Genomic DNA, 55,308 nt, shown 5'->3' with positions numbered 1-55,308 from the left:
TGGTCGGACTCCAGGCTGATCTCCCGAGGCAGGTTCTGCACGCCGATGGTGATCTCCACCGTCATCTCCTTCACGTCCTTACTCCACGCTGTGGTTCTCGGGTCGTACCCGTGACTGCGTTCAGCCCGGTGGGCCGTGGCACGTCGTCCGATCCTAGGCGTCCTCGTAGACGAAGTCGGGCCGGATCAGCGCGGACACCCCGCCCCAGGCCAGCTGGGACACCAGCTCGACCGTGCGCTCGGGTCCGACGTCCGACGGCTGGCGCAGCCGGTGCGTCGCCGCGCCCTGCGCCATGGAGATGAGGGAGACCGCGAGCATGCCTGCGTCGTCGAGGGACAGGGCCGTGACCTGCGAGAGGACGACCGTGATCCGGCGGGTCGCCTCGGAGGACGCGTGCTCGACCCGGGCCCGCACGTCGGCGTCGTGCGTGACGTCCGACTCGAAGAGCAGCGCGGACGACTCTCCTGCGCCCTCGACGAACATGATGTAGGCCTTGACGATCGCGGCGATGACGTCGCGACCGTCGCCCCGGCGCACCGGCCCCTGCTCGATGCCGGACACCGCGGTGTCGACGGCCACGAGGAGGTCCGCGCCGTTCTGGTCGACGACGGCGAGGTAGAGGTCGAGCTTGGAGGGGAAGTGGCGGTACAGGACCGGCTTGCTGACCTCGGCGCGGTCCGCGATGTCGTCCATCGAGACGTGGTGGAAGCCCTCGGAGGAGAACAGCTCCTGGGCGATGCGCAGGACCTGGGCGCGACGCTCGTCGCGAGCCATCCGAGGGCTGCGGGCCCTCGGGGTCGAGTCGTCTGTCCCGTCCGTCATCCCGTGATGGTAGCCACGGGATGTGTCAGGGATGCGACGATGACCGGGTGACGGCTCCGGGTGAACTCCGGACGGGCCAGGGACCGACGCGTGCGCCGGGCCCCCGTCGTCGTCCGCCCCGGTCGCACCGGCACCGATCCCGCGCGGGGCGCAGCCTGCTCCCGGCCCTCGTCGCCGTCGGCCTCGGGCTGGCGCTCGGCGCCGGTGGAGGCTGGTGGGTGGTGGGGTCGCCGCAGGCCGCCGCCATGGTCGAGGGCGTGATCGGGCCGTCGTCGAGCGCCGCCGCCCTGCCCGTCGACGACAACGCGCTGCTCGACCGCGACGGCTCCCAGAGCCGGATGTCGGACGGGCGCCTGCCGGGCATCCTGGACCCGGTCGAGGCGCCGCCCGGGATGCTCCCCTCGGAGCCGGCGCCCAGCGTCTTCGCGCTCCCGCCCGGGCTGACGTCCCAGGACATGGCCGCGGGTCTGCTGTCGGTCGACGTGCCCGAGTCGGGCGCGGGCACCTTCACGGTCGTCGCCGGCTCCGACCCGGGTCCGGGGACCGGCACGGTCCGCACCGTGCGGGTCGAGGTCGAGGACGGCCTGGCGATCGACGGGGTCGCGTTCGCGGCGACCGTGATGGCCACGCTCAACGACCCGCGCGGCTGGGGCGGCGACGGCTCGCTGTCCTTCGCGCGGACCGACGGCGACGCCGAGATCCGCGTGCTCCTGGCCTCGCCCACGACGGTCGACAGCCTCTGCGCGCCGCTGCGTACCGACGGCGAGGTGTCGTGCGGCCGGGCCGGGCACGCGGCGCTGAACCTGCGCCGCTGGGTCGAGGCGACCGACGAGTACGCCTTCGACAAGTCCCTGTACCGGCAGTACCTGGTGAACCACGAGGTCGGGCACCTGCTCGGCCACCCGCACGCGAAGTGCCCCGGCGCAGGTCAGCCGGCCCCCGTGATGCAGCAGCAGTCGTACCGCGTGGCGCCCTGCACCCCGAACGCCTGGCCGTTCCCCTGACGGGCTGAGCGACACCTGCGGGTCGGACGCCGAGGGTGTCGGTGGCTCGTGATGGGATCGTCCGCGTGACCACCTCTGCGCACGCGCTGCGCCTCGTGCGCCCCGCGTTCGCGGACGTCCCGGCGGACGGCCCCGGTGCACCGGTGGAGCTCGACGCCGACCAGGCGGCCGCCGTCGCGGCCACGGACCGCGCGCTGCTGGTGCTCGGTGCCCCCGGGACCGGCAAGACGACCGTGGCGCTCGAGGTCGTGGTCGCGGCCGTCGAGGGCGGCCTGTCCGCGGAGGAGGTGCTGGTCCTGTCGTCGGGCCGGCGCGCGGCGGCCGACCTGCGGGACCGGCTCTCGGCCCGGCTGCGCCGGACGTCCGGCCGCCCGCTGGTGCAGACGGCTCCTGCGGCGGCGTTCTCGATCCTGCGGTCGCGTGCCTCCCTGCTGGGCGAGCCCGCCCCGACGCTCGTGTCCGGCGCCGAGCAGGACCTGCTGATCGGCGACCTGCTGGCGGGCCACGCGGCCGGCGAGGGCGTGCCGCTGGCCTGGCCGCCCGAGGTGCGCCCCGACGTGCTGGGCCTGCGCCCGTTCCGCGACGAGCTGCGCGACCTGCTCATGCGTGCCGCCGAGCGCGGCCTGACGCCCGTGGACCTGGCCGCCCTGGCGGAGTCGCAGGGCCGACCCGCCTGGGCCGCCGCCGCGCGGCTGTACGAGGAGTACCTCGACGTCGTCCAGCTGCGCACCGGGACGCCCGACCTGGGCGCCCGGCTCGACCCGGCCGTCGTCGTGGACGAGGCGGCGCAGGCCCTCCTGGCGTGGGAGGACGAGGTGCCGGGCGCGCTGCGGCCGCGCTGGAGCCTGGTCGTGGTCGACGACCACCAGGAGAGCACGTCGGCCACCGCGCGGCTGCTGCGGGCCCTCGCCGACGACGGTGCCCGCACGGTCCTGCTCGCCGACGCCGACGCGGCCGTCCAGACGTTCCGCGGCGCGACGCCCTCGCTCGTCGGCCGGGCGGGTGTCGACGGGACCGGGCCGGGAGAGCTCGGGGCCCGCACCGTCGTGCTGCGGACCGCGTGGCGGCACGACCCGGGTCTGCGGGCCGTCGTGGGGCGGATCGCCGAACGGGTCGGCGCGGTCGGCGGCGTGCAGCACCGCCGTGCGACCGCGGCCCGGGCCGGCGGGGGCGACGTGCGCGTCGCGATCCTGCCCAGCACGGCGCAGGAGGCGGCGTTCGTCGCGCACACGCTTCGCAGCGCTCACGTCGAACAGGGTGTGCCGTGGGGCGAGATGGCCGTCGTGGCCCGGTCGGGCGCGCAGGTCACCGCCCTGCGGCGCGCCCTGGCGGGGGCGTCCGTGCCGGTGAGCGTGCTCGGCAGCGACGTCCCCCTGCGCGAGGAGCCCGCGGTCCGGCCGCTGCTCGACGCGATGCGGATCTGCGTAGGCGCGGTGCCGCTCGACGCCACCACGGCGGCCCGCCTGGCGTGCTCGCCGCTCGGCGGCCTCGACACGGTGGGTCTGCGGCGCGTCCGTCGAGCCCTGCGCGCGCAGGAGCTGGGCGCGGGCGGCGGGCGGACCAGCGACGCGCTGCTGGTCGAGGCGCTGTCGGCCGACGACGAGGACGTGGCGCCGGTCGCCCGCCCGATCGCCCGGCTCGCCCGGGTGCTGGCCGCGGGCCGCCGGGCGACGGCGGTGGTCGGCGCCGACGCGCAGACGGTTCTGTGGGCCCTGTGGCACGCGGCCGAGCAGGCCGAGCCGTGGCGCCGGTCGGCGCTCGCGGGCGGGGCGGCGGGCGAGCGCGCGGACCGCGACCTGGATGCGGTCCTGGCCCTGTTCCGCGCGGCCGAGACGTTCGTGGACCGGATGCCGCGCTCGACGCCGGGGGCGTTCGTGGACTGGCTGCAGGCGCAGGACCTGCCCTCGGACTCGCTCGCGGCGCGCGCCCGCCGGGCCTCCGTCCAGGTGCTGACGCCCGCGGGTGCGGCAGGGCGCGAGTGGGACGTCGTCGTCGTGGCCGGGGTGCAGGAGGGCACGTGGCCCGACCTGCGCCTGCGGGACTCGCTGCTGGGCGCGCAGGCGCTGGTCGACGTGGTCGCCGGCCGCGCCGGATCGGGAGCGTCCGACGGTGCCGCGGCCCGCGAGGCCGTGCTGGCCGACGAGCTGCGGTCGTTCGTGGTCGCGTGCTCCCGTGCCCGCCGCGCGCTGCTGGTGACCGCGGTGGACGACGCGGACCACCAGCCGTCGCCGTTCCTCGAGCTGGTCGACCCGGCGGACGACGAGGTCGACCCCCGCCGGACCAGCGTCCCGGCGCCGCTCGACCTGCGGGGACTCGTCGCGCAGCTGCGGGCGCACCTCGAGCAGGCGCTGCTCGACGACGTCGACCCCGACCCCGCCGCCGCGGCGACGCTGGCCCGGCTCGCCGCGGCCGGGGTGCCCGGCGCGGACCCCGCGCAGTGGCACGGCCTGGCCGCCCCTTCGAGCGACGCCCCGCTCTGGGCGGCGGACGAGCGTGTGCCCGTCAGCCCGTCCAAGGTCGAGACCGCCCAGCGGTGCGCGCTGCGCTGGGCGCTGGAGGCCGCCGGCGGCACCGCCTCGGCCAGCGGCGGCCAGAGCCTGGGAACGCTGCTGCACGCGATCGCGCAGGAGCACCCGCGCGGGACCGAGGCCGAGCTGTCGGAGGCTCTCGACCGCCGGTGGGGCGAGCTGGGCCTGGGCGACGGCTGGCCCGCGCTCGCCACCCGCCGCAAGGCCGACGCGATGGTGCACCGGCTCGCGGTGTACCTGCGGACCGCGGGGGAGCCGCTGCTGGTCGAGGGGGAGTTCTCCGTCGACACCGACCGCGCGACCCTGCGGGGATCGGCGGACCGGATCGAGCTCGTGCAGGACGACGCCGCGGGACCGGTCGTCCGCGTGGTCGACCTCAAGACCGGCGCCAGCCCGCCCAGCGTCAGCAAGTCCGCCGAGAACCCGCAGCTCGGCGCCTACCAGCTCGCCGTCGACGCCGGTGCGTTCGACGGGCTGCCCGACGGCGCGACCAGCGGCGGCGCGCAGCTGGTCTTCCTCGGCACCGGCGCCTCCGCGGTCCTGCGGACCCAGGAGCCGCTCGGTCCCGAGGTGGACGGCCCCAGCTGGGCGCGGACGATGGTCGACCAGGTGGCCGAGCGGATGGCCGCGTCGACGTTCGAGGCGACCGCGAACGACCTCTGCGACCGTTGCCCGGTCCGGCGCTCGTGCCCGGTCCGCGGCGAGGGCGGGCAGGTGGTCGCATGACCGTCCTGCTCACCGCCGCGCAGATCGCCGCGCTGGTCGGCCAGCCGCCGCCGACGCCCGAGCAGCGGCTCGTCATCGAGGCGCCCCTCGGGCCGTCGCTGGTCGTGGCCGGCGCCGGGTCGGGCAAGACCGAGACCATGGCCGCGCGCGTCGTGTGGCTGCTCGCCAACGGCATCGTCGAGCCGGACCAGGCGCTGGGCCTGACGTTCACGCGCAAGGCCGCCGGCGAGCTGTCCGAACGCGTGCGCCGTCGCCTGCGCACCCTCGCCCGCGCCGCCACCGCGGAGGGCATCGCCCTGGCCGGGGGCCTCGACCCGGCCCGCGGGGACGCGCTCGCGGGGCTGTCCCGGCCGACCATCTCGACCTACAACTCCTACGCCGCCTCCCTCGTGGCCGACCACGCGCTGCGGCTCGGGCTGGACCCGTCGGCCCGGCTGCTGGGCGAGGCGGCCCAGTGGCAGCTCGCGGCCGAGGTGGTCGAGGCGTGGAGCGACGACCTCGACACCGACGCCGCGACCTCCACCGTGATCGAGGCGGTGCTGGCGCTGTCCGGCGCGCTCGACGAGCACCTCCTCGATGCGGCGGGTGCGCGCGCCGGGATCGAGGGCATCCTCGAGGCGATCGCCGCGACGCCCCCGGGGACGCCGCCGCGCGAGCCGTACGCCGACGTCAAGAAGCTGCTGCGGTCGCTGGGGGAGCGGGTCCGGGTGCTCGACCTGGTGGCCGAGTACCGGACGCGCAAGAGGGCCGGCGACGCGATCGACTTCGGCGACCAGGTCGCCCTCGCCGCCCGGCTGGCGTGCGACGTGCCGGAGGTGGGCGCGGGCGAGCGGCAGAGGTTCCGCGTCGTGCTGCTCGACGAGTACCAGGACACGTCGTACGCGCAGCTCACGCTGCTGGGCGCGCTGTTCGGCGGCGGGCACCCGGTGACCGCCGTGGGGGACCCGAACCAGTCGATCTACGGCTGGCGCGGGGCGAGCGCGGGCGGGCTCGAGGGGTTCCCGACCTCGTTCCCGCAGGTCCGCGAGGACGGCACGCGCGCGCCCGCCGACGTGCACCAGCTCTCGACCTCGTGGCGCAACGACCGGCTCATCCTGGCGGCGGCCAACCAGGTGGCCGGCCCCCTGCGCGCGTCGGCCACCCGGGTCGCCGTGCCGGTGCTCGAGGCCCGACCCGGCGCGGGCGAGGGCCGCGTGCACGCCCACGTCGCCGAGACGCTCGAGGACGAGGCGCGGGCGGTCGCCCGGTTCGTGCGCGAGCGGTGGCAGCCGGCCGGTCCGGGACGCGACCGGGTCACGGCCGCCGTGCTCTGCCGCAAGCGGTCCCAGTTCGAGCCCCTGCGCCGGGCCTTGCGCGACGCCGGCCTGCCGGTGGAGGTCGTGGGGCTCGGGGGGCTGCTCTCCGCGCCCGAGGTGGTCGACCTGGTCGCGCTGCTGCAGACCGCGCACGACCCGTCGCGCGGCGACGCGCTGATGCGGCTGCTCACCGGCGCGCGCACCCGACTGGGCGCGTCCGACCTGCACGCGCTCGCCGCGTGGTCCGGCGAGCTCGCGGCCCGACACGGCGGCACGTCGCGCACGCGGGCCCGGGTCGATGCCGGCGCGGCCGGCGGGGTCGGGCCGGCCGACGTCGTCGTGGAGGCGGACGCGGTGGACGAGCGGAGCATCGTGGACGCGCTCGACGCGATCTCCGAGCTGCCGGCCGCGGGGTGGACCAGTCGCGGAGGTCGGACGCTCAGCGCGGTGGGCCGTGCGCGGCTGGGCGAGCTGGCCGCGACGCTGCGGGTGCTCCGGGCGCACACGTACCTGTCGGTGCCCGAGCTCGTCGGCGAGGCCGAGCGCCTGCTCGGGCTCGACATCGAGGTCGCGGCGCGCGCTCGGACGTCGCCGGGGCGGGCACGCGCGCAGCTCGACGCGTTCCGCGACGTGGCCGTCGAGTTCGCCCGCTCGGCCGACCACCCCTCGCTCGGCGGCTTCCTCGCCTGGCTGGAGGCGGCCGACTCCCGCGAGAACGGCCTCGACATGCCGGTCTCGGAGCCGGACCCCGACGCGGTCCAGCTGATCACGGTGCACGCCGCCAAGGGGCTCGAGTGGGACGTCGTCGCCGTGGCCGGCCTGGTGGACGGCGGCCTGCCGGCGACGCCGACGCAGGGCAAGGAGGGACCCAAGGACTCGGCGTGGCTGACGGGGCTCGGCTCCCTGCCGTACCCGCTGCGTGGCGACCGCCACGACCTGCCCGTCTTCGCCTACGCGGGCGCGGCGGACCCGAAGGACCTGGAGGATCGCCGCAAGCGGTTCGTCCTCGACGCCGGTGACCACGAGGTCGCCGAGGAGCGCCGGCTCGCCTACGTGGCCCTGACCCGTGCCCGGTCCGACCTTCTGCTCACGGCCGCGTGGTGGGGGGACGGCTCGCGCGTCCGCAAGGTCTCGACGTTCCTGACCGAGCTCGCCGAGGCCGGTCTGGTCGAGACGGAGGGCTGGGACGACGCGCCCGGCGAGGACGGGACGAACCCGCGCGCCTCGCTGACGCTGACGGCGACGTGGCCGGCCGACCCGTTCGCGGCCGACCCCGCCGGCACGGAGACGGGACCGACGCGACGGGCGCTCGTCGAGGCGGCGGCCCAGCACGTCCGCGCCGCCATGGCGCGGCAGGGTGTCGCCGACGACCGGACCTTCGTCGAGGCGCGCCAGGGCGACGCCCCCGGCGACGCACCGGTCGACCCGACCGGTGCGACGCCCGAGTCTTCGCCGCAGCACCCGTGGGACGTGCTCGCCGAGCGGCTGCTGGAGGAGCGTGAGCGCGCCCGCACACCGTCGGGCGAGGTGGAGCTCCCGGCGCACCTGTCGGCGTCCGCGCTGGTCAGGCTCGAGGGCGACCCCGCGGAGTTCGCCCAGCACCTGCGCCGACCCGTGCCCGCCGAGCCGTCGCCGCAGGCCCGTCGCGGCACCCGGTTCCACGCGTGGGTCGAGGGCTGGTACGGCAGCGCGTCGCTGGTCGACGTCGACGCGCTCCCGGGTGCGGACGACGACTCGGCCACGCTGGACCTGGACGAGCAGGCGCTGCGGGACGCCTTCCTCGCCACCGAGTGGGCCGACCGCTCGCCCGTGGCGGTCGAGGTGGACATCGAGACCTCCGTCGACGGCTACGTCCTGCGCTCGCGGATCGACGCGGTGTTCCCGGACGTCGAGCGGACGAACGCTGACGCGGCCGGCGGCGACGGCGAGACGTCGATCGACTCCGACGGCCGGACTGCGGCCGACGCCGTGGTCGTCGTCGACTGGAAGACGGGCGCACCCCCGAAGGACGACGCCGCCCGTGCCTCCCGCGAGCTCCAGCTGGCCGTCTACCGGCTCGCGTGGTCGCGCTGGACCGGCACGCCGGTCGACCGGGTGCGCGCGGCTTTCTGCTACGTCGGCGCGGGCGTCACGATCTACCCGGAGAGGCTGCTGGACGAGTCCGAGATCACCGCGCTGCTGCAGGCGGCCACCCAGGACCCGCAGGCCGCCGGTGCCGTCGTCGGACCCCGCCCCAACCGTCGGGCCCCCAAGGTGAACGGTCCGGGCCGGCGCCGACCGGGCTGGGAGGGCTCGAACGCGTCGCCCGGCCGCCGCCCGGCACCGACCACGTCCCCGACGCTCTTCGACACGGACTGACGGAGCCCGACCGACGGCGACGGGCCGGCGCGGTGGGGCAGACGGGCGCGCCGAGTCGAAGGAGCCCGGGCCGGTTCGCCGATGCGTCGACGGCGCTCGCGCGGTTCGCCGACGTGCCGACGGGTGCCGGCCTTCAGTCGAGCAACCGCGCGCGCACCCGTGCCAGCTCGTCGGCGGTCACACCATGGACGTCGAGGTACTCGGCCACGTCGAGCCCCGCGAGCAGGTCGCGCAGGTGCCCGGTGACCTCGTCCAGCCACAGGCGGAGCTCGGGCCCGCTCAGGGCGACCTCGTCGCTGCGTCCCGCGGCGGCGTGCTCGTTCATGGCGACCACGCTGCGCGCGTAGTCGTCGACGATCTCGTCCTCCGGGACACCGACCAGCGAGAGCAGCAGAGCGGTGACCAGGCCGGTCCGGTCGCGGCCGGCGGAGCAGTGGACGACGACCGCGCCCGGCGGTGCGTCGGCGATGGTCCGGACCACGGCGACCATCAGCTCGGGCCAAGCCTCGAGGTTCGCGCGGTAGTACACGGGCGAGTTGAGGTGGTCGCCCCAGCGCGCCATGAAGCCACGGTCCTCCCACACCTCGACCGGGCGGTGGTACCGGGTGACGCCGCTCGGCAGCTCCAGGGGCGCGATCTCGTGCGGGTTGCGCAGGTCGACGATCGTCCGCACGCCGGCGGCGACGAGCTCCTCCCAGCCCTGCTCGTCGAGCCCGTCGAGCCGCGGCGCCCGGAGCACGCGGCCGAACCTGGTCGTCCCGGAACCCGCGGGCAGCCCACCGAGGTCGCGCGCGTTGTGCAGCCCGCCCCAGGTGACCGATCGATCGGTCACGCCATGAGGGGTTCGGCCTCGGCGTCCCGCCGGGTGTGGGCGTCGAGGTCCTCGAGCATCCCCACGGCGTCGTCGATGATGTCCTGGTCCTGCGAGCGCACGCCGTAGAGCAGCCAGCGGGCGAGTGCGAGCTCACCGGCGAGCAGGGCGCGGTCGGCGAGGTGCGGGTCGGTGAGCTCGGTCCGGCGCAGCTGGTACGCCTCCATGATCGAGTCGGTCACCTCGGGGACGGCGGCGACGAGCAGCCACGCGAGGTCGTCGGCGGGGTCGGCGACGCACACGTCGCCCCAGTGCAGCACGCCGGTCACGGCGTCCCCGGCGACGAGCACGCGGTCGCTGGTGAGGTCGCCGTGCGTCACCGTGGGCCGGAAGCGCCAGAGCGCGACGTCCTCGAGCCGCTCCTCCCAGCGCCGCAGCAGGGCGGGCGGGACCTTGCCGGTCCTGGCGGCCTCGTCGACCTCGGCCTGGCGTCGCTCCCGGTACTGCCCGGCGTCGTACACGGGCAGCCCGGCGTCCTCGACGAGGCTGGTCGGAAGCTCGTGCACGGCGGCGATGGCGCGTCCGAGCGAGGCGGCGAGGCCCGGTCCGGGTGCGAGGTGCTCGAGCCGCAGGGTCCCGCCGGGGATCTCGGGGTGCACGGCCGCGCGGCCGCCCTCGGGCAGGTGGGCGAAGCCGACGGGGGCCGGCACAGCGAACGGGAGCGTGCCGCGCTCGACCTCGGCGGCGAGCCTGCTGAGCACCGCGACCTCGGCCTCGAGCGCGGCGCCCGCTGCTGCGTGCTGCGGGGCGCGGACCACCCAGCGGTTGCGGTGGGCGTCGATGACGACGGCCGTGTCGAAGTCGGACCCGGGCTGGGCGGGCCGTCGGACGTCGAAGGCGTCGAGTCCCGGGACGGCGACGGTCGCCAGCGCGGCCAGGGCGAGAGGGGATCGAACCACGCGCCCAGGATAGGCGGGCCGCCGGGCTGAGCCGTCCGCGTGGCCCGGCGTGTCTCCGTCCGATTCGTCCCTCTCCGGGGGCCGCGTACCGTAACCGCGTGATCGTTCCGGATGACCTCCCGCTGTCCCGCGCCGGCATCGACCGTGCCGCGCTGCTGCGCGTCGACGACGCGTTCGTGCCCGCCGCGCTCGCCGACGAGACGACGCGCGTGCTCCTGGTCTGCGACGGCGCGGTCGTCGCGACCCCGGAACCGCGGGTCGCGCTGCTGACGCCGGCGGACGTCGCGGAGCTGCTGCCCGAGCCGGGCGAGTGGCTCCTGCTGGGCCGCGGCGACGCCGACGAGGTGTACCTGGCGCGCCGCGTCCCCGAGCGCCGGCCGGCGCCGCGGGTGGGGGAGGCATCGGACGTCCTGGTGCACGGCGTGCAGGACGGCGGTGCCACGAGCGCGGAGCCGGTGCTCCGCGACGGGCTCGCGTGGGCGTCGCTGCGCGACATCGGCGCCGTGCTGTCCCCGCAGGAGGCGGGCCTGGCGACGACGGCGGTCGCCCTCGACTCATGGCATGCCCGGCACCCCCGGTGCCCCCGGTGCGGCGCACCCACGCGCCTGGGCCAGTCGGGGTGGATCCGGGTCTGCCTCGTCGACGCCTCGGAGCACTACCCGCGCACCGACCCTGCGGTGATCATGGCGGTCGTCGACGCCGACGACCGCCTGCTGCTGGGGCACGCGGCGCACTGGCCGGCCGGCCGGTGGTCGACGCTGGCCGGGTTCGTCGAGGCGGGGGAGTCGCTCGAGCACGCCGTGCGGCGCGAGGTGGCGGAGGAGACGGGCGTCGTCGTCGGCGACGTGTCCTACCGCGGCAGCCAGCCGTGGCCGTTCCCGGCGTCGCTGATGCTCGGTTTCCGCGCGACGGCGACCTCGACGGAGGTCACCGTGGACGGGGTCGAGCTGACCGACGCCCGGTGGTTCTCCCGCGACGAGCTCGCTGCGGCGGTGGGGGCCGGCGAGGTCATCCCGCCGGGGCGCGCGTCGATCGCCCGGGCGCTGGTGGAGGAGTGGTTCGGCGGACCCCTCTGAGCCTCAGGAGAGGCGTTCGCGGACCTGGGCGAGCGACGGGTTCGTGGCCGCCGACCCATCCGGGAACACGACCGTCGGCACCGTCTGGTTGCCACCGTTGAGCGACTCGACCAGGGCCGCGGCGTCCGGGTGGTCCTCGATGTCGACCACGGTGTAGCCGATGCCCGCGGAGTCCAGCTGCGTCTTGAGCCGGCGGCAGTAGCCGCACCACGTCGTGGAGTACATCGTGACGGTGCCGGCGTCGGGCAGGGTCTGCGTGGTCATCGGTCCTCGGGTGGTCGCAGGGTCGTGGGCGAGGTCGTCGCCCCAGGCATCAACACCGGCGCGGCCCGGTCTCTTCCCGGGTCGGGAAGCCCCGGCGAACGGGGGGCCGGGACGGGGCGCGCGGTCGGGTGACCGTACCCGACGTGCACAGGGCGCGCCGACCTGTCGGCGGGTGCTGCGAGACTGTGCCCGATGTCCGCCGAAGCCCTCCTCGATGCGCTCGACCCCGAGCAGCGCGCTGTCGCGACCACCCTGCGCGGCCCGGTCCGCGTGCTGGCCGGCGCGGGCACGGGCAAGACCCGGGCCATCACCCACCGCATCGCCTACGGCATCCAGGTGGGCGCGTACCGGCCGGCCAACGTGCTGGCCGTCACGTTCACCGCGCGGGCGGCGGGGGAGATGCGGACGCGGCTGCGCCTGCTCGGCGCGTCGGGCGTCCAGGCGCGCACGTTCCACTCGGCGGCGCTGCGGCAGCTCGGGTTCTTCTGGCCCAAGGTCGTCGGGGGGCCGCCGCCGCGCATCCTCGAGCAGAAGGTCAAGCTGGTGGCGCACGCGGCGCAGCTGGTCGGCCTCGAGACCGACCGGGAGAGCGTGCGCGACCTCGCCTCGGAGATCGAGTGGGCGAAGGTCTCGCTGGTCACGGCCGACGACTACGCCAAGGCGGCCGCCGCGACCGACCGGCCCGGCCCGGGCGGCACCGACCCGCAGTCGGTCGCGCGGCTGATGGCGGCCTACGAGTCGGCCAAGGACCAGCAGGGGGTCATCGACTTCGAGGACGTGCTGCTGCTCCTCGCGGCGATGCTCGCGGAGCGCAGGGACGTCGCCGACTCGGTCCGCGAGCAGTACCAGCACTTCGTCGTCGACGAGTACCAGGACGTCAGCCCGCTGCAGCAGTACCTGCTCGACCAGTGGCTGGGCGGCCGGCAGGAGCTGTGCGTCGTCGGCGACCCGAGCCAGACCATCTACTCCTTCGCGGGCGCGACGGCCCACCACCTGACCTCGTTCACGGCGACCTACCCGCGCGCGACCACCGTGGAGCTGGTCCGGGACTACCGCTCGACGCCGCAGGTGGTCGGCCTGGCCAACCACGTGATGGACGCCGCGCGCAAGGCGGGCGGCCCGCCGCCGCTGGCGTTGCGCGCGCAGCGACCGGACGGGCCCGACGTCTCCTACGTCGCCTACCCGGACGACGACGCCGAGGCCGCCGGGGTGGTCCAGGGCATCGCGGACCTGGTGCGCACGGGGGTCTCCGCCGCCGACATCGCCGTGCTGTTCCGGACCAACGTGCAGTCGGAGGCGTTCGAGGCGGCCCTGGCCGACCGCGGGATCGCCTACCAGGTCCGCGGCAACGCCCGCTTCTTCGCCCGGGCGGACGTCCGCAAGGCGCTGGTCCTCCTGCGCGGCGGGGCTCGCTCGGCGGACCCGGACGTCCCGATGCCGGAGTCGGTGCGGGACATCCTGCGCAGCGCGGGCTGGACCGACTCGCCTCCCGAGGGCCGCGGGGCCGCCCGCGAGCGCTGGGACGCCCTGCAGGCGCTCGTCTCGCTCGCCGACGCCCTCGCCGCCGCGCCGCCCACGCCGGGTGTCGAGCCCACGGTGGCCGACCTGGTGGCGGAGCTCGACGAGCGCGCGGCCGCCCAGCACGCCCCCACCGTCGAGGGGGTGACGCTCGCGTCGCTGCACGCCGCCAAGGGCCTCGAGTGGGACGCGGTCTTCCTGGTCGGGCTCTCGGACGGGCTGCTCCCGACCGTCCAGGCGCAGACCGAAGCCGCCGTGGCCGAGGAGCGCCGCCTGCTGTACGTCGGCATCACGCGGGCGCGCGAGCACCTGCAGCTGTCCTACTCCCGGGCCCGGCATCCCCGCGCGCGTGCGACCCGAGGCGTGTCGCGGTTCCTCACGGACCTGTGGCCCGACGAGCGCCGCCGCTCCACGGGACCGCGCCGCGAGCTCGACGACCGCCAGCAGGAGGTCGTCGACGCGCTCACCGCCTGGCGGGACGCCCACGCGGCCGAGGTCCGGCGGCAGCCCGCGTCGGTGCTGACCAGCGCGACCATCCGCGCGATCGCGGAGCGCAGCCCGAGCACGCTCGAGGAGCTCGGGGCGGTCCGCGGCGTCGGTCCGACGACGCTCGCAGGCATCGGCGAGGACGTGCTCGCGACCGTCCGCGCGGTGGTCCACGCGCCCGTCCGCTGAGCCGATCGGGCGCTCCGAGAAATTTCTCGAGGAATCTTCGTTAAATCGGTTGTCCGCGTTTCTGGGCCTGTCCTAGGGTGGGCGACGTCCTTGTTGAGGGACCGCGCTGAAGAAGCGAGGGTCCGAGCCGGAGAGGGGGTGGGTGCACTGATGGAGAACATCACGATGATCGCGACGCCGGACGCTTACGCGTTCCTCCCGCGACTCGTCGCACCCGTCACGTTCCGGTCCCAGGGGATCGCTCTGCCTATCGGCGGCGGCGCCCTGGAGCTCACGGGCGGGCCTGCGAAGCGTCGTACGGCGACCGATCCCGCTCAGCACCTCATCCGGACTCCCATGATCTGACCCTCACAGAGGGCCTCAGGCCGCGGAGTCCGAACTCGGACCCGCGGCCTTTCTGTTTCTCCCGATGACTCGGGTGGACGGGTTGGCGATCGGTCCGGCACCGACGCAACACGCTCACCAGCAAGGACATCAGGAGGACATCGTGCGGCTCACGACGCTGCTCGACACGGTGAACCAGGGCGGATCCGGCCCGTGGCCCCTCACCGACAGCACGACGGCGACTGACGACCGAGAGACCTTCGACCAGCTCGTCGCCGACTTCATCCCGTGCCGCTCGGGCGACCCCGAGCTCTGGTTCGCCGAGCGGACGGCCGAGGTCGAGCAGGCCAAGGCCCTGTGCCGCGAGTGCCCGCTGATGGAGGGCTGCCTGGCGGGCGCCATCGAGCGCGCAGAGCCGTGGGGCGTCTGGGGTGGCGAGGTGTTCGTCGGCGGTGTGGTGGTCGCGACCAAGCGCGGTCGTGGTCGCCCCCGGAAGAACGCCGTTCCCGCGGCCTGAGGCCGTCGTTCATCGGGATCCCTGCGCGCCGGCCGGCGACGCGGGGAGGGCGGTGCACCCACACTCGGGGTGCACCGCCCACGTGCGTCTGCGGGGGACCGCGTCCGGCAGCGCCACCTCGAACGTGACCCCCGGCGCCAGACCCGGGGTGCGGTCGAGGTGCGCGAGGACCGCCGCCGCGCCCAGCCCGGCGCAGACCGCGGCGACGGCCCCGGGTTCGCCCGGTGCCACCCGGTCGGCGCGCAGCTGCGTGCCGAGGTCCGGCCAGGCGCCGTCGGCGTCGGTGCGGTGCAGGTCGAGGCAGCGCAGGCACGGTCCGACGCCCGGCACGACGAACGGTCCGACGACGACGTCGGCCTCGCGCACGACCACGCCGAGGTGGGCGCTCGAGCCGGCGACGAGGGCCGGCCCCCGCAGCGGGTCCGCGGCGTGGTCCTCGACGAGCACGACGGCGTCGAGCCGGCGGTCGGAGGTGGTCGACACGTTCGGCGCGACGTCGCGCAGGAGCCGGGGCGCCACGTGCTCCCGGGCCGACCCGACGTCGGCCCACCGGTAGCCGCACACCCCGACGTCGGTCGAGCGCACGGGGCGTCGGTCGTCGACGAGGACGGTGCCGACGCCGGCCGCCGCGAGGGCGACGGCGATGCCCAGCCCGGTCGGCCCGAGCCCGAGCACCCCGACGACGCGGTCCGCCCGCCGGCGCACCAGCCCGGCGCCGTCGGCGTCCACACGCAGCAAGGACCACACGTCGGCGTCGACGGCGGCCGCCCCGCGGAGCACCGGCTCGGGCGGCCGGTCCTCGGTCAGCCCGGCGTGGGTCAGCGTGGCGACGATCTCGCGCAGCCGGTCCGCGGTGACGCCCCGGCCGGCCGCGAGGGCGCCGAGGTCGGCGAGGTCGGTGCGGGGATCGACGCGGACCAGCAGGTCGGTCTCGGCGGGGGTCAGGTCGGGCAGGCGCACGGCCCACCGGGGGTCGGTCCCCACCTGGACCTCGGTGGCCGTGCGCCGCAGCACGCGCAGTCCGGCTCGCAGTCGCATGGGGCCCACCCTGGCAGCGGGCCGCGCGCGCCGGACCGCGTCGTCCACAGTCCCCGGACATGCCGAAGGGCACCGTCCGTGGGGACGATGCCCTGAGGCGAAGGGGTGAAGCTCAGGCCTTGCCGAGGATGCGGTTGAGCTTCGTGCCGCACACCGGACAGGTGGCCTTGGCCATCCTGCGGCCGGATTCCGAGATGACGACGTCGCCCTCGGCCTCGCGCTTCTCCTTGCACTTCACGCAGTAGAACTCGCCTGCATACGTCTCGGCCATGGTGCCCTCCCTCGGTGTCGTGCACCGGACCGGGGAACCGCCGGCCGGCGGCCGGGCGTCGTGGTGCAGCAACGCCCGCGCGACGTCCACAGTAGTAGTCGAGGCACCCGCAGCCCCGAGAATCCTGCAGGACGCGCCGGGAGCCGACGGGTGAACCCGGTCGTTCGCGTGCCCCGCGCTACCGTGCACCTGTGCAGCCCACGCAGGACCTGTCACAGGTCGAGATCCGTCGTTCACGCAAACGCGTGCGCACGGTGACGGCCTGGCGGGAGGGCGACCGGACCATCGTCGCCATCCCGGCGCGGTTCACGCGGGCGCAGGAGAACGAGTGGGTCCGCCGCATGCTGGCCCGGCTCGCGGCCCAGGAGCGCCGTCGCCGACCGTCCGACGACGAGCTGGCGTCGCGCGCCGCGGACCTGTCCACGCGGTACCTCGGCGGTCGTGCCCGGCCCACCAGCGTGCGCTGGTCGAGCAACCAGGGCAGACGGTGGGGTTCCTGCACGCCGTCCGAGGGCACCATCCGGATCTCCGACCGCGTGCGCGGCATGCCGCGGTGGGTGCTCGACTACGTCCTGCTGCACGAGCTCGCGCACCTGCTCCACGCGGGCCACGGACCCGACTTCTGGGCGGAGCTCGACGGCTACCCCCGCACGCTGCGCGCCCGCGGCTTCCTCGAGGGCTACTCCTACGCCGCCGAGCGTGGCGCGCAGACGCCCGCGGACGGCGAGGGGGTCGACGACGAGGACCCTGCCGACGAGGTGGACGACGCGGAGCTCGAGGAGCCGGAGGACGTGGTCACGGACGAGGTGGACGAGCTCGCGGCGGACAGCGTCGACGACGCGCTCGGCCAGCTCGAGCTGGAGCTGGGCGACGCGACGGCCGAGCGGAACCCCTCAGGGCGTCACCGCTCGAGCTAGGCGCTGGTGTCGCTGTCCGGGTCCTCGCCCAGGATCTCGGCGAGCGCGCGGTCGATCTCCGCGGCGTCGTCCACGGCGGCGCGGCGACGGGCCGCGTAGCCCGACGGGTCGTCGAGGTCCTCCGTGCTGGGCAGCAGGTCCGGGTGGTCCCACACGGCGTCGCGGGCGGCCGGTCCGTTGTCGCGACCGATCTGCGCCCACAGCGCGGCGGCGTCCCGCAGCCGGCGGGGGCGCAGCTCGAGGCCGACCAGGTTGGCGAACGTCTGCTCGGCCGGGCCGCCGGCGGCGCGGCGGCGGCGGATCATCTCGCGCAGCGCCATGGTGTGCGGCAGGTGGGGGAGCGCCGCGGTGGCCGCGACCTCGTCGACCCAGCCCTCGACCAGGGCCAGCGCCGTCTCGAGCCGCTCGAGCGCGGCGGCCTGCGCCGGCGTGGTGTGCGGGGCGAACACGCCGCCGGACAGGGCCTGCTGGAGCGCCGCGGTGTCGGTCACGTCGATCGAGCGGACGGCCTCCTCCAGCTGGTCGGCGTCGATCGCGATGCCGCGCGCGTAGGTCTCGACGGTCGCCAGCAGGTGAGCGCGCAGCCAGGGCACGTGCGTGAACAGCCGGGTGGCCGCGGCCTCGCGCAGGGCGAGGAAGAGGCGGACCTCCTCGGCGGGGGCGTCGAGACCCTCCGCGAACGCGTCCACGTTGGCGGCGACGAGCGCGGGCGCCGGCTTGTCCAGGAGCGGCAGGCCGATGTCGGTGGTGCCGAACACCTCGTGCGCGAGGGTGCCCGCGGCCTGGCCCACCTGCATGCCGAACACGGCCGAGCCGAGCTGGCGCAGGAGCTGGGCGGGCTCGATCCCACCGGGCAGACCGAACCCCTCCTCAGCCCCCTCGGGCAGGGCGCCGCCGAGCGCGCCGACGAGGGCGACGGACAGGGACGACGCCACCGGCTCCGTCAGCGTCCGCCACGTGGGCAGCGTCGCCTCGACCCACTCGGCGCGGCTCCAGGCGCGGGCCGTGCCGGTCGACGGGGGCAGGTCGGTCGCGGCGTCGAGCCACAGCTCGGCGACGGCGAGCGCGTCGAGGACCTGCTTCGTCTGTGCGTTCGTCAGGGACGGGTCGCCCCCCGCGGCGGCCTGCTGGCGGGCCAGGTCGTGGGCCATCTGCCAGTTCACCGGGTCGTCGCCCGAGGCGGCGAGCAGGGCCTGGACCTGCGCGAACACCTGCTGCAGGGCCGCCGGGTCGTCGGGCAGGCCGGACGCGGCGGCCATCGCGGCGGGGTCGAAGCCGCGCTCCTGCAGCTCGCGGATGGCCTCGTCGGCACTGTCACCCAGCATCGCGCGCATCACCTGTTCCCAGGCGGGCACGCCACCATCGGCTCCGGGGACAGCGGAGTTGTCGGGACTCACGGGGACCTCCTGCGACGATAGGGCCGGCTGCGAACCACCGTAACCGCGCAGCACAGGAACGAGGGATGGTGGGCGAGCAGATTCGCTCAGGGCGCAGCACCGCGGACGACGACGTCGTCGTGGTCGGCCGCGGGCCGATCGCGGCCGCGGTGGCGGCCGCCTGGGGCGGCAATGTCCGGAGCATCGACGAGGTGCCGGACCAGAGCCCGGCGGACGCGCTCGCCGGCGCGAGCGTCGTCGTGCTCGTCGCCCACCCGGGCGATCTCGTGGCCTCCGCGCTCAAGGGCCGACGCGAGCGCGAGGCGGCGATCGTCGCGCACACGCAGCGCGGGATGGCCGCCGCACGAGCCGTCGGAGCGCGGCACGTCGTCGCCATCACGTCCGCGATCGTCTACGGCGCGTGGCCGGACCGTCCGGTGATCCGGGACGGCGACCCGCTGCCCGGCGCGGAGGAGGCGGCGCGCGACGGGCTGGTCGGGGACCTCCTCGCTGCCGAGGCGGTGCTGGCGCGCGGCGGTCGTCGCAAGGTCCCGTCGGTGACGATCCTGCGACCCGCGGCGGTGGTCGGCGCGGGCGTCGACACGTTCGTCACTCGGCACTTCGAGGCGCCGCGCCTGCTCACGGTGCGCGGCGCCACCCGGCAGTGGCAGTTCGTGCACGTCGACGACGTGGCCGGTGCGGCGCGGTTCGCCGTCGAGCACGGGCTCGTGGGGGTGCTGACGGTGGGGGCCGACGACGTGCTCGGGCCCGCGCAGGTCGAGGCCGCCGCGGGGATGCGGGGGATCGAGCTGGCGGCCGCGACCGCCTTCGGCACCGCCGAGCGGCTGCACCGTGTGGGCGTGCTGCGGGCCCCGGCCTCGGAGCTCGCCTTCGTCGTGTACCCCTGGACCGTCGCGGCCGACCGCTTGCGGGCTGCGGGCTGGGAGCCGCGCTGGTCCAGCGCGGCCTGCCTCGACGTGCTGCTCGAGGGCGTGCAGGGCCGGCTCGCGGTGGCCGGTCGACGCGTGGGCACCCGCGACGCTGCCGCGCTCGGGGCCGCCGGCGCCGCCGTGGCGCTCATCGGCACCGCCGCGGTGTGGCGTCAGGCGCGGGCGCGTCGGCGACCGTGAGCGCGACGGGGGATGATGTGCCGGTGCTGGACGAGTCCTCCCCCTCCCCGTTCGACGACGCCCTCGGCGAGCCCGAGCCGGCGTTCGAGCGCGAGCGCGTCAGCCCGCGGTCGATCATGCTGTCGGTCGGCATGCTGGTCACGGCCCTGCTGCTCGCCGCGCTGGTGATCATGCCGGTGCCGTACGCCGTCAACAGCCCCGGCCCGACGCGCGACGTGCTGGGCGAGCACGACGGCACGCCGCTCATCCAGATCTCCGGCGCCGAGACGTTCGACTCGACCGGCGAGCTGCGCCTGACCACCGTGTCGGGCACAGGCGGTCCGGGCTTCCCGTCCAGCGTCGTCGGCGTGCTGCAGGGCTGGCTCTCGAAGTACGTGGTCGTCAAGCCGGTCGAGCTGCTCTACCCGCCGGACCAGACGCAGGACCAGATCAACGAGTCGAACACGGCCGAGATGGTGTCCTCGCAGGAGAACGCCACCGTCGCGGCCCTGTCCGAGCTCGGGTACGAGGTGCCGGCCACGCTCGTCGTCGCCGGCACGGTCGAGGGCTCCGACGCCGAGGGCAAGGTCGAGGAGGGCGACGTCATCGTCGCGCTCGACGGGGTGGCCGTCCCCGACTACCAGGGCCTGATCGAGCAGCTGGGGACCGTCGAGCCGGGGTCCACCGTGACGCTCACCGTGCGCCGGCACGGGCAGACCGTCGACGTGCCCATCGTCACCGGCACCAAGGACGACGGCCGCGCGCAGATCGGCGTGTACATCGACCCGACGTTCGACCTGCCGGTGGACGTGACCATCAGCATCGACGACATCGGCGGCCCGAGCGCCGGGACCATGTTCGCGCTGGGCATCATCGACAAGATGACGCCCGAGGACGAGGCGGCCGGCAAGGACATCGCGGGGACCGGCACCATCGACGTGACCGGCGAGGTCGGCGCCATCGGCGGGATCCGGCAGAAGCTCGCGGGGGCCAAGCGCGACGGCGCGACGTGGTTCCTGGCGCCCGACTCGAACTGCGACGAGGTCGTCGGCCACGTACCCGACGGGCTGCGCGTGGTGAAGATCTCGACCCTGCACGAGGCTCGCGAGGCCATCACGGCGATCGGGGCGGGGACCGCCGGCGACCTGCCGACCTGCACCACGTAGTCAGTCGAGGGTCGACCGCACGGCGGCGACCAGCCCGGGCACCAGGTCCGGACCCTGGGCGACCTGCTCGTCGTCGTCGTTCGCGCGCGACCGCACGGCGCACCAGGCCGGACCGCCGCGCAGCGCGCCGACGGCGAGGCGGACGTCCTGCCGCTCCGGGTGGTTCAGCAGGTAGTCCAGCGCCGCGTCGGTGTCGTGGGGCATGGTCTCCTCCGCGGCGGGCGGCAGGACGACGCGCTCGACGGTGACGGCCATCCCGTCGACCGTGGACGGCCACGACAGTCCGGCCAGCAGCGTCTCGAGGTCCGGCGCCTGCGGGAGCTCCTCCTGCTCGACCGACGTGAGGTGCCACGGCTCGGTGCGGGCGGCCGTGAGCACCGCGGGATCCAGCTGGTCGGCGAGGCCCGGCTCGGTGAGCAGCATCGCCTGCGTGCGCACGAGGGCGAACACGCGCACAGGTGCGTCCCAGCCTGCGGCGGCGACGTGGTGCTCGATCTCGCGCACGGAATCGGCGAGGACGGCGAGGGAGGGTTCGGTCACCGGCTCATGGTCGCATCCGTGTGGGAACCTGTGCCTCGACCGGCACGTTCAGCGTGCGAGTGGTGTGCGTCCTGTGCGCGTCGCTCGGCGCGGCCCGCGGCCGCGTCGCCTGTGTGTGACCCCTGTTGCCGACGACGAGGACTGCCACGCCGTGACCTTCGCCAGCCCGCCCCGACCCCGCCCGGCACGACCGCGGCGGCGCGGTGCGCTCGCCCCGACGCTGGTCGTCCTCGGGGTCCTCGTCGTCCTCGTGCTGATCCTCGCGCAGGTGTGGACCGAGGTGCTCTGGTACCGCCAGCTCGGCTTCACCAACGTGATCGCGACGGAGTGGGGCACCCGCGCCATCCTGTTCGTGCTCGGGTTCGCGGTGATGGCCGGGGCGGTGTTCTGGGCCCTCAACTTCGGGTACCGCTCGAGGCCCGTGTACGCGCCGTCGACGCAGGAGCAGGCCAACCTCGACCAGTACCGCGAGGCCATCGAGCCCCTGCGACGCCTGGTCATGATCGTCGGCCCCGCGGTGCTCGGTCTGTTCGCCGGCGCCGCCGCGTCGCAGCAGTGGCAGACGATCCAGCTGTGGATGCACGGCTCGTCCGTCGGCAAGACGGACCCGCAGTACGGCATCGACCTGGGCTTCTACCTGTTCACGCTGCCCGGCCTGCGGTTCGTCGTGTCGTTCCTCATGGCCGTCACGGTGCTCGCGGGCATCGGAGCGCTGGCCACGCAGTACCTCTACGGCGGCCTGCGGGTCGGCGGGCAGCGCGGGGGAACGCCGCGCACCACGCGGGCGGCGCGCATCCAGCTGTCGATCATCGCCGCCGTGCTCATGCTGCTCATCGCGGCGAGCTACTGGCTGGACCGGTACTCGATCCTGATGAACACCAAGCGGGACCAGAAGTTCGCCGGCGCCTCGTTCACCGACGTGCACGCGGTCATCCCGTCCAAGGCGATCCTGGCCGGCATCGCGATCTTCGTCGCGCTGATGTTCATCCTCACCGCGATCCGCGGCAACTGGCGCCTGCCGGCCATCGGCGTCGGGCTCATGATCGTGGCCGCGATCGCCGTCGGCGGCATCTACCCCGCCGTCGTGCAGCGCTTCCAGGTGCAGCCGAACCAGCAGGACGCCGAGGCCGACTACATCCAGCGCAACATCGGCGCGACGCTCGACGCGTACGGCCTCGACGACGTCGAGAAGTCCGACTACGACGCGAAGGTCACGGCCGAGGCCGGCGCGCTGCGCGCCGACGCCGACACGACGGCGTCGATCCGGCTGCTCGACCCGCAGATCGTCAGCCCCTCGTTCAAGCAGCTCGAGCAGATCCGCGCGTTCTACGACTTCCCCGACTCCCTGTCGGTCGACCGGTACACGATCGACGGGCAGAGTCGCGACACCGTGATCGCCGTGCGCGAGCTCTCCCTGGAGGGCCTCGACGCCCAGCAGCGCAACTGGACCAACGACTCCACCGTCTACACCCACGGCTTCGGTGTCGTCGCCGCCTTCGGCAACACCACCGCCGTCCGTGGCGGACCGGCGTTCTGGGAGAGCGGCATCCCGTCGACGGGCGCGATGGGCGAGTACGAGCCGCGCATCTACTTCAGCCCGAAGGCCCCCACGTACTCGATCGTCGGCGCGCCCGAGGGCACGAAGTCGTGGGAGCTGGACTACCCGGACGATGCCTCCGGCGGCGCGGTGAACAGCACGTTCCCGACGCAGACGGTGTCCGCCGGCCCGTCCATCTCCAACCCGCTGACCAAGCTGCTCTACGCGCTGAAGTTCGGCTCGGAGCAGATCGTGTTCTCCGACCGCGTGACCAGCGACTCGCAGATCCTCTACGACCGTGACCCGCGCGAGCGCGTCCAGAAGGTCGCCCCGTACCTCACGCTCGACGGCCGGGTGTACCCGGCGGTCGTCGACGGCCGGGTCAAGTGGATCGTGGACGGCTACACCACGTCCGACCAGTACCCGTACTCGGCGTCGCGCCCGCTGGACGAGGCGACGACCGACTCGCTGACCGAGTCGTCCGAGACGGTCCAGGCGCTGCAGCCCAAGACCGTGAACTACATCCGCAACTCGGTGAAGGCCACGGTCGACGCCTACGACGGCTCGGTGACCCTCTACGCGTGGGACGCCCAGGACCCGATCCTCAAGGCGTGGAACCGCACGTTCCCGTCGACGCTCAAGCCCCTGTCGTCCATCGACGGCGACCTCATGAGCCACCTGCGCTACCCCGAGGACCTGTTCAAGGTGCAGCGCTTCCTCCTGGCCCGGTACCACGTGACCGACGCCGGCCAGTTCTTCTCCGGCAACGACTTCTGGGCCAACCCGAACGACCCGACCAGCAGCGTCGCCGTGCCGCAGCCGCCCTACTACCTGACGCTCAAGATGCCGGACCAGGACCAGGCCAGCTTCTCGCTGATGTCGACGTTCATCCCGACCGGCACCAACGCGCGCAACGTGCTGACCGGCTATCTGGCGGTCGACGCGGACGCGGGCAGCGAGGCCGGGAAACCGTCGGCGGACTACGGCAAGATGCGCCTGCTCGAGCTGCCACGCGACTCGACCGTGCCCGGACCCGGCCAGGTGAACAACAACTTCGTCGCCGACCCGACCGTGTCCAACGAGCTCAACATCCTCGGCCGCGGTGACTCGCAGGTGGTCCGCGGCAACCTGCTGACCCTGCCGATGGGCGGCGGTCTGCTCTACGTGCAACCCGTCTACGTCCAGGCACGCAGCGGCACCACGTTCCCGCTGCTGCAGCGCGTGCTCGTCGCGTTCGGCGACGATATCGGGTTCGCCGACACCCTCGACGGCGCCCTCGACCAGGTGTTCGGCGGGGACTCCGGTGCCGACGCGGGAGACGCCGGCGCGCCACCCGACACCGGCACGCCCCCGGCGGACAACGGCACGGGCACCACGACACCGCCCGCGACGGGCGACGCGACTGCCCGCGCCGAGCTCGACCGCGCGTTGCAGCAGGCCAAGCAGGCCATCAGCGACAGCCAGGCCGCTCTCGCGATCGGCGACTTCGGTGCCTACGGCGAGGCGCAGAAGCGGCTCGACACCGCCGTGCAGAACGCCGTCGACGCCGAGGCGCGACTGGGCCAGTGACGCGACCCGGACCGGCGGAGGGTGATGCACGACACCGCCGGTCCGGGGGCTCGCGATTTGGTGGCCCCTGGGGCGTGGGGTAAGTTGTACTCACCGACGCGGGGTGGAGCAGCTCGGTAGCTCGCTGGGCTCATAACCCAGAGGTCGCAGGTTCAAATCCTGCCCCCGCTACACAGAAGACGAGGGCCCGGACCTGATGGTCCGGGCCTTCGTCGTTGGCGCAATCAGACGCGGATCCGAACCGCTCCTGTGCCACGCACGGCACGTCGGGTGAAGGGCGCATGACGCGAGCAGCGGGGTCCGAGGACGCGGCGAGGTCAAGGTCGGGGCTGCTCGTGCCGATAAGAGTGACTATCCCGATGACCTTTGGAGCTGCCCGGTGGTTGAAGGACGCGACCCCGGGATCGCGCGTGCCGGCACGGGCGTGGTCGTCGCGGACGTCGTGACGAACCCCGCGACACTCGGACGGGGCCGGTTCCGAACGAAGGTTGCGCTCGCGCTCTGCCTCGTCGTCGCGCTCGTCGTCGTCGCCGCGCGGGGTTTCCTGTCTGAGGATCCGCTCTCGCAGGTCCGCTCGGATGCGGCCTCGGCCGTCCGGGCGCTCGACGACCGCGACCTGGTCGGCCTGGAGAGCTCTCTGGCCGCGCATCGGGGAGACCCCGACTTCGCCTACTTCTTCACGTCCGAGACGACGCCCCGCGCCCTCGGTGACGCACTGGCGACCGTCGCGGGGCCCGACGTCGACACCCCACTCACGACGGGTGTCGACCCCGACGACTACGACCTCACGCTCACTGACCTCGCAGGCACGCTCGCCCTCGCCACTGTGGGCACCGGCGACCGGGCTCTACCCACGTCGTGGACGTTCGACTTCGTCGATGCGATGTCCACTCCGGCGACGCTGACCGGCGCGCTCGACACCCGCCCTCCGGGTGCGCCGACGGTGCGCGAGCATCAGGACGAAGCGAACAAGCAGAACCTTCTGCTGTTGTTGTCCCGAGGCTCGTGGTCGACGGAGTTCCTCCAGGCAGTCACGACCGGGTTCTGGGAGCTCGACCACGACAAGGGCGAGGGAGCGTGGCCGGGCCCTGTCATCGAGGACGCTGCGTATGCACCCGCGCCGAGCGGCCGGTACCTGACCGACGGGATCCTCGCCCTCGCGGCAGCGCTCACGGCGAATCCCGAGGCCAGCGCGTGGGCGTTCACGGATTTCCAGCCCGGGACAGTCGCGATCGACGGGTCGGAGCTCTTCGTCGGCAGGTTCACGCACTTCCTGTTGTTCGAGCACCACTACCCGGAGGTGCAGGGGGACGGCAACGGAGCAAGCGCTGTGCTGACGGCACTCTCCTCAGCGATCGAGGAAACACACCCGCGCGCCAGCGGCGCCACATCCGTGGCCGTGAGCGTGCGCGACGAGCCTGGGCCGATGCACGACGTCGCGGTCCTCCGAGTGTTGGCCTCAGACCTGAACGACTCGGGCGGGTGCTCGTGGAACCTCGGCGACTGGCTGACGTGCGCCAAGATCGTCGTCGAGTCCGTCTGGCACTTCATCCAGCGGTGGGGACATGTGGTACTCGATGTGCTCTCGCTCGCGACCTTCGCGCCCCCGCCCTTCGGCGTGATCGGCGTTGCGGCGGCCACGACCAACGCGACGTGGTACGTCCTCGACGGCGACTTCACGACGGCCGGCCTTTCGCTCGCCGCCGTGGTGCCCGGGCTCGCGTTCGTGAAGATCGCGGAAGCAGGCGGAGTGGCCGCCGCCTGGGCCAAGGCGGCGGCACGGGCGGACGAGGTCGCCGCCGCTGCGCGTGAGTACAAGGCGGTCGGCACGGTCGAACACGCCATGCGATCGCTGCGGCCTGGCTATGCGCTTGAGTCGCAGGCCCAAGGTGACCTGGCGCTCCAGTTGCCAGGCTCGGTGACGGAGAAGGCTCTCGACCCCCGCTGCGCCACCACGTGCACTGGAACGCGTCGCGTCGACATCTACGAGCCCAAGACGCGTCTCTGCGTCGAGGTGAAGTGGGGCATCGGCTCGACCAACGCGGGTCACGAGCTGAAAGAGATCGCAAAGGACCGCCTGCTCCGCGAGAACGGTCTGTGCAGATCGATCGTGTGGGCGTTCGCGCCCGACATGGAGGGCAGAGTCGGACCGCACGAGAGCCTGCGTGAGGCGCTCTTGTCGAACGGGATCCGCTACGTGCAGGTGGCGTCGGCCGCCTCTTGACGGGCTCCGAGCGACGGACTACGGGTAGGCGATCGGCGTGCCCTCGCCGAGCCCACACGGTACTGACACTCGACGCGGTGTTCGCGTCACACTCGCGCGTCACTCCCTCGCAGGCATCGCTCGATGCGAACCCGTGCGAGGGGAGTGAAGTCCGCTGCGGAGCCCGAAGTCGACTTCATCTCTACGCCGACTCCGGCTCGACAGCATCGAGGCCGCTCCGGCGAACTGGTACCCGGACCCTCATGGCCGCTACGAGCACCGGGTCTGGACGCCACGTGACGTGAGGGCTATGCCGCCCGCGCGTCGTCGGCGAGCGCGCGCTCGGCCCGGCGCACGTGGTCACGGGCGTGCTCGACGGCGGCGGACAGGTCGTCGAACAGGTGGGCGTGATGCCGCAGCGCGTCGAGCACGCCGACGGTGCGGAACAGCTCGACGTGCCCGTCGCGCACCCCTTTGATCAGCACGGTCACGTCGCGAGCCTCGAGCCGCTGGACGATCTCGCTGAGCACGTGCGCCCCGGTGGCGTCGACCAGCTCGAGCTGCGACATGCGCAGCACGACGACGGTCACGCCGTCGAGCCCCGTGACCTGGTCGAGCACCCGGTCGGCGGCGGCGAAGAAGAGCGGGCCGTCGATGCGGACGACGGCGATCTGATCGTCGCCGGGCTGGGGCTCGCCGGGCAGGGGCTCGCGGGCGACGCCCGCCGAGCGTGCGAGGCCGCGCAGTGCGAACGCGCCGGCGACGACGACGCCGATGCCGACCGCGACGATGAGGTCGACCGAGACCGTGACCACGGCCGTGACGACGAACGCGGCGGCGTCGGCGCGGGTGGAGCGCAGGATGGACCGGGCCGTCGCGACGTGCACCATCCGCACGGCCGTCACCATCAGCACGCCGGACAGGGCGGCCAGGGGGATGTGGGCGACCGGACCGGCGGCGACGAGGACCACGGCGAGCAGCACCAGGGCGTGCGCTGCCGCCGCCGCGCGGGTTCGGGCGCCGGAGCGGACGTTGACCGCGGTGCGGGCGATCGCCCCGGTGGCCGGCATGCCGCCGAAGAGACCCGAGGCGAGCGACGCGAGGCCCTGGCCCACCAGCTCGCGGTCGGGGTCGTACGCCCCGGTGGTGGCGAGGGAGGCGGCGACGCGGGCGGACAGGAGCGACTCGATCGCCGCGAGCGCCGCGACCGTGAAGGCAGCGGGCAGGAGCGCCTGCATCGTCGCCGGGTCGAGGTGGGGGATGACCGGGGAGGGCAGCGTGCGCGGCAGGGCGCCGAGGGTCGTCAGCGGGGCGTGCAGGATCTGAGCCGCGAGCGTGGCCACGACGATGCCGACGAGCGACCCGGGGATCCCCTGACGCAGCCGGGGCAGCAGCAGCATGCAGGCTGCCACGATCGCCACCGCGCCGAGCGACCACGCGAGCGTGGCGGGATCGGCGTGCGCCAACGACGAGATCGCCGAGGCGATGGCGTTGGTGTGGGCTCCTGCGTGCGCCCCGGCGCCGGTCAGTGCGGGGACCTGCTGCAGGAAGATGATGACGGCGATCCCGAGCGTGAACCCCTCGATCACCGGCCACGGGATGAACGACACCGCTCGGCCCAGCCGGGCGATGCCCGCGATGACGACCAGGACCCCGGCCATGAGCGTCACGACCGCGAGAGCGCCGGCGCCGTGCGTCGCGACGATCGGCGCGAGCACCACGACCATGGCGCCGGTGGGTCCGGACACCTGGACGTGCGAGCCGCCGAACACCGCCGCGACCAGCCCGGCGACGATCGCGGTGACGAGCCCGGCCTCGGCGCCCGCACCGGACGCGATGCCGAATCCGAGCGCCAACGGGAGCGCGACGATGCCGACGGTCAGCCCCGCGAGCAGGTCGCCGCGCCACGATCGCGGCAGCTCGGCGTAGTCGGACCGGCTCGGGAGCAGACGCTGCACGGACGCGGGCAGGCCCGTCATCGAGTGAGGGCGGGAAGTCCCGCGACGTCGTCGAGCCGGCCGCCGTCGGCTGTCACGATGTCGACGAGCAGCCGGCGGGCGACCGCGAGCAGCTCGGCGACGTCGGGGTGCGCAAGTCGGTAGTGGACGTGGCTCGCGCGCCGGTCGGACTCGACGAGGCGGTGGCGACGCAGGACGGCGAGGTGCTGCGACAGGTGTGACGGCTCGAGGCCGGTCTGCTGCTGGAGCTCGGCGACGGTGTGCTCCTCGCCGTCGGCCATCAGCTCGAGGAGTCGGATGCGCAGCGGGTGCGACAGACCCTTGAACAGGCCGGCCTTGACCTCGTAGAGGGGGCGCTGACTGCGGGAGTACGGCTGACTGAGCGGCATGATGAAACCATCATATGGCGCGCGAGGTGGTGCCTGTGACGGTCGGACGCGGAGCTACATCTCCTCCGCGGTCCCCGTGACCCGCACGCGCCCCTCGCGCGGGACCTCCACGACGATGAGCGACGGCCGCCCGACCTCAGCACCCTGGTCGACCGTGAAGACTGCGGGCACGTCGAGGTGCCCGCCGGCCCGCAGGTACGCCCCGAGCCCGGCCGCCGCCGACCCCGTCGCCGGGTCCTCCCGGATCCCACCGCGCGGGAACGGGTTCCGCGAGGCGAACCGCGTCGCCGAGAGCCGCTGGACCACCGGAACGGTGCCGTCCCACCCCTGCGAGTCCTGCAGCGTCAGCACCGCTTCGCCGTCGTGATCGAGTCGCTCGAGGACGCCGGCGCGCACCGGGACGAGGGGATGCAGGTTGCCGCCGTGCACCAGCGCCGGTCGCAGGACGGGGTCGAGGTCGCCGCGGTCGAGCCGCAGCGCGCCCAGCAGCGCGTCGAGGAGGCCGTCGCCGAGTTCCTCGACCTCCGTGTCGACCGCCACCAGGGTCGCTCGCTCCGGGGTGGCCTCCACCGGAACGACCCCGGCATTCGTCGTCAGCCGCACGACGGGTGCCGCGTCACGGCGCCGCGCCAGCGCCACGCCCGATGCGACCGTCGCGTGCCCGCAGAACGCGATCTCCGCGCGCGGCGTGAAGTACCGCACCCGGGCCGCGTCCCGCTCGATCGCGGTGAGGAACGCCGTCTCGCTGAACCCGAGCCCCGCCGCGATCCCGAGCATCTCCACGTCGGTGAGCCCGTCGGCGTCGACCACCACGCCGGCGGGGTTGCCCGACTCACTGTTCGGCTCGGCGGTGGTGAACGCTCGGTACCTCAGGATCTCCATTCGCCCATCGTCCCGGCTGAGCACGCCCGATCGCGATGGCCAATGGGGAGGCGGTGGCCTCGTCGGTTCGGTCAGCCGAGGAGGTTCCAGGCGCTCCACGGCGTGACCGGCGTCGTCCCGACGGTCCACCACTGGGCCCGGTAGGTGTGGCCGAGGTAGGTCACGGTCTCGCCGCCGAGGTAGACGGTGCTCGCGCCCCAGGCGGGGAAGGAACCGGCCGGGACGGGTGCCGCGATCGCGCTCCACGGGCCGCCGACCGTGCCGGGGACCTGGTTGCGCGTCCACCACATCGCCGTGTACTTCGTGCCGTCGTAGACGACGACGTCGCCGGTGGTGAAGACCCGCGAGGGCGTCCAGAGCGCGGTGCCGTCGGCCGCCGTCGCCAGCTCCTCCCAGGAGCCGTACGCCGTGGAGCCCGGCACCTCGCCGGAGGTCCACCACTGTGCCCGGAACACCTTGCCCGCGTACGAGACCGTGTCGCCGCTGGTGTACACCGTGCTCGCGACCCAGGGGGCCGGTCCGGGGACGCCCTGGGCGCCGAGGCCGAGGTCGCACGCGATCCGACCGCTGTAGAGCGCGTGGCCCTCGCCCGGGGTGCCGGGGCCGGTGCCGAAGACGCCGTCGTCGGACCAGACGACCTCCTTGGTGCCGTCGACGCACGTGGAGGTCGGCGCCACGGCGAAGCCCTCGAGGTTGTCCACGGGCAGGCTCGCGGGCTTGGCGTAGGAGACGTCGGGGACGATCGTGCCGGTCGAGCTCACCTTGAGCAGGGTCGACGTGACGCCGCAGGTGTTGTCGCAGAGCGCCCAGATCCGCTTGGCGTCGGCGTCGTACTGGACGTCCATGACGTGGCCCATGCCGGTGTCGGCGACCGCGACGCGGTGAAAGGTGTGGTCGCTGTTCAGCGCGTAGGCGTAGAGCTTGCCGTCGTTCTCCAGCGCCGCGAAGTACAGCCCGGTGCCGTGCAGCGGGTAGGTGCTGGGCGAGTACGTGGCCCCGGTCGAGGCGTCGACGAACCCGTTGGCCTCCAGGTAGGTGTCCGGCACGAAGGTCACGCCCTCGAACCCGAGGTTGGCCTCGGCCTTGTTGCCGGCGTGCAGCTCGGGGAACTCGGCGGTCAGGTCCCACTGGTCGGTCGCGACGAGCTGGCTGCCCGCCTGGTTCGGGTCGAACCGCAGGACCGAGTTCAGCGGGTTCGTGTTCGTGGCGTTGTTGCGCTCCGTCGTGACGTAGAGCGCGCCGTCCGGGCCGATCGTCAGGCCCTCGGAGTCGGGCTGGTTCGTGGCCGGGTCGGTGCTGCCGGGGAAGAAGATCTCCTTGCCGGCGCCCCAGCCGTTGCTGGTATCGGACACCCAGAGCCCGTTCTGCTTCACCAGGCGGAAGACCCAGCTCTTGTTCTTCACCGAGTACAGGACGTTCGCGTCGGTCGGGTCGACGACGAGGCCGCTGACGTCGCGCCCCTCCGGTCCGGTCGTGGTCGTCCAGGCGCACTGGGCGTCCGCGACCGTGACGGTCGCGGAGCCGGGCCAGGTGGTCGGGGTGAGCGCCGTGGCCGGCAGCGTGCCGGTCCCGGACGGGCCCTCGGGCTGGCAGGCGAGCGTCGTGCCGCCGCCCGTGCCGCCGCCGGTGCCACCGCCCGGGGTGGTGACCGGCGTCAGGCAGGCCGTGGCGTTCGAGGCGCCGAAGCTCGTGGTCGTGAGGGAGACGAGGTCGCCGGTGCCGTCGGGGCACCGCGCGTAGGAGGCGGCGCCGAGGGGGGTCGTCTCGTCGGTGCCCGCCTGTCCCGCGGTGTAGGTCACCGAGTCGACGAGGGTGCCGGCCGTCCCGCTCGGACCGTCGGGAAGGTAGAGCTTGACGCCGTCCCCGCCGCTGCCCAGCCCCTTGGTGGACCCGAGGTACACGAAGCCGTGCGCCGGGACGACGGTCGTCGCGGTGCCGTCGGCGAGCTTGGCGGAGAACGCGGTGGCCGCGCCGGCGGCGCCGCTGTCGATCTGCAGCCGGCCGGCGATGCTCACGTCGGTGGCGCCGGTGTTGACCAGCTCGATCGCGTCGCCGACCGGCGTGGCCGTGTTGTTCGACGAGACCTCGTTGATGCGCACGTGCGTCCAGTCGGGTGCGAAGCGGCTGGTGCCGGGCGAGCCCAGGTCGCCGACGGTCGACGCCCGCGATCCCTCGGCGTCGCCGGCGGCGGAGAGCTGCCACTGTGACGCGTCGTTGGCGCCGAGCGCCGCGGCGGTCGGCGGGACGCCGCCGATGCCCTGGGTGCGCGGGCCCTTGACGGCGCCGGTGCCCTGGTCGTTGTACGTGAGGCGGTCGACCAGGTCGGCGACGGCGTCCGGCCCGTCGAAGATGTTGATCTCGTCGGCGCGGCCGAGGTTCGTGGTGTTGGCCGGCAGGATCTTCGCGCCGGCGCCGAGGCCCCACTGGCTGCGGAACGTCGCGGCCGCCGACTCGGTGAGGACGGCGGACTCCCCGGCGCCGAGCGTGCCCAGGCCGTCCAGCGGCACCGTCCCCGGAGTCCTGCTGTCGTCGTCGAACGACCAGCCGACGAGGCTGACGGGGGACGCACCGAGGTTCGTGATCTCGATGTACTCGCCCGAGGAGGCGACCGGGTTGTACATCCACTCGGTGATCCGGACGTCCGGCGTCTCTGCGGCCTGCGCGGCGGAGGGGAGTGCGACCGCCAAGGCGCTCACGGCGGACAGGACGGCGAGGGACGCGACGGCGCGCGGGAGGCCCAGATTCACGAGGCAGAGTCTGGCGAGGCCGCGCGTACGTGGGTGGACGTCCCGGCCAACAGCAGGCGAACGGTCGGCATCGGCGGTCGAAGCCCGCGGCAATGACAGGATCCTCCGGTGAACCACGTCACCGACGAGCTGCAGCAGGCGATCGACCTCGGGTACGCCCGTCGCGATCGAGACGACATGGCGCCGACCATCGCGTACTTCGAGCGGCTGCTGGGCGAGGATCCCGATCACCCCGTTCTCGTCTTCGAGGTGGCCGGCGCGTACGACACCGCCGGGCGCGAGGACGACGCCGTGGCGATGTACGAGAGGGCCTTAGGACTCGGTCTCGACGGAGACGTCCTGCGCCGGTGCTTGTGCCAGTACGGCAGCACCCTGCGTTGGCTGGGGCGCCTCGACGAGTCGATCGCGGTGCTGGAGGGCGCTCGCGCGCAGTTCCCGATGTCGGAGTCGGTCCGGGTCTTCCTGGCGCTCTCGCTGGCCGACAGCGGGCGGACGGACTCGGCCGTCTCCCAGCTGCTGACGGTGATCACGGATCACGCCGACGTCACGGATCTCGGCCGGTATGCCGTGGGGCTGGGCGGGTTGACGACCTGGTTGGCCGACGGGCGCCCGGGCGAGTAGTCCGCCAGATCGTGCACCTCTAGGGTCGGTTCCGGACGGATGGCGTCCGGAACGGGGGGACCGATGAGCGACCAGAACCCGACCGCCCGCGCGCTGCTCACGCTCGAGCTCATCCAGTCCAGCCCGGGCATCACGGCCGACCGGCTGGCCCACCGGCTGGGCGTCTCCGAGCGGGCGGCCCGGCGCTACGTCGCGAACCTGCGCGACGCCGAGATCCCGATCGTGGCCGTCCGCGGCCCGTACGGCGGGTACCGGGTGGGGCGCGGGGTGCGGCCGACGCCCCTGATGCTCACCGCCGCCGAGGCGTTGGCGCTGGTCATGGCGGTGCTGGACGGGCACCACGACGCCGACGACCAGACCCAGCCCGTCGGCAGCGCGCTGCGCAAGGTCGTGCGGTCGCTGCCCGAGGCGCTCGCGGCACCGGTGCAGGCCGTGCGCGAGCACGCCGCACCCGCACCCGACCGGTCCGCGGCCCGGCCCGACCCGACGACCGCGACGGAGCTCGTGCAGGCGTGCTCCGCGCACCGACGCGTCCGGCTGGCCTACCGGTCCGAGAGCGGGAACGCGTGGACGACCGTCGTCGAGCCGTGGGCCGTCGTCGTGCGGCACGGCCGCTGGTACCTGCTGTGCCACTCGCTCTCGTCGGACGCGCGCCGTGCCTACCGGGTGGACCGCGTCGAGGGCGTCGAGGTGCTCGACGAGACGTTCACGCCGCCCGAGGACCTCGACGCGGTCGCGGAGCTCGAGGCGCACCTGGCGGTCGGGTGGGAGTACGCCGTCGAGGTGCTCGTCGAGGCGCCGGTGCACCGCGCCCAGCGGTGGCTCCCGCGAGAGCTCGGCCGGCTCGAGCCCGTGGACGGTTCGACGTGCCGGCTCGTCGGCACCACCAGCAACCCGCCCTGGTACGCCGAGCGGCTGGCGGTGGTGCCGGTGCCGTTCCGGGTGCTCGGCGGGCCCGAGCTGGTCGCGTGCGTGCAGGCCCTGGGCCGCCGCATGCTCGCGGCGGCCCCGCCCGACGTCAGTCCCGGATCCAGCTGAGCGGTGCCCCGGACACGGGCCGCCAGTCGAGGGGCGGGTCCTCGCCCACCCGGCCGTCGACCACCTCGCGGAGCAGGTCGGCATGGCCGGTGTGCCGCCCGTACTCCTCGACGAGGTCGAACAGGAGCCGCCGCAGGTTGGCGTGGTTCCCGTCGTCGTCGCCGTCGGCGACCGGCCGGTCGAGCCCGCCGTCGGCGAGCGCAGTCTCGAGCCGCTCGCGCGACCGGCCGACCGCGCCGTCCCACGCCGCGTAGAGCTGCTCCGGGGTGTCGTCGACGGCGGACAGGATCTCCGTGTCGTTGTCCCCCCAGGTCTCGGGGTGCCACATCTCGCCCGGGTGCTGGCCGGCGAGCTTCCACGAGAAGGTCGTGTCCTCGACGGCCGCGAGGTGCTTGAGCAGCCCGCCCAGAGTGAGCGCCGAGGCGCCGACGTGCTGGGCGAGGCCGGCGCTGTCGAGGCCGTCGGCCTTCCAGCGGAACGTGGTGCGCAGCCGGTCGAGGCAGGCGACGAGGTGGTCGAGCTCGTTGCTCGCGAGCGGCGGAATCCAGGGTGCGATCTTCGTCATGCGACGACCGTAGGAACGGTTCCGGACGATCCCCGTCCGGAACGTCGGAAGTCAGCCCGAGATCCCCGCCGGGTTGTCGATGGTCAGGTACGTCCCGTGGCCCTCGACGACGAGGCCGTCCCCGAACACGAGCACCTCGTCGACCAGGTTGCCGCGCTGGTTGCGGTAGCTGATCACCAGCACACCGACGCCGGCGAACACGCGCTCGACCGTGAAGTGCAGGTCCGGGATGAGGCGCAACCCCTCGGACCAGTAGGCGCGCAGCGCGTCCTTGCCGCGGATGACACCGCCGGACCCCGGGACGATCTGCGCGGCGACCGGCGAGGTGAACACGACGTCGTCGTGGAAGTGGGCCAGGAGCGCGTCGATGTCGTGGGCGTTCCAGGCGGCCGCCCAGGCGGTGCTGAACGCGGCGGGATCGGGGGCCGGTGCGCGGTCGTCGTCGCGGAGGTCCATGGCACCGACGGTACGGCCGCGGTGCGCCCCGGGAACAGCGGCCGAGGATGCCGACGGGCGACCGGGTGAGGACCGGGCGCCCGGCGTGCGGGCCTCGTCGGGAGCGCCTAGCGTCGGGCGACGTGCTGCGAGATCCCAGCGGGCCGGACCCGGACACGGACGCGTCGGACGACGACGCCGTCCCGCGTCCCGTGCTCGACGGTCGGTACCGGCTCGACGGCATCCTCGGGCGCGGCGGGATGGCGACGGTGCACCGGGCGCGCGACCTGCTGCTCGACCGGGACGTCGCGGTCAAGGTGTTCCCGCCGGTGCACGAGGAGGCCGACGACCTGCTGCGGAACCGCGCCGAGATCCGCGTGCTGGCCACCCTGAGCCACCCGGGCCTCGTCACTCTGCACGACGCCGGGACGGTGCACGGCGACGACGACACGCAGCAGGTGTACCTGGTGATGGAGCTGGTCGCCGGGCCGACGCTGGCCGAGCGGCTGCGGCGCGGGACCCTCAGCGACGAGCAGACCGCCGTGGTCGGCAGGGACGTGGCGCAGGCGCTCGCCGTGGTGCACGCGCAGTCGATCGTCCACCGCGACATCAAGCCCGCCAACGTGCTGCTCACGGCGCCCGACGCGCTCGACGACGGTCCGGCCGCGCACGCGGTCAAGCTCGCCGACTTCGGCATCGCCCGGCTGGCGGGTGCCACGCGCCTCACGATGACCGGCATGACCCTCGGGACCGTGAACTACCTCAGCCCGGAGCAGGCCACCGGCAGCGCCCTCGGTCCGGCGAGCGACGTGTACGCGCTGGGCCTGGTGCTGATCGAGTGCGCGACCGGGCGGGCGGCCTTCACCGGCACGCCGGCCGAGGTCGCGACCGCCCGCCTGACCTCCGTCCCGCAGGTGCCGGCCGAGCTGCGACCCGAGCTCGGCGACCTGCTCGCGCGGATGACGCGCCTGCTGCCCGACGAGCGACCGACCGCGGACGAGGTCGCGGTCGGTCTGGCCGCGCTCGTGGGCCCGGCCTCGACGCCCGGCGCCACGCTCGTGCTCCCGACGGCCGAGCTGCCGGGCGATCTCGCCTTCGAGGAGCTGCCGCCCACGGTCGTGGCACCCTCCGCAGCACCGGCCGAGTCGCCCCCGACAAGAACCGGGTGGCGCGCGCGCCTCCGCACCGCGCGCTGGGCGGTCGCCGCCGGTGCGGTGGTGCTGCTGGCCGGCGGGGCCGTGCTGGTCGGGCACCTGGCGACGGACGGGCCGACCCCGCCCGTCGCCCCGACGTACCCGGCCGTGCCGGGAACCGTCGGGGAGGCGCTCACCCAGCTGCAAGAGAGCGTCGAGCCGTGAGGCGGCCGATCGCCCTGGTCCTCGCCGCGGGCCTGCTGCTGGCGGGGTGCTCCGGCAGCACGGACCTGGCACCCGACAGGGCGCACACCCTCCAGCAGTCGGTGCTGGCCGTCAGCCAGGCGGCGAGTGAGGCCCGTTGGGACGACGCGTTGGCCCTGCTCGGCACGACCCGGACGGAGCTCGACGCCGGGGTGGACGCCGGTGAGGTGTCGACGGAGCGCTACCGCGAGGTCGACGCCGCCCTCGACCGGGTCGAGGCGGAGATCACGGCCGAGCAGGCGCGCATCGCGGCAGACCAGCTCGCAGCCGAGCAGGCACAGGCGTCGGCGACGGCGACGCCACCCGCGTCCGAGCCGGCACCTGCGCCGGCGTCCCCGGGCAAGGGCAACGGCAAGGACAAGAACCCCGGCAAGGGCAACAAGTAGCGGCTACGCGCCGCGGTCGACGGGCTCCAGCCGCGCGGCCGCTCGTCCCGGCAGCCATCGCGCCGCCGCTGCCGACTCGCCGAGCCCGACGGCGAAGAACACCCACTGCACGGGCGACCCCCAGCCGATGAGCGGCAGCTGCACCAGCACCCAGCCGGTCAGCACCAGCCCGGCGGCGAGCCCCGCCGGGGCGGCGCGGGGGTGGTGGCGCAGCCCGAGCACGAGGGCGACGCCCTGCGGCACGGCCACGCACAACCCCAGGGCCACGGCGGGGAGCGCCGGGCCGTCGACGACGGGCAGCTGGTCGACCAGGGTCTCGAACTGGCCCGACAGGAACCCCTGCACCCCGGCGAGCGCGCCGACCGTGGTGACGCCCTCGAGTGCGAGCGTCCAGGCGCGGGCAGCGCGACGGGTCATGGCACCAGGGAGAGGTCCGAGGACTCCAGCTCCTCCGGGTACGCCTGCAGCAGCCGGTCCGCGAGGTGCCGCAGGGCGCGAGCCGCCGCGATCTCGGTCCCGACCGCCGGCGCGTCGTGGTCGTAGGCGCTGAACCGTCCGCGGCCGTAGCCGTCGAGCGTCGCCCCGGTCGACGAGGTGAGGACCGCGTGGGCCCTGGCGGTGGGGTCGTCGACGGCGTCGAGGTAGATCGCCACGTTCCAGGTCTCGGTCACGGCTGGGCTCCTTCGTCGTCGTCGCACCCTCGAGCCTGGGCGGAACCCGGAGGAATCACCAGGGCCCAAGGTCCCGCGGATCAGGGGATGTTCCGGGCGATCACCGATGTGTCCGGTGGGTCGGCGGTCGCATCCTGGTGGTGCCCGGTCATCGAGGCCGGTTCGAGAGGAGCACGACCATGGGCACCATCCACGACAGCATGGCTCAGCAGGGTCTGGTCCGGCCGATCGACGGCCGCGTGCTGGGGGGTGTCTGCGCCGGGCTGGGCCGACGGTTCGGCATCGACCCCTGGCTGGCGCGGCTGCTGTTCGTGCTGATCCTGTTCGTCGTCCCGGGCAGCCAGCTGCTGGTCTACCCGATCCTCTGGATCCTCATGCCGACCGAGCGCTGGGTCCCGTCGACCGCTCCGGCGAGCCCCGGCGCGTGACGTCCGGCTATACCGTCGCGGACAGGTGCCGCGGTCGGCGCTGCGACGGGAGCAACGAGCTGGTCGGGCCGGGGAGGGCCTTCTCGAGCTCGTCGACGAGCGACCTCCAGCACCGCTCGGCCTGGCGCATCTGCGCCGACACCGTCTCGGGTGCCACGTGCCCGACCGTGCCGGCGCCGCCGGCGCCGTCCAGCGCGTCGAGGCCCCGCTCGATGGTCTGCCGGGTCGCCCGGTAGTTCGTGGTGGCCCGCGCCGTCGGCGGCGTCAGCACCTCGAGCGCGGCGGCGCCGTCGTCGAAGAGCGACCGCACGAGCGCCACCGCGTGCGGTCGGTCGCTCATCGACATCCGCGCCGAGGCGTCGGCCACCGCGCTGACCAGGGTCGACTGCGCGAGCCGTTCGATCGTCGAGCGCAGGGCGTCCGGGTCCAGCTGGATGGCGAGCAGCAGCACCACGGTCCGGCCCAGCAGGGTCTCGGACCGGACCCGCGCGATGCGCCGGCGCTCGGCGGCCTCCCGCGCCTCGTTCTCGGCCCGCAGCACCTCGGCGTGCGCCTCGCGCTCGCGCCGCTCGGCGGCCTGCCGGGCCGCGGTGGCGCGCCGGGCCACCAGCTCGGTGGCCACGCGGACGTGCTGCTCGCTCTCGGCCTGACCGCGGTGCATGAGCTCGACCGCGCACGGGTTGACGGGCGCGGCGTACCCGGTGCCGGTGTAGCCGAAGAGGGCGATCCGGTGCTCCTCGGCCCACAGCACCGCGGTCTTGGTGTACCCGGACCGCGAGTAGAAGACGGCGACCGAGGCGCCGGCGGCCACGCGCAGGTCCTCGAGGTCGTCGCGCCCGACAGGGCTGCGGCGGTGCTCGACGCGACCGGCGAAGTCGACCCCGATCAGGTCCAGCTCGGTCGTCGTGCCGCTCGGCGTGACCCGGACGTCGGTGCGCGCCAGGACGGTGCGGGCGTGCCGCTCGGCGAATCGCTCCGCGTCCCGCCACTCCGGGTCCTTGCCCGCTACGCTCACGTCCACCTCCTCGGCCGCGTGCCTCGTGCGTCGATCCGGCCGGACGGTCAGATGCCGACCTCGACGCTATTGATGCCGTCGAGGTCCGTAGTCGGCCATCCGGGTGACCCCCCTGGCGCAAACCCGCGTTCCGCCCACACTGCCGGACGAATCGACCGGGTGATTTTGCGCTCAGCGGCGCCGCGGGCCGGTTGCCGACGGGCAACCGTTCACCCGTTCGCCTGCCATCCCGTCCACGCGAGCACGCGCGCGCGGATCACCGGGCCGAGCGGCGGGACCTCGCGGTAGGGCGGGTAGCGCTCCTGCAGCGCCGCGAGCTCCGCCGGTGCCGGCGGTCCGTCGACCACCTCGGCCGTGGCGTCGACCCGGACCCACCACAGCGCGGACCAGTCCGCCGACCAGTGGTCCACCAGGAACGCGACCGACGGGTTCTCCCGGATGTTCCGCAGCCGGCGCAGGTCCGTGGAGAGTTTTGGCTTGTGGTCGACGGTCACCACCACGACGTCGCCGAGCACCGCGAACGTCACCGGGACGAGGTGCGGGCGATGGTCGGTCCCGGTGGTCGCCAGGACGGCGCGCTCGGCGGCGACGAACCGGCGCCTGCACTCCTCTGCCCTCACGGCCACCAGTCTGGGAGGCTGGCGCCATGACGGCACGGTGGCCGGCGTTCGCCCCGGCGCTCGAGCGCGCGGCGCACCACGCCCGGGAGTGGCTGACGTCCCTGCCCGAGCGGCCCGTCCACCCTCGCGCCGACGTCGACGACCTCGTCGCCCTGCTCGGCGGCACCCTGCCCGACGGCCCGACCGCGCCGGAGGCCGTGATCGACGAGCTGGCGGCGGGCATCGAGCCGGGGCTGATGGGGATGCCGTCGGGCCGGTTCTTCGGCTGGGTCATCGGCGGCACGCACCCGGCGGCGCTCGCGGCGGACTGGCTGACCAGCGCCTGGGACCAGAACACCGCGATCCGGCACTCGACCCCCGGTGTCGTCGCGGTCGAGGAGGCCGCGGCCGCCTGGCTCGTCGACCTGCTAGGCCTGCCGGCCGGCGCGGACGTCGGGTTCGTCACCGGCGCGACGATGGCGAACTTCACCGGGCTCGCCGCCGCGCGTCAGCAGGTGCTCACCGACGCGGGGTGGGACGTCGAGCGCGACGGTCTCGCGGGCGGACCGCGGGTGCGGGTGCTCGTGGGCGAGGAGCGGCACGGGACCGTCGACGTCGCGCTGCGCTACCTCGGCCTGGGCGCGCCGACCGCCGTGCCCGCGGACCGGCAGGGGCGGCTCGTCGTCGGCGGCCTCGAACGCGCCCTTGCCGACGGGGACCGCCCGACGATCGTGTGCCTGCAGGCGGGCAACCTGCACTCCGGCGCCACCGACCCGCTGGCCGACGCCATCGACGCCGCCCACGCCCACGGCGCCTGGGTGCACGTCGACGGGGCGTTCGGCCTCTGGGCGGCGGCGTCACCGCGGCTGCGCGGCCTGCTGACCGGCTACGAGCGCGCCGACTCCTGGGCGACCGACGCCCACAAGACCCTGAACGTGCCGTACGACTGCGGGCTCGCGATCGTGGCCCGCCCCGAGCCGCTGCGCCGGGCGTTCGGCATGCAGGCGGAGTACTTCGTGTCGTTCCAGGGGGCCGGCGACCCGTTCGAGAAGGTGCCCGAGCTGTCCCGGCGCGCCCGCGGCGTCCCCGTCTGGGCCGCGCTGCGCTCGCTCGGTCGGTCCGGGGTGGAGGACCTGGTCGACGGGCTGGTCGCCCGCGCCCGGCAGATCGCGGACGGGATCGCGGCGATCGACGGCGCCGAGATCCTCAACGACGTCGTCTTCACGCAGGTCAGCGTGGCCTTCGGCTCGGACGAGCGGACGCGGGACGTCACGGCGCGGGTGCTGGCCGACGGCGTGACCTGGATGTCGGGCTCCCGATGGCAGGGCCGCGACGTGCTGCGGGTCTCGGTGAGCAACTGGTCGACCGACGACGAGGACGTCGCCCGCTCGGTCGACGCGGTCCGCCGGGCGGCCTCCTGAGTCATCCCCGCTGGTCCGGGTCGACCGGTCGCGCCGCCGGCGGACCGGCCGGCGGGTCGAACGGGTTGCCTGGGCCGGCGACGAGGGGCTGCACGGGCGTCGCGGCCGCCGGGGTGCGCCACCGCCGGGTCCAGCGGACGACGGCGACGACGCCGGCGGCGATCGCCCCGCCGAACGCCAGCCAGGGCAGCAGCACGCCGACGACGATGACGATCCCGGAGACGAGGGCCACGAGGGAGCCCCAGCCGGTGGCCAGCCCTTCGAGGAACGACTGCGGCCCGGTCGGCGGCACGGGAGGTGCCGGCGGCTCGACGTAGGGCGGCAGGTCCGGTCCGACGAGGGCGACGTGGATGGTCGACAGCGACACCTGCTCCGCGAGGGCCGACCGCTGCGACAGCAGGGTCTCCAGGCTGGTCTCGCGCTCGGTGAGGGCGTTCTCGGCGGTGACGATGTCGTCGTGCGTGGTCGCCGTGGCCAGCAGGTTCTCCATGCGCCCGACGGAGAGCTGCATCGCGTGGATGCGCGCGTCGAGGTCCTGCGCGGCGGCCGTGACGTCCTTCTTGGTGAGCGTCACCTTGTCGACGTCCCCGAGGTCGCGCATCGCGACGAGCGTGGTCGACACCGCGGCGGCCGGCAGCCGGATCGTCAGCGACGCGGTGCCCACCTCGGTCTCGGTCTGAGCCTGCTCGGCGCGGTCGTCGACGCGCCCGCCGGCCCCCTCGGTGAGGTCGACGATGGCGTCGGCGGCGGCCCGGGGGTCCTTGACCGACATCGCGACGTCGCCGGTCTGCACCACCTGGCGGGTGTCGACGGTGCTGGCGACCGGGGCGACGGACCCGTCCGTGCTCTCCTGCACGGCACCGCCGCCCTGGTCGGCGCCGACCGCCCCCTCGTCGGTCACGGACTGCGCGGTGTCGCCGGCGCTCGACCCGCTGTCGGCGGCGGAGCACGCCGTCAGGGTGGCGCTCAGCGCGATGACGCCGACGACCGCCAGGCGGGCGGTGCGGGCGCGGACCTTCGAGGTGGGGCGGCTCGTCGTCGGGTTCATGGCCGTGAACGTAGGGCCGGCGGCGAGCCTGCGGGTTGGCTGTGACTCAACTGTGACGGCGGCGGCGTCGGTGGCGCCGAATCGTGACCGCGCCGACACCGCAGCGCGTTCTGCCTGGTCAGAGCAGGTACGCCGTGGCGGTCCAGAGATGCACCGCGGCGAAGGCGCGCAGCGGTCGCCACGACTCGGCCATCCGGGCGACCTCGGGCGTGGTCCCGACGGCCAACGCGCGCCGCAGGACGAGGTCGCCGACGGGCATCGCGTCACGGTCGCCGAGGACGCGCAGCGCGAGGTAGTCGGCGGTCCACGGCCCGATGCCGGGCAGGTCGAGCAGGCGCGCGCGGGCGTCGGGGGACCCGGGTTCCAGGACGAGGCCGTCGGCGCACGCCTGCGCGAGGGCGTGCAGCGTCCGGGCGCGGGAGTGGGTGATCCGGACGACCGACTGCAGCTCGACCGGGTCGACCCCCGCGAGGCGCGCCGGCGACGGGTAGACGGTCAGCCCGTCGAGGCCCGGCGAGCCGTACGCGGCCGCGAGCCGGCCCCCGAACGTGCGGGCCGCGGCGAGCGAGACCTGCTGGCCGAGCACGGTGGTCACCGCCGCCTCGAAGCCGTCCGGGTGGCCGAGGATCCGCAGCCCGGGCCGGGCGTCGACCAGCGGCCCGAGCACGGCGTCGCCGACGAACGCCTCGTGGACCGCCTCCAGGTCGTCACCGAGACCGAACCAGGTGTCCGCGAGGACCGCGAGGTCGAGGCCCGCGCCCGCGTCGGTGCTGAGCTCGATGCGGTCCTGCGCCAGGTCAGCGGTGACCACGGCGCCCCCGACGACGCGCCGGACGGTGCGCCCCTCGACGACCTCGACGCCGGGCACGGCGTGGGCGACGAGCGAGGCGAGCGCGGGAGCGGGGTCGAACGGTCGCTGCACGGTGAGCGTGGCGGTGATGGTGTCCTCCGGGGTCGAATCCATCCGACCGTACCTCCCGCGGGCTTTACCAACACAAGATGGTTACGTGGAAGGGATGCGGTATTCCCATGACTGTGCTAGAACAGAGGGAGCTGATCGTCCCGGGGTGACCGGGCGACCAGCCGGTCGCAGATCGGGCCGCGTTGCCGAGGGTCACGGCGAGAGCCGGGCCGCCCGTCAGGGTTCAGGGAGTGCGCCAAGCCTCGTGCCGGCGAGACGCCTCTCCGTTGCGCCCCGTCCCCGAGAAACGGGGACGGGGCGCACCTACGTACGCTGGCCATGTGCTGCTGATGCTGCCCTCCGCCACCACCGACGACACCGTCGCCCACGACGTCCAGGGATTCGTGGTCCCGACGGTCTCGATCCTCGCCGCGGTCGTGATCGCCTACCTCGCGGCGACCCTCATCGCCGTGCTGGTCCGACGCGTCGCGCGCAAGTCGGCCGTGGCCGCCGACCTCACCCGCCGCTCGCGTCGGCCGATGCGTGCGTTCCTGCTGGTCGTCGCGGTGTGGATCGCCCTCCGGCTGAGCACGGACCCGGCCGCCTGGACGCGGACGGCCGAGCACGTGCTGCTCATCGCCTTCATCATCACCGGCGCGTGGCTCATCGGCAGCCTCGCCTTCGTGCTCGAGGACGCCGCCCTGCAGCGGTACCGCATCGACGTCGCCGACAACCGGCACGCCCGACGCGTCCGCACCCAGGTGCAGGTGCTGCGCCGCATCACGGTGGCCGTCCTCGTGCTCTGCGCGATCGCCGCGATCCTCCTGACGTTCCCGTCGGCGCGAGCGCTCGGGGCCAGCCTGCTGGCGTCCGCCGGGCTCATCTCCATCGTCGCGGGCCTGGCGGCGCAGAGCTCGCTGGCCAACGTGTTCGCCGGGATGCAGCTGGCGTTCACGGACGCGATCCGGGTGGACGACGTGGTCGTCGTCGACCAGCAGTGGGGGCGGATCGAGGAGATCACGCTCACCTACGTCGTCGTGCACATCTGGGACGACCGCCGCCTCATCCTGCCGTCCACGTACTTCACGACGACGCCGTTCGAGAACTGGACCCGCCGCGCGGCCGACCTGCTGGGCACCGTCGAGCTCGACGTGGACTGGGACGTGCCGGTCGAGGCGATGCGCGCCGAGCTGGGCCGGCTGCTGCAGGACACCGACCTGTGGGACCGGCGGGTCGGGATCCTGCAGGTCACCGACGCGGTCGGGGGAGTCGTCCGGGTCCGTGCCCTGGCCAGCGCGGTCGACGCCCCCACCCTGTTCGACCTGCGGTGCTACGTGCGCGAGGGGCTGGTCGCCTGGCTGCAGCGGGAGGCACCGCAGGCCCTGCCCAAGACGCGGTGGGAGGGCTCGGCACCCGCGACGAGCCGCCACGCGCGGCCCGAGCCGACCCCGACCCCGACCCCGACCCCGACGCTCCCGGTCCCGGTCCCCGGTGCGTGGTCCGTCGACGACACGCAGACCATCCAGACGGGCGGGCAGGACTCGCGGCTGTTCACGGGCAGCATCGAGGCCCTGGAGCGGTCGCGGAGCTTCTCCGGCCCGGGCCAGGACGTGATCGACGAGCGCGAGCAGCACGCTGAGGAGCACGGCGAGGGTCGGCAGCCCTGAGCCCGATCCGGCCGACCACCGCAGACGCCGTGGTCGAGCACCTGGTGCGGCTCGTCGCGGAGCGACCCGGACGGGTGCGCGTGCTCGTCGACGGCGCACCGCCGACGGGGCCTGCGGGATGGGCGGACGCGCTCGTCGAGCCGTTGCGCGCGGCCGGTCGGCCGGTGGTCCGCGTGCACGCCGACGACTTCCTGCGGCCGGCCTCCGTGCGGTTCGAGCACGGCCGGCACGACCCCGACTCCTACCTGGAGGACCGGCTCGACCTGCGCGCGCTCGGCCGCGAGGTGCTCGATCCGTTCGGTGCCTCCGGGCGGTACCTGCCGACCCTGTGGGACGCCGCGACCGACCGGGCGACCCGAGCGGAGTACCGGCAGGCGGGCGAGGGAGCGGTGCTCGTGCTCGACGGCAGCCTGCTGCTGGGCCGATGGCTCGACGTCGACCTGTCGGTGCACCTCGCCGTCCGCGAGGCCACGCTGGTGCGGCGGACCGCCGACGAGGACCGCTGGATGCTGCCGGCCTTCGCGCGGTACGAGGACGAGATGAGCCCGTCGCTGGTCGCGGACGTCGTCGTGCACGTGGACGACCCGCGGCACCCCGCGCTCGTCACGCCGTGACGGCCGCCGTCAGCCGCGCCGCCAGGCGGTGCATCGCGTCGGCCAGCTCGGGCGGTCCGACCACCCGCAGCGGCACCCCGAACATCGCGAACGTGGCCGCGACCCCGTCCCAGGACCAGGCGCTGAGCACCACGCGGCTGCGCCCCTCGCCGAGGCTCTCGACCAGGGCGCCGCGCCCGGCCCACCGGACGAGCTCGGCCGCGTCCATCTCGACCTCCGCCTCGCCGCGGCACGGCCACGGGTTGATCCCGCTGAACTGCTCGGCGACGAACGCCGCGACGTCCGGCGCGGGCAGCTCCCGCGGCGCGAACCGCGGCCCGGTCCCGGTCTTCGGCGTCATCCGGTCCACCCGGAACGTGCGCCAGTCGGCCCGGTCGAGGTCGAAGCCGACGAGGTACCAGCGCCCGCCCCAGGTGACCAGGTGGTGGGCCTCCGCGCGCCGCGGCAGGGCGGTGGCGCGGCCGCCCTCGTAGTCGAACCGCAGCACCTCGCGGGCGCGCACCGCCGACCCGATGGACAGCAGCACCTGCTGGTCGACCTCGGGCCGGTTGCCCTGCCGGGTGACCGCGGTGACCTGCAGGGCCTCGGCGGCCGCCCGCAGGCGCGCGGGCATGACCTCGCGCAGCGTCGAGAGCGCCCGCACGGCGGCCTCGTCGACCCCCGCGACGCCCGTGGACGCGGTCTGCAGGGCGACGACCAGTGCCACCGCCTGCTCGTCGTCGAGCAGCAGCGGCGGCATCTGCGTGCCCGCGTCGAGCCGGTACCCGCCGTCCGGCCCCTTCGAGGCGTGCACCGGGTAGCCCAGCTCCCGGAGGCGGTCGACGTCGCGCCGCACTGTGCGGGGGCTGACGCCGAGCCGGTCCGCGAGCACGCCGCCCGGCCAGTCGCGACGCGCCTGGAGCAGCGACAGCAGCGCGAGGAGGCGGGAGGACGGCGTCGACATGTCCCCAGGATCGCATCGGATGGCGGACAGGACCTGACCGCTACTCCCGGAATTCTGGGTCCGTACCCATCCACGAGGGGAGAAGCCATGATCCACACGCGAGGACTCACCAAGGACTTCGTGGTCAGCCGCACCGAGACGGTCCATGCCGTCCGCGGCATCGACCTCGACATCGCGCCCGGCGAGCTGGTCGCGGTGCTCGGACCCAACGGGGCCGGCAAGACCACCACGATGCGCATGCTCACCACGCTCGTGCGCCCGACGTCCGGCACCGCGACCGTCGCGGGCGTCGACGTGCTCGCCGACCCGGCGACGGTCCGGCGGCACATCGGGTACGTCGGGCAGGGCAACGGGGCGGGCCACCAGCAGCGCGGCGGCGATGAGCTCACCATGCAGGGCCAGGTGTACGGGCTCGACCGGGCGGCGGCGCGCCGGCGGACCGGCGAGCTGCTCGAGGCCCTGGACCTGACCGCGCTGGCCCGGCGCAAGGTCTCGGACCTCTCCGGCGGTCAGCGGCGCCGGCTCGACGTCGCGCTCGGGCTGGTGCATGCGCCGAGGCTGCTGTTCCTCGACGAGCCGTCCACCGGGCTCGACCCGCAGAACCGCGCCAACCTGTGGGACCACATCCTGCGGCTGCGCGCCGAGCACGACATGACGATCGTGCTCACCACCCACTACCTGGACGAGGCCGACACGATGGCCGAGCGCGTCGTCGTCGTCGACCACGGCGAGGTCATCGCCGACGACACCGCCGACGGGCTCAAGCGCACGCTCGCGGGCGACCGCGTGGTGCTCACGACGGCCGTCGCCGGGACGGCGCCGCAGGTGGCGACGATCGTCGGGGCACTGCCCGGCGCCCGGGACGTCACCGTCGACGGCGCCCGGGTCGAGGCACGCGTGGCGGACGCCGCGACCGCCGTCCCGGCGCTGGTGCTCGCCGCGTCCGCCGCGGGCGCCCCGCTGCTCGAGGCGCTGGCCGTCCGGCCGACGCTCGACGACGTGTTCCTGGCCCTCACCGGCCGCAGCCTGCGCGAGTCCGCCGACGCCACCGAGGAGGCAGCAGCATGAGCACCACCACGATCGACGCCCCGACCACCGTCACCGCGGCACCGCTTCGGCGCCCGTGGCTCGCCGACGTGCGGCTCGTCATGACCCGCGAGCTGCGACCCGTGGTGCGCGAGCCGTTCTCCGTCGTCTTCGGCCTGGTCCAGCCGCTGGTGTTCCTCGGGCTGTTCGGCCCGCTGCTGGTCGGCACGTCCGACGGGCTGAGCTCCGCCGAGGTCTGGCAGTGGTTCGTGCCGTCCGTCCTGGTGATGACCACCCTGTTCGGCACGTCGACCACCGGCGCCAACCTGCAGTTCGAGATGCAGACCGGCGCGCACGAGCGGCTCCTGGTGACGCCTCTGTCGCGCTCGGCGCAGCTGGTCGGCCGATCCCTGAAGGAGATGGTGCCGCTGGTCGCGCAGGCGGTGATCGTCATCGTCGTGATGCTGCCGTTCGGCTTCCGGGCCGACCCGGTCGGGGCGGTCGTCGGGCTCGCGATGCTGGCCGTCCTCGGCGTCGGCCTCGGCTCGCTCAGCTACGCGCTCGCCATCGCCGTGCGCAAGCAGGAGTGGATGTTCTGGGCGGTCCAGCAGACCGTGCTGTTCCCGCTGCTCATCCTCTCCGGCATGCTCCTGCCGCTGGAGACCGGGCCGCAGTGGATGAAGGTGGCCTCCGCGTTCGACCCGCTGCGGTGGGTGGTGGAGGCCGAGCGGGCGCTGTTCGCCGGCGACCTGACCAGCAGCGCCGTCGCGGCCGGCTGGCTCGCGGCGATCGTCACGGCGGCCGTCGGGCTGGCGGTCGGGGTGCGGACGCTGCTCCGGAGCGCCGACTGAACCACCTCACATCGCCCGTCCGTCGCGCGTCTTCCTCGTGGAGCCGCGCGGCGGACGGGCTCCTCACCGTGCATGTCAGTGGGTGGGGGAATGATGACGACCATGACAGTCCAGGGGGAGCTCACCACGGAGCTGGAGCTGCTCGGCGAGGTCCGGGTGGTGCACACGGTCGTGCCGTCGCCGCTCGGACCGATCACCCTCGTCGCGCACGACGGGGCACTCAGCGCGCTGCTGCTGCCCGACTCCAAGTACGAGGCCGTGCAGGGTCCGTTCGGCGAGCGGGCGGACGACGAGTTCGACGAGGTGCAGCTGCAGCTCGACGAGTACTTCGCCGGCTCGCGCACCGAGTTCGACCTGCCGCTGCACTTCGTCGGGACCACGTTCCAGTGCCGCGTGTGGGACGGCCTGCTGCGGATCCCGTACGGGCAGACGCGCTCGTACGGGGACCTCGCGGCGGAGATCGGGCTGGACCCCCGGACGTCGTCGCGGGCGGTCGGCGCGGCCAACGGTCGCAACCGGATCGCGATCGTCGTGCCGTGCCACCGGGTGATCGGCGCCGACGGCTCGCTCACGGGCTTCGCCGCGGGCCTCGACCGCAAGCAGTTCCTGCTCGGGCTCGAGGCCAAGGGCCGGCCGCGCGAGCACCTGCTCTTCTGACCCCGCCGGTGGCAGCATGGGGGCATGGCGCTCGTCCGCTACGTGGCGGCCGCCGCCGAGGCCGCCGGCACCGCCGCCGAGCAGGTTCCCGCCTCGACGGTCGGTGAGCTGCGCGCCCAGGTGCTCGCGCGGCACGGCGGCGAGCTCGCGCAGCTGATCGGCGGGTGCGCGTTCGTGGTCGACGGGGTCCGGTCCGACGACGCGACGGCGCTCGGCCCCAGCGACGTCGTCGACGTCCTCCCCGGCGGCTGACACGCCTCCCCGGATGCGCCTCGTCCGCATCGCTGCGAGCGTGTGCGCATGAGGGTCGTCGTCGTCGGTGCCAGCGGCAACGTCGGCACGGCGCTGCTGCGGCGCTTCGTCGACGACGGCACCGTGACCTCGGTCGTCGCCGTCGCCCGACGGGTCCCGCGCCGACCGCCGCCGACCCCGTACGGCGTGGCGTCGTGGGTCGCGTGCGACATCGCGGCGCCGTCGGCCGTCGAGGACCTGGCTCCCGAGCTCACCGGCGCCGACGCGGTCGTGCACCTGGCCTGGGCGGTCCGACCGAGCCACGACCGGCGGCGGCTGCACGACGTCAACGTCTCGGGCACACGGAACGTGGTCGAGGCCGCGCGGCGCGCCGGGGTGCCGCACGTCGTCGTGGCCTCCAGCGTCGGCGCCTACTCGCCCGGGCCTGGTGACGTGCTGCGCAACGAGGGCTGGGCGACCGACGGTGTGCGCTCGTCGCCCTACTCGGTCGACAAGGCGGCGGCCGAGCGGGTGCTCGACGAGGCGGAGGAGCGCTACCCGGACCTGGCGATCGCCCGGCTGCGTCCCGCGTTGGTGTTCCAGCGCGCCGCGGGGCACGAGGTCTCACGGAGCTTCCTGGGTCCGTGGCTCCCGAAGCGGGCGATCGACGGCCGGCTCCCGGTCCTGCCCTGGCCTGTCGGCCTGCGGCTCCAGGCGGTCCACGCGGACGACGCCGCCGACGCCTTCCGCGAGGCGGTGGTGCGCCGGGTCCGCGGCGCGTTCAACCTCGCCGCCCCCGACGTGCTGCGCGGCCCGGAGGTCGCCGGCCTGGTCGCGCGCGGACGGCTGCGCGAGGTCCCCGTCAGCGAGGCGCGGGCGGCGTTGGCCGCCGCCTGGCACGCCCGGCTGGTGCCGATCGCGCCCGGGTGGCTCGACCTGGGCATGGCGGCGCCGCTGCTCGACACCTCGCGTGCCGAGCGGGAGCTCGACTGGCGTCCGCGCTGGTCGGGGCTCGACGCCGCGCGGGAGATGGTGGACGGCATCGCGGCAGGCGCGGGGACGGCGAGCCCGCCCCTGCGGCCGCGGCGGCTCTGACCAGTCCGACGTCGCCGACGCCGCTCCGGTCAGGCATCCTCGACCCATGGCAGACGACATCCCCGCCGAGCGGCACGTGTACGGCCGCCCCGACGCCCCGGTCACCGTGATCGAGTTCGGTGACCTCGAGTGCCCGTACTGCCGGGCCGCCGCGCCCGTGCTGCGCGAGCTGGTGGACACCTCCGGCGGGCAGGTCCGGCTGGTGTGGCGGCACTTCCCGCTGTTCGAGGTGCACCCCTACGCGCTGTCGGCCGCGCTGGCGGCGGAGGCGGCAGGCGCGTCGGGCAAGTTCTGGGAGATGCACGACGAGCTCATGTCCCACCAGGACCGGCTCGGCGAGCAGGACCTGCGGGCCGCGGCGCAGAAGCTGGGACTTGACCCTGCGGAGGTGGCCGGGGACCGCGCGCAGGCGTACGCGCCGGCGATCTCGTCCGACTACGCCGCGGGGATCGAGGCGGGGGTCACGGGGACGCCGGCGGTCTTCGTCGGCGGGACGCGGTACCGCGGGAAGGTGCAGCTGGACCGGCTGCGCGAGGCCGTCGAGGCGGCCCGATGAGGACCGCGCTGGTCACGGGGGCCGGGCGGGGGATCGGGCGCGGGATCGCGATCGGGCTGGCGCGGGCCGGGTACGCGGTCGCCCTGGTGGGCCGGACGCGGGCGCACCTCGAAGCCGTCGCCGAGCAGATCGGCGGGGACGTGACCGTCGCGGCCGCGGACCTGATCGATCGCACCGCCGTGCTCGACGCGGTGGCGCGGGTCGAGGAGGAGCTCGGCGGGATCGGCCTGCTGGTCAACAACGCGGGTGTCATCGAGCGCGCCGAGGTCTCGTTTGTCGACGACGACGTCGAGGACTCCTGGCGCGTGATCGAGGCGAACGTGCGCGGTCCGCTGCTGGTGACGCACGCGGTGCTGCCCGGCATGCTCGCGCGGGGCGGCGGCCGCGTGCTCAACCTCAACTCGGGCGCCGGCCACCGGGCGATGACCAGCTACACGGGCTACGCCGTCAGCAAGGGCGCGCTGGCACGGTTCACCACCCAGCTCGACGCGCAGTACCGGGACCAGGGGATCCGGGTGCTCGACCTGGCGCCGGGCCACGTCGAGACCGCGATGACGACGTCGATGCCGATGCACGACGGCCGGACCGTCTGGACCCCGGTCGAGGCCGTGGCCGAGCTGGTCCTCGCGTTCGGGGACGGCGAGCTCGACGCGCTCTCGGGGCGGTTCGTGCGGGCCGGGACCGACACGGTCGGGTCGCTGCAGGACGTGGTCGGGAGGATCCTCGCGGCCGACGCGCGCACGCTCCGTCTCGCGACGTACGGCGACGACGACCCGGTCGCGTGATGGAGCCGGTCCGCCACGAGGTCGTCGTCGGCTGCACGCCGGTCGAGGCGTTCGACGCGTGGGTCGACGGCATCGGGCAGTGGTGGCACCCCGACTACTCGCCGGACCCCGCCGGCTTCCGTGGAGCCGTGATCGAGCCCCGGGTGGGCGGGCGCGTGTACCTCGTCGACGCGACGCTCGGCGAGGTCGAGTGGGGGCGGGTGCTGGCGATCGCCCGCGGCGCGCTCGTCGTGCACACCTCGACGCTCGGGCAGACGCGCGAGCACCCGAGCCGGATCTCCGTGCAGTTCGTGCCGCTCGACGCCGGCGGGACCCGCGTCGAGCTCGAGCACGGGGGCTGGGACGACGGGAACGCGGCCGACCGGCGCAAGTTCACCGACTGGCCGCTGATCCTCGACCGCTACGCGCAGTTCGTCGCCCGGACGACGACGGGGACGAACCGATAGCGTCCGACGTGTCCGCGACACCGGGGAGGCAGTGGATGCGAGGGTCCGTCGCTGCATCGCGGGTCCCGGCATGACCCTGACCGCCGGGACGGTTCTCGCCGACGCCGTGGCGCCGGACCCCGGGGTGACCGGCGCCGGCGTGTCGCCCGATCCCGGTGTGCCGGTCCCCGAGCCGACGACCACCACGACTGCGGTGCCCGAGACCCCGGCGCCCGAGCCGACGCCGACGGCCACCCCGACGCCGACGTCCACCGCCGAGCCGGTGCCGACGAGCGACGTGTCGTCCGTCGCCCCGTCGTCGCCGGAACCGACCCCCACCCAGACCGTCGTGGTCGAGGTGCCCTTCACCCACGAGCCGGCGGTGTCGACCTCGACCATCCCGCTCGGCGCGATCATCACGGCGCTGCTGATCCTCGTGCTCGCCGGCGCGGCGCTCCTCCTCGCCGTCCGGCGCACGCGGGGCCGGCGACCGGCCATGCCGCTGGCGGATGCCGTGCTGCCCGTCGCGGCGGCGGCGTCGGTCGGGGTGCTCGACGCGACCGGTCCCACCGCGCTGCCGCCCGACGTGGAGACCGACACGGTGCGGTTCCTCATGGTGCTCGGCGAGGCGATGATCGACTCGAGCGCGCCGGTGGTCCAGGTGACGCGGACGCTCGAGCGCGTCGCCGCCGTCAACGGCGCCCCGGACGTCGAGGTCATCGCGCTGCCCACCGCGCTGCTGGTCTCGGCGCCGGGCGGTCGGTCGACGCAGACGGCGGCGTCGTCGGCGGGCTGGCGGCAGCTGCGACTGCACCAGGTCCAGGACGTGCTGGAGGTGGCGGACCAGGCCGAGGCCGGCGACGTCGGGCCGGTCGAGGGCACCGAGCGGATCCGGACGGCCGTCGCCGCGCCGCCGCTCTACCCGGGCGGGACGAGGGTGCTCGGGTACGTCGGCGTCTCCGCGGGCCTCGCGATGATCCTGGGCGGGAGCCTGGTCGACGTCCTGGTCGCGTCGGCTCTCGGCGCAGGGATCGCCGGGGTGCAGGTGGCCACCGCCCGGATGCCCGCCGCCTACCAGGCGCTGCTGGTCATGAGCAGCGCGTTCGTCGTGTCCGTCGCCGTGTTCCTGCTGCAGCGCACCGGGATCGACATCGGCCTGCTCGCGCCGCTGGTCGCGCCCCTGGTCACGTTCCTGCCCGGCGCCCTGCTCACGACGGCGGCGATCGACCTGGCCACCCGGCAGATGATCGCCGGCTCGGCGCGGCTGGCCGCCGGCGTCATGCAGCTGGTCCTGCTGGCCATCGGCATCACCGGAGCGGCGGCCCTGGTCGGCGTCCCGGCCTCCGCGGTCGGCTCCGTGGCCTCGCAGCCGCTCGGCTGGGCGGGCCCGTGGGTCGGAGTGCTCGTGTTCGGCGTCGGGGTCGTGTTCCACCACTGCGCCCGGCGCGCGGGCCTGCCGTGGATCCTGCTCGTGCTGTACGTCGCCTATGCAGGCCAGGTGCTGGGCGGCCTGCTGTTCGGCAGCGCGTTCTCGGCGTTCGTCGGCGCGCTGGTGATGACCCCGGTCGCCATGTTCGCCGCGACCCGGCCGACGGGGCCGCCGGCGCTGGTCGGGTTCCTGCCCGGGTTCTGGCTGCTGGTGCCGGGCGCCCTGGGGCTCGTCGGGGTGACCTCGATCATCGGCAACGGGGCCCAGGCGCTCTCGACGGTCGTCACCGCGGGCACCACCATGGTCGCGATCTCGCTCGGCGTGCTGGCCGGCATCGCGCTGGGGTCGTCGGTCGGGCGGCGGGCGGGGCTGTCGATCGGGCGGTTCTGACGTCCGCCCGCCGGTTCACCGGGCGTCGGCGAGCTTCTGCAGCAGCAGCGCCTGGGCGACGACCAGCCTCTCGATCTCGTCGGGGTCCACGCTCTCGTCCGACGCGTGGATGCGGGACAGGGCGACGTCCTCCGGGCCCCAGAGGATGAACTCGGCGTGCGGGGCGACCGACTCGAGCGTCCGCAGCAGGGGGATCGAGCCGCCCGAGCCCGCATCGCCGACCGGCCTGCCGAAGGCCTCCGACAGGGCGTCGCGCGCGGCCGCGTAGGCCGGGCCGTCGGTGGCGCAACGGAACGGCGGCGCCGTCTTGGTGCGCCGGACCTCGACCTTCGCCCCCCAGGGCGCATGGGTTTCGAGGTGCGCGACGAGAGCGTCGAGCTCGGCCTCCGGCTCGGACCCGGGCACGATGCGCATGGAGACCTTGGCGCTCGCCTGCGGGATCAGGACGTTCGAGGATCCCGCGATCGTCGTCATGTCGAGGCCGATCGCGTTGATCGAGGGGTGCGACCACAGCCGGGCGCTCACGGGACCCGTGCCGGTCAGCTCGACGCCGTCCAGCAGGTCGGCGCCCGAGCGGTAGTCCTCCTCGCTGAGGTCCTCGCCGTCCCAGGCGGTCGACGAGACCCCGGCGACGGCCACGTCGCCCGCGTCGTCGTGCAATGTGGCCAGCAGGCGCGCGAGGGCCATCATCGCGTCCGGTGCCGCCCCGCCGAACACGCCGGAGTGCAGGGGGTGCTCGAGGGTGCTGACGGTCACGATGCAGGCGACGTCGCCGCGCAGCGCGGTGGTCAGGGCGGGCTCGCCGACGCGCAGGTTGCCCATGTCGCAGATGACGAACACGTCGCAGTCGAACAGGTCCGGATGGGCCAGCACGAACTCCTCGAGGTTGCTCTCCGTCTCCTCCATGCCCTCCAGGACCAGCTTGACCGTGCACGGCGGCCTGCCGCCGAAGGCCCGCAGCGTCCCGAGGTGGGCCACGAGGCCACCCTTGTCGTCGGCGGCCCCGCGCCCGTGTATCCGCCCGTCCGCCTTGCGCGTCGCCGTCCAGGGGTCGCTGGTCCACCCCTGCTCGGGCGGCGCGGGCTGCACGTCGTAGTGGGCGTAGAGCACGACCACCGGGGAGCCCTCGGGCCCCGGGATCTCCCCGTAGATCGGCGGGAACCCGGACGGCACCTCCATGAGCCGCGCGTCGGTGAAGCCTGCCTCCTGGAACAGCCGGAGCGTCTCCCCGCCCATCCGGACCACCGGCTCGGCGGGGTAGCCCGGGAAGGCGATCGACGGGATCGCCACGAGGGTCTCCAGGTCGTCGAGCACGCCGGGCATGAGGCTCGACACCTTGCTCGCGATCTCGTGCGGCTCCATCCGTGCGCTCCGTTCGGGGGTGGGTCCAGGTCAGAAGAAGAGGGCGCCGATGGCCGCACCGACGACGATGGTCGTCACGGACAGGACGAGCATCGGGACGAAGAAGCTGTGGTCGAGCAGCTTGGTGCCCAGCTTGGTGGTGCCCGTGAGGTCGAAGTTCGCGGCGGCGATCT

52 protein-coding genes, 1 tRNA gene and 1 pseudogene (2 of these 54 running past the window's edge) are annotated in these 55,308 nt (G+C 74.4%); 30 read left to right on the top strand and 24 right to left on the bottom strand.

Going from position 1 to position 55,308, the window contains the following annotated elements:
* A protein-coding gene (locus AC1DWH_RS13140; protein ID WP_456845250.1) for a DUF3107 domain-containing protein crosses the window boundary here: on the bottom strand, positions 1-65 show its start. 166 nt of this gene lie to the left of the window's left edge; 65 of the gene's 231 nt are visible here — the first part of the coding sequence; the start codon lies at positions 63-65; the stop codon falls past the left edge of the window.
* An 88-nt stretch (positions 66-153) separates the two neighbouring features.
* Positions 154-822, bottom strand: coding sequence for a TetR/AcrR family transcriptional regulator (locus tag AC1DWH_RS13135; RefSeq protein WP_456845246.1), 669 nt, complete (start codon positions 820-822; stop codon positions 154-156).
* 221 nt (positions 823-1,043) lie between these two features.
* Between AC1DWH_RS13135 and AC1DWH_RS13130 the strand changes: the two genes are divergently transcribed.
* The 3 genes from AC1DWH_RS13130 to AC1DWH_RS13120 all read left to right on the top strand — a co-directional run bounded on the left by AC1DWH_RS13130 (position 1,044) and on the right by AC1DWH_RS13120 (position 8,733).
* Complete coding sequence (locus AC1DWH_RS13130; protein WP_477094052.1) at positions 1,044-1,826, top strand: DUF3152 domain-containing protein; 783 nt, start codon at positions 1,044-1,046, stop codon at positions 1,824-1,826.
* 65 nt (positions 1,827-1,891) lie between these two features.
* On the top strand, positions 1,892-5,080 hold the full coding sequence (locus AC1DWH_RS13125; RefSeq protein WP_477094051.1) for an ATP-dependent helicase: 3,189 nt from the start codon (positions 1,892-1,894) through the stop codon (positions 5,078-5,080).
* Positions 5,077-8,733, top strand: a complete 3,657-nt coding sequence (locus AC1DWH_RS13120) for a UvrD-helicase domain-containing protein (RefSeq protein ID WP_477094050.1) — start codon at positions 5,077-5,079, stop codon at positions 8,731-8,733. Before AC1DWH_RS13125 ends, AC1DWH_RS13120 begins: the two co-directional genes overlap by 4 nt.
* 133 nt (positions 8,734-8,866) lie before the next feature.
* On the opposite strand, the gene AC1DWH_RS13115 is transcribed toward AC1DWH_RS13120, so the two are convergent.
* A complete protein-coding gene (locus AC1DWH_RS13115; RefSeq protein WP_477094049.1) occupies positions 8,867-9,565 on the bottom strand; it encodes a tyrosine-protein phosphatase in 699 nt (232 codons plus the stop codon).
* On the bottom strand, positions 9,562-10,503 hold the full coding sequence (locus tag AC1DWH_RS13110; RefSeq protein ID WP_477094048.1) for a phosphotransferase: 942 nt from the start codon (positions 10,501-10,503) through the stop codon (positions 9,562-9,564). Before AC1DWH_RS13110 ends, AC1DWH_RS13115 begins: the two co-directional genes overlap by 4 nt.
* Before the next feature lie 98 nt (positions 10,504-10,601).
* On the opposite strand from AC1DWH_RS13110, the gene nudC reads away from it, so the two are divergent.
* Positions 10,602-11,579: an NAD(+) diphosphatase gene (gene nudC, locus AC1DWH_RS13105; protein ID WP_477094047.1), complete on the top strand. Its 978-nt coding sequence runs from the start codon at positions 10,602-10,604 to the stop codon at positions 11,577-11,579.
* Positions 11,580-11,582: 3 nt separating this feature from the next.
* Here nudC and AC1DWH_RS13100 read toward each other — a convergent pair whose 3' ends face one another.
* A complete protein-coding gene (locus AC1DWH_RS13100) occupies positions 11,583-11,843 on the bottom strand; it encodes a mycoredoxin (RefSeq protein ID WP_456846206.1) in 261 nt (86 codons plus the stop codon).
* Positions 11,844-12,035: 192 nt separating this feature from the next.
* Between AC1DWH_RS13100 and AC1DWH_RS13095 the strand changes: the two genes are divergently transcribed.
* From AC1DWH_RS13095 to AC1DWH_RS13085, 3 genes are all read left to right on the top strand, one after another.
* On the top strand, positions 12,036-14,036 hold the full coding sequence (locus AC1DWH_RS13095; RefSeq protein ID WP_477094046.1) for an ATP-dependent helicase: 2,001 nt from the start codon (positions 12,036-12,038) through the stop codon (positions 14,034-14,036).
* A 150-nt stretch (positions 14,037-14,186) separates the two neighbouring features.
* Positions 14,187-14,381, top strand: a complete 195-nt coding sequence (locus tag AC1DWH_RS13090) for a hypothetical protein (protein ID WP_477094045.1) — start codon at positions 14,187-14,189, stop codon at positions 14,379-14,381.
* A gap of 142 nt (positions 14,382-14,523) precedes the next feature.
* Entirely contained in the window at positions 14,524-14,877 is a 354-nt protein-coding gene (locus AC1DWH_RS13085; RefSeq protein ID WP_477094044.1) for a WhiB family transcriptional regulator, read from the top strand.
* A 9-nt stretch (positions 14,878-14,886) separates the two neighbouring features.
* Here AC1DWH_RS13085 and AC1DWH_RS13080 read toward each other — a convergent pair whose 3' ends face one another.
* Both AC1DWH_RS13080 and AC1DWH_RS13075 read right to left on the bottom strand, forming a co-directional pair.
* The gene (locus AC1DWH_RS13080; RefSeq protein WP_477094043.1) at positions 14,887-15,915 is read right to left on the bottom strand and encodes a thiamine biosynthesis protein ThiF; all 1,029 of its coding nucleotides are present in this window, start codon (positions 15,913-15,915) and stop codon (positions 14,887-14,889) included.
* A gap of 112 nt (positions 15,916-16,027) precedes the next feature.
* Positions 16,028-16,186 carry a DUF5679 domain-containing protein gene (locus AC1DWH_RS13075; protein WP_370504085.1) on the bottom strand — a complete coding sequence of 53 codons (159 nt, stop codon included), beginning with the start codon at positions 16,184-16,186 and terminating at the stop codon, positions 16,028-16,030.
* Between the two features lie 191 nt (positions 16,187-16,377).
* On the opposite strand from AC1DWH_RS13075, the pseudogene AC1DWH_RS13070 reads away from it, so the two are divergent.
* A pseudogene (locus AC1DWH_RS13070) lies at positions 16,378-16,953 on the top strand (SprT-like domain-containing protein); the annotation flags it as partial.
* A gap of 146 nt (positions 16,954-17,099) precedes the next feature.
* On the opposite strand, the gene AC1DWH_RS13065 reads toward AC1DWH_RS13070, so the two are convergent.
* Positions 17,100-18,500: a zinc-dependent metalloprotease gene (locus AC1DWH_RS13065; RefSeq protein ID WP_477094042.1), complete on the bottom strand. Its 1,401-nt coding sequence runs from the start codon at positions 18,498-18,500 to the stop codon at positions 17,100-17,102.
* 65 nt (positions 18,501-18,565) lie between these two features.
* On the opposite strand from AC1DWH_RS13065, the gene AC1DWH_RS13060 reads away from it, so the two are divergent.
* Both AC1DWH_RS13060 and AC1DWH_RS13055 read left to right on the top strand, forming a co-directional pair.
* The gene (locus AC1DWH_RS13060; RefSeq protein ID WP_477094041.1) at positions 18,566-19,609 is read left to right on the top strand and encodes an NAD-dependent epimerase/dehydratase family protein; all 1,044 of its coding nucleotides are present in this window, start codon (positions 18,566-18,568) and stop codon (positions 19,607-19,609) included.
* Between the two features lie 23 nt (positions 19,610-19,632).
* Positions 19,633-20,754: a YlbL family protein gene (locus AC1DWH_RS13055; protein WP_477094040.1), complete on the top strand. Its 1,122-nt coding sequence runs from the start codon at positions 19,633-19,635 to the stop codon at positions 20,752-20,754.
* On the opposite strand, the gene AC1DWH_RS13050 is transcribed toward AC1DWH_RS13055, so the two are convergent.
* The gene (locus AC1DWH_RS13050; RefSeq protein WP_477094039.1) at positions 20,755-21,294 is read right to left on the bottom strand and encodes a PPA1309 family protein; all 540 of its coding nucleotides are present in this window, start codon (positions 21,292-21,294) and stop codon (positions 20,755-20,757) included.
* Positions 21,295-21,445: 151 nt separating this feature from the next.
* Between AC1DWH_RS13050 and AC1DWH_RS13045 the strand changes: the two genes are divergently transcribed.
* The 3 genes from AC1DWH_RS13045 to AC1DWH_RS13035 all read left to right on the top strand — a co-directional run bounded on the left by AC1DWH_RS13045 (position 21,446) and on the right by AC1DWH_RS13035 (position 26,624).
* A complete protein-coding gene (locus tag AC1DWH_RS13045) occupies positions 21,446-24,400 on the top strand; it encodes a UPF0182 family membrane protein (protein WP_477094038.1) in 2,955 nt (984 codons plus the stop codon).
* Positions 24,401-24,497: 97 nt separating this feature from the next.
* Positions 24,498-24,571: transfer RNA gene (locus AC1DWH_RS13040), tRNA-Met, on the top strand.
* Positions 24,572-24,779: 208 nt separating this feature from the next.
* Positions 24,780-26,624 (top strand): hypothetical protein, encoded by a 1,845-nt coding sequence (locus tag AC1DWH_RS13035; protein WP_477094037.1) that lies wholly within the window; start codon positions 24,780-24,782, stop codon positions 26,622-26,624.
* 287 nt (positions 26,625-26,911) lie between these two features.
* Here the strand turns inward: AC1DWH_RS13035 and AC1DWH_RS13030 are convergent, their stop codons facing one another.
* The 4 genes from AC1DWH_RS13030 to AC1DWH_RS13015 form a co-directional block, all read right to left on the bottom strand.
* On the bottom strand, positions 26,912-28,582 hold the full coding sequence (locus AC1DWH_RS13030; protein WP_477094036.1) for a SulP family inorganic anion transporter: 1,671 nt from the start codon (positions 28,580-28,582) through the stop codon (positions 26,912-26,914).
* On the bottom strand, positions 28,579-28,950 hold the full coding sequence (locus AC1DWH_RS13025) for an ArsR/SmtB family transcription factor (protein ID WP_477094035.1): 372 nt from the start codon (positions 28,948-28,950) through the stop codon (positions 28,579-28,581). The genes AC1DWH_RS13030 and AC1DWH_RS13025 overlap by 4 nt, the downstream gene beginning before the upstream one ends.
* A gap of 54 nt (positions 28,951-29,004) precedes the next feature.
* Positions 29,005-29,832 (bottom strand): PhzF family phenazine biosynthesis protein, encoded by an 828-nt coding sequence (locus tag AC1DWH_RS13020; protein ID WP_477094034.1) that lies wholly within the window; start codon positions 29,830-29,832, stop codon positions 29,005-29,007.
* Positions 29,833-29,903: 71 nt separating this feature from the next.
* The gene (locus AC1DWH_RS13015; RefSeq protein ID WP_477094033.1) at positions 29,904-32,579 is read right to left on the bottom strand and encodes a lamin tail domain-containing protein; all 2,676 of its coding nucleotides are present in this window, start codon (positions 32,577-32,579) and stop codon (positions 29,904-29,906) included.
* Between the two features lie 108 nt (positions 32,580-32,687).
* Here AC1DWH_RS13015 and AC1DWH_RS13010 point away from each other — a divergent pair, with 108 nt between their 5' ends.
* The gene (locus tag AC1DWH_RS13010; RefSeq protein WP_477094032.1) at positions 32,688-33,200 is read left to right on the top strand and encodes a tetratricopeptide repeat protein; all 513 of its coding nucleotides are present in this window, start codon (positions 32,688-32,690) and stop codon (positions 33,198-33,200) included.
* A gap of 63 nt (positions 33,201-33,263) precedes the next feature.
* Complete coding sequence (locus AC1DWH_RS13005; protein WP_477094031.1) at positions 33,264-34,238, top strand: helix-turn-helix transcriptional regulator; 975 nt, start codon at positions 33,264-33,266, stop codon at positions 34,236-34,238.
* Here the strand turns inward: AC1DWH_RS13005 and AC1DWH_RS13000 are convergent.
* Positions 34,219-34,803 carry a mycothiol transferase gene (locus tag AC1DWH_RS13000; RefSeq protein ID WP_477094030.1) on the bottom strand — a complete coding sequence of 195 codons (585 nt, stop codon included), beginning with the start codon at positions 34,801-34,803 and terminating at the stop codon, positions 34,219-34,221. The genes AC1DWH_RS13005 and AC1DWH_RS13000 overlap by 20 nt on opposite strands.
* Positions 34,804-34,854: 51 nt before the next feature.
* Positions 34,855-35,259 (bottom strand): nuclear transport factor 2 family protein, encoded by a 405-nt coding sequence (locus AC1DWH_RS12995; protein WP_477094029.1) that lies wholly within the window; start codon positions 35,257-35,259, stop codon positions 34,855-34,857.
* A 122-nt stretch (positions 35,260-35,381) separates the two neighbouring features.
* Here AC1DWH_RS12995 and AC1DWH_RS12990 point away from each other — a divergent pair, with 122 nt between their 5' ends.
* Together AC1DWH_RS12990 and AC1DWH_RS12985 are read left to right on the top strand one after the other, a co-directional pair.
* Positions 35,382-36,596 carry a serine/threonine-protein kinase gene (locus AC1DWH_RS12990; protein ID WP_477094028.1) on the top strand — a complete coding sequence of 405 codons (1,215 nt, stop codon included), beginning with the start codon at positions 35,382-35,384 and terminating at the stop codon, positions 36,594-36,596.
* Entirely contained in the window at positions 36,593-37,021 is a 429-nt protein-coding gene (locus tag AC1DWH_RS12985) for a hypothetical protein (protein WP_477094027.1), read from the top strand. Before AC1DWH_RS12990 ends, AC1DWH_RS12985 begins: the two co-directional genes overlap by 4 nt.
* 3 nt (positions 37,022-37,024) lie before the next feature.
* On the opposite strand, the gene AC1DWH_RS12980 is transcribed toward AC1DWH_RS12985, so the two are convergent.
* Together AC1DWH_RS12980 and AC1DWH_RS12975 are read right to left on the bottom strand one after the other, a co-directional pair.
* On the bottom strand, positions 37,025-37,438 hold the full coding sequence (locus AC1DWH_RS12980; protein ID WP_477094026.1) for a hypothetical protein: 414 nt from the start codon (positions 37,436-37,438) through the stop codon (positions 37,025-37,027).
* Positions 37,435-37,692, bottom strand: a complete 258-nt coding sequence (locus AC1DWH_RS12975) for a dsRBD fold-containing protein (protein WP_456847200.1) — start codon at positions 37,690-37,692, stop codon at positions 37,435-37,437. The genes AC1DWH_RS12980 and AC1DWH_RS12975 overlap by 4 nt, the downstream gene beginning before the upstream one ends.
* 179 nt (positions 37,693-37,871) lie before the next feature.
* On the opposite strand from AC1DWH_RS12975, the gene AC1DWH_RS12970 reads away from it, so the two are divergent.
* Positions 37,872-38,120: a PspC domain-containing protein gene (locus AC1DWH_RS12970; RefSeq protein WP_477094025.1), complete on the top strand. Its 249-nt coding sequence runs from the start codon at positions 37,872-37,874 to the stop codon at positions 38,118-38,120.
* Positions 38,121-38,127: 7 nt separating this feature from the next.
* Here AC1DWH_RS12970 and AC1DWH_RS12965 read toward each other — a convergent pair whose 3' ends face one another.
* Together AC1DWH_RS12965 and AC1DWH_RS12960 are read right to left on the bottom strand one after the other, a co-directional pair.
* A complete protein-coding gene (locus AC1DWH_RS12965) occupies positions 38,128-39,135 on the bottom strand; it encodes a hypothetical protein (protein ID WP_477094024.1) in 1,008 nt (335 codons plus the stop codon).
* A gap of 209 nt (positions 39,136-39,344) precedes the next feature.
* Complete coding sequence (locus AC1DWH_RS12960; RefSeq protein WP_477094023.1) at positions 39,345-39,755, bottom strand: TIGR03668 family PPOX class F420-dependent oxidoreductase; 411 nt, start codon at positions 39,753-39,755, stop codon at positions 39,345-39,347.
* A 26-nt stretch (positions 39,756-39,781) separates the two neighbouring features.
* Between AC1DWH_RS12960 and AC1DWH_RS12955 the strand changes: the two genes are divergently transcribed.
* Entirely contained in the window at positions 39,782-41,155 is a 1,374-nt protein-coding gene (locus tag AC1DWH_RS12955; RefSeq protein WP_477094022.1) for a pyridoxal phosphate-dependent decarboxylase family protein, read from the top strand.
* Between the two features lies 1 nt (position 41,156).
* Here the strand turns inward: AC1DWH_RS12955 and AC1DWH_RS12950 are convergent, their stop codons facing one another.
* Both AC1DWH_RS12950 and AC1DWH_RS12945 read right to left on the bottom strand, forming a co-directional pair.
* Positions 41,157-42,203 carry a DUF4349 domain-containing protein gene (locus AC1DWH_RS12950; RefSeq protein WP_477094021.1) on the bottom strand — a complete coding sequence of 349 codons (1,047 nt, stop codon included), beginning with the start codon at positions 42,201-42,203 and terminating at the stop codon, positions 41,157-41,159.
* Between the two features lie 118 nt (positions 42,204-42,321).
* The gene (locus tag AC1DWH_RS12945; RefSeq protein WP_477094020.1) at positions 42,322-43,167 is read right to left on the bottom strand and encodes a DNA-3-methyladenine glycosylase 2; all 846 of its coding nucleotides are present in this window, start codon (positions 43,165-43,167) and stop codon (positions 42,322-42,324) included.
* A 287-nt stretch (positions 43,168-43,454) separates the two neighbouring features.
* Between AC1DWH_RS12945 and AC1DWH_RS12940 the strand changes: the two genes are divergently transcribed.
* Together AC1DWH_RS12940 and AC1DWH_RS12935 are read left to right on the top strand one after the other, a co-directional pair.
* Positions 43,455-44,771, top strand: coding sequence for a mechanosensitive ion channel family protein (locus AC1DWH_RS12940; RefSeq protein WP_477094127.1), 1,317 nt, complete (start codon positions 43,455-43,457; stop codon positions 44,769-44,771).
* Between the two features lie 29 nt (positions 44,772-44,800).
* Positions 44,801-45,385, top strand: a complete 585-nt coding sequence (locus AC1DWH_RS12935) for a nucleoside/nucleotide kinase family protein (RefSeq protein WP_477094019.1) — start codon at positions 44,801-44,803, stop codon at positions 45,383-45,385.
* Here AC1DWH_RS12935 and AC1DWH_RS12930 read toward each other — a convergent pair.
* Positions 45,375-46,328 carry a helix-turn-helix transcriptional regulator gene (locus AC1DWH_RS12930; protein WP_477094018.1) on the bottom strand — a complete coding sequence of 318 codons (954 nt, stop codon included), beginning with the start codon at positions 46,326-46,328 and terminating at the stop codon, positions 45,375-45,377. The two genes, AC1DWH_RS12935 and AC1DWH_RS12930, sit on opposite strands and share 11 nt — an antisense overlap.
* 87 nt (positions 46,329-46,415) lie before the next feature.
* Between AC1DWH_RS12930 and AC1DWH_RS12925 the strand changes: the two genes are divergently transcribed.
* The 9 genes from AC1DWH_RS12925 to AC1DWH_RS12885 all read left to right on the top strand — a co-directional run bounded on the left by AC1DWH_RS12925 (position 46,416) and on the right by AC1DWH_RS12885 (position 53,773).
* Entirely contained in the window at positions 46,416-47,396 is a 981-nt protein-coding gene (locus AC1DWH_RS12925; protein ID WP_477094017.1) for an ATP-binding cassette domain-containing protein, read from the top strand.
* Positions 47,393-48,205, top strand: a complete 813-nt coding sequence (locus AC1DWH_RS12920; RefSeq protein ID WP_477094016.1) for an ABC transporter permease — start codon at positions 47,393-47,395, stop codon at positions 48,203-48,205. The genes AC1DWH_RS12925 and AC1DWH_RS12920 overlap by 4 nt, the downstream gene beginning before the upstream one ends.
* A 102-nt stretch (positions 48,206-48,307) precedes the next feature.
* On the top strand, positions 48,308-48,862 hold the full coding sequence (locus tag AC1DWH_RS12915; protein WP_477094015.1) for a methylated-DNA--[protein]-cysteine S-methyltransferase: 555 nt from the start codon (positions 48,308-48,310) through the stop codon (positions 48,860-48,862).
* 24 nt (positions 48,863-48,886) lie between these two features.
* The gene (locus AC1DWH_RS12910) at positions 48,887-49,114 is read left to right on the top strand and encodes a MoaD/ThiS family protein (protein ID WP_477094014.1); all 228 of its coding nucleotides are present in this window, start codon (positions 48,887-48,889) and stop codon (positions 49,112-49,114) included.
* Between the two features lie 48 nt (positions 49,115-49,162).
* Positions 49,163-50,188 (top strand): NAD-dependent epimerase/dehydratase family protein, encoded by a 1,026-nt coding sequence (locus tag AC1DWH_RS12905; RefSeq protein WP_477094013.1) that lies wholly within the window; start codon positions 49,163-49,165, stop codon positions 50,186-50,188.
* 46 nt (positions 50,189-50,234) lie between these two features.
* Entirely contained in the window at positions 50,235-50,744 is a 510-nt protein-coding gene (locus AC1DWH_RS12900; RefSeq protein WP_477094012.1) for a DsbA family protein, read from the top strand.
* Positions 50,741-51,529, top strand: a complete 789-nt coding sequence (locus AC1DWH_RS12895) for an SDR family NAD(P)-dependent oxidoreductase (protein WP_477094011.1) — start codon at positions 50,741-50,743, stop codon at positions 51,527-51,529. The genes AC1DWH_RS12900 and AC1DWH_RS12895 overlap by 4 nt, the downstream gene beginning before the upstream one ends.
* Entirely contained in the window at positions 51,529-51,975 is a 447-nt protein-coding gene (locus AC1DWH_RS12890) for an SRPBCC domain-containing protein (RefSeq protein ID WP_477094010.1), read from the top strand. The genes AC1DWH_RS12895 and AC1DWH_RS12890 overlap by 1 nt, the downstream gene beginning before the upstream one ends.
* Positions 51,976-52,045: 70 nt before the next feature.
* A complete protein-coding gene (locus AC1DWH_RS12885) occupies positions 52,046-53,773 on the top strand; it encodes a threonine/serine exporter family protein (RefSeq protein ID WP_477094009.1) in 1,728 nt (575 codons plus the stop codon).
* A gap of 15 nt (positions 53,774-53,788) precedes the next feature.
* Here the strand turns inward: AC1DWH_RS12885 and AC1DWH_RS12880 are convergent, their stop codons facing one another.
* Positions 53,789-55,135 (bottom strand): M20/M25/M40 family metallo-hydrolase, encoded by a 1,347-nt coding sequence (locus AC1DWH_RS12880; RefSeq protein WP_477094008.1) that lies wholly within the window; start codon positions 55,133-55,135, stop codon positions 53,789-53,791.
* Positions 55,136-55,165: 30 nt separating this feature from the next.
* Positions 55,166-55,308, bottom strand: the 3' end of a protein-coding gene (locus AC1DWH_RS12875; RefSeq protein WP_477094007.1) for an anaerobic C4-dicarboxylate transporter. It continues 1,294 nt past the right edge of the window; the window shows 143 of its 1,437 coding nt (coding positions 1,295-1,437); its start codon lies beyond the right edge, outside the window — the gene reads right to left on this strand; its stop codon occupies positions 55,166-55,168.

It is taken from the genome of Cellulomonas sp. P2_F12 (assembly GCF_056403775.1).
The sequence above is the reverse complement of the archived record's forward strand: the minus strand, read 5'-3'. Positions and strand labels throughout refer to the sequence as shown.

What these genes read in the sequence shown, in the direction of transcription:
- AC1DWH_RS13135 (WP_456845246.1), bottom strand. Translation starts at nt 822, where the DNA reads ATGACGGACGGGACAGACGACTCGACCCCGAGGGCCCGCAGCCCTCGG.
- AC1DWH_RS13120 (WP_477094050.1), top strand. Translation starts at nt 5,077, where the DNA reads ATGACCGTCCTGCTCACCGCCGCGCAGATCGCCGCGCTGGTCGGCCAG.
- AC1DWH_RS13100 (WP_456846206.1), bottom strand. Translation starts at nt 11,843, where the DNA reads ATGACCACGCAGACCCTGCCCGACGCCGGCACCGTCACGATGTACTCC.
- AC1DWH_RS13095 (WP_477094046.1), top strand. Translation starts at nt 12,036, where the DNA reads ATGTCCGCCGAAGCCCTCCTCGATGCGCTCGACCCCGAGCAGCGCGCT.
- AC1DWH_RS13090 (WP_477094045.1), top strand. Translation starts at nt 14,187, where the DNA reads ATGGAGAACATCACGATGATCGCGACGCCGGACGCTTACGCGTTCCTC.
- AC1DWH_RS13080 (WP_477094043.1), bottom strand. Translation starts at nt 15,915, where the DNA reads ATGCGACTGCGAGCCGGACTGCGCGTGCTGCGGCGCACGGCCACCGAG.
- AC1DWH_RS13075 (WP_370504085.1), bottom strand. Translation starts at nt 16,186, where the DNA reads ATGGCCGAGACGTATGCAGGCGAGTTCTACTGCGTGAAGTGCAAGGAG.
- AC1DWH_RS13060 (WP_477094041.1), top strand. Translation starts at nt 18,566, where the DNA reads ATGGTGGGCGAGCAGATTCGCTCAGGGCGCAGCACCGCGGACGACGAC.
- AC1DWH_RS13030 (WP_477094036.1), bottom strand. Translation starts at nt 28,582, where the DNA reads ATGACGGGCCTGCCCGCGTCCGTGCAGCGTCTGCTCCCGAGCCGGTCC.
- AC1DWH_RS13025 (WP_477094035.1), bottom strand. Translation starts at nt 28,950, where the DNA reads ATGCCGCTCAGTCAGCCGTACTCCCGCAGTCAGCGCCCCCTCTACGAG.
- AC1DWH_RS13020 (WP_477094034.1), bottom strand. Translation starts at nt 29,832, where the DNA reads ATGGAGATCCTGAGGTACCGAGCGTTCACCACCGCCGAGCCGAACAGT.
- AC1DWH_RS13005 (WP_477094031.1), top strand. Translation starts at nt 33,264, where the DNA reads ATGAGCGACCAGAACCCGACCGCCCGCGCGCTGCTCACGCTCGAGCTC.
- AC1DWH_RS13000 (WP_477094030.1), bottom strand. Translation starts at nt 34,803, where the DNA reads ATGACGAAGATCGCACCCTGGATTCCGCCGCTCGCGAGCAACGAGCTC.
- AC1DWH_RS12995 (WP_477094029.1), bottom strand. Translation starts at nt 35,259, where the DNA reads ATGGACCTCCGCGACGACGACCGCGCACCGGCCCCCGATCCCGCCGCG.
- AC1DWH_RS12980 (WP_477094026.1), bottom strand. Translation starts at nt 37,438, where the DNA reads ATGACCCGTCGCGCTGCCCGCGCCTGGACGCTCGCACTCGAGGGCGTC.
- AC1DWH_RS12970 (WP_477094025.1), top strand. Translation starts at nt 37,872, where the DNA reads ATGGGCACCATCCACGACAGCATGGCTCAGCAGGGTCTGGTCCGGCCG.
- AC1DWH_RS12955 (WP_477094022.1), top strand. Translation starts at nt 39,782, where the DNA reads ATGACGGCACGGTGGCCGGCGTTCGCCCCGGCGCTCGAGCGCGCGGCG.
- AC1DWH_RS12950 (WP_477094021.1), bottom strand. Translation starts at nt 42,203, where the DNA reads ATGAACCCGACGACGAGCCGCCCCACCTCGAAGGTCCGCGCCCGCACC.
- AC1DWH_RS12945 (WP_477094020.1), bottom strand. Translation starts at nt 43,167, where the DNA reads ATGGATTCGACCCCGGAGGACACCATCACCGCCACGCTCACCGTGCAG.
- AC1DWH_RS12940 (WP_477094127.1), top strand. Translation starts at nt 43,455, where the DNA reads ATGCTGCCCTCCGCCACCACCGACGACACCGTCGCCCACGACGTCCAG.
- AC1DWH_RS12930 (WP_477094018.1), bottom strand. Translation starts at nt 46,328, where the DNA reads ATGTCGACGCCGTCCTCCCGCCTCCTCGCGCTGCTGTCGCTGCTCCAG.
- AC1DWH_RS12925 (WP_477094017.1), top strand. Translation starts at nt 46,416, where the DNA reads ATGATCCACACGCGAGGACTCACCAAGGACTTCGTGGTCAGCCGCACC.
- AC1DWH_RS12920 (WP_477094016.1), top strand. Translation starts at nt 47,393, where the DNA reads ATGAGCACCACCACGATCGACGCCCCGACCACCGTCACCGCGGCACCG.
- AC1DWH_RS12915 (WP_477094015.1), top strand. Translation starts at nt 48,308, where the DNA reads ATGACAGTCCAGGGGGAGCTCACCACGGAGCTGGAGCTGCTCGGCGAG.
- AC1DWH_RS12910 (WP_477094014.1), top strand. Translation starts at nt 48,887, where the DNA reads ATGGCGCTCGTCCGCTACGTGGCGGCCGCCGCCGAGGCCGCCGGCACC.
- AC1DWH_RS12905 (WP_477094013.1), top strand. Translation starts at nt 49,163, where the DNA reads ATGAGGGTCGTCGTCGTCGGTGCCAGCGGCAACGTCGGCACGGCGCTG.
- AC1DWH_RS12900 (WP_477094012.1), top strand. Translation starts at nt 50,235, where the DNA reads ATGGCAGACGACATCCCCGCCGAGCGGCACGTGTACGGCCGCCCCGAC.
- AC1DWH_RS12895 (WP_477094011.1), top strand. Translation starts at nt 50,741, where the DNA reads ATGAGGACCGCGCTGGTCACGGGGGCCGGGCGGGGGATCGGGCGCGGG.
- AC1DWH_RS12890 (WP_477094010.1), top strand. Translation starts at nt 51,529, where the DNA reads ATGGAGCCGGTCCGCCACGAGGTCGTCGTCGGCTGCACGCCGGTCGAG.
- AC1DWH_RS12885 (WP_477094009.1), top strand. Translation starts at nt 52,046, where the DNA reads ATGACCCTGACCGCCGGGACGGTTCTCGCCGACGCCGTGGCGCCGGAC.
- AC1DWH_RS12880 (WP_477094008.1), bottom strand. Translation starts at nt 55,135, where the DNA reads ATGGAGCCGCACGAGATCGCGAGCAAGGTGTCGAGCCTCATGCCCGGC.